This is a genomic window from Vibrio anguillarum, assembly GCF_001989995.2.
In the GTDB taxonomy this organism is placed as follows: Bacteria; Pseudomonadota; Gammaproteobacteria; order Enterobacterales; family Vibrionaceae; genus Vibrio; species Vibrio anguillarum.
The window spans coordinates 1-57,671 of the sequence record NZ_JAHGUP010000006.1; the positions used below are offsets into that span (position 1 = coordinate 1).

Below are 57,671 nucleotides of genomic sequence, written 5' to 3' on the forward strand. Positions count from 1 at the left end.
CTATTATTCCAATTTATCAATATGTAAGAGCTCGCTTGCTTAATCCCCAAGTTGGTGGTTTTGCGATTGATAACGCCGAAGAAAAGATCTACTCAAAAGATCTCTATATCAAAGCAAAGTAAGCCCCTTACGCTGATAACAATATAACGACTTAGACACTGCATGTAGCTATCTTCAGATAGTAATTTACATGCAGCGTCTTTCTAATTTTCATTGTCACAGACTGAAAGAGTGAGTTTATGCTTAAATTCATCGCAAAAAGGATATTGGAAGCGATACCAACCATGTTGGTGTTGATCACAGTATCTTTCTTTCTCATGCGTTTCGCTCCGGGTAACCCATTCTCAAGCGAACGTCCTTTACCACCGGAAGTGATGGCCAACATTGAGGCCAAATATGGCTTAGACAAACCTGTGTCTGAGCAATACTTCACCTACTTGACCAATATTTTACAAGGTGATTTTGGCCCATCATTCAAATACCAAGATTATACGGTGAATGAATTGATCGCCGTTGCTTTGCCTGTCTCGGCAAAAGTCGGCTTTATCGCTTTTATTTTTACTGTTATCGCGGGTGTTTCCATCGGTACTATTGCCGCACTAAAACACAACACTTGGATTGACTACACCATCATGTCGACGGCAATGATTGGCGTGGTGATGCCGTCGTTTGTTCTCGCCCCAGCTTTAATTTATCTCTTCTCCTTGCATTGGAAAATATTCCCCGCTGGCGGCTGGTTAGATGGAAGTTTCCAATATTTAGTGCTGCCAGTGCTGGGTATGTCGATGCTCTATATTGCCACCTTTGCCCGCATCACCCGTGGCTCAATGATAGAAACACTCAACAGCAATTTTATTCGCACGGCACGCGCGAAAGGATTGAGTTATCCCTATATCGTTGTTAACCATGCGTTGAAGCCTGCTTTACTGCCTGTTGTGTCGTACATGGGGCCTGCGTTTGTCGGTATTATTACGGGGTCTGTGGTGATTGAAACGATTTTCGGTCTACCGGGTATCGGTAAGCTGTTTGTTAACGCTGCATTTAACCGCGATTACTCATTGGTGATGGGTGTAACCATTTTAATTGGTTTCTTATTTATTCTTTTCAACGCCATTGTTGATATTTTGCTTGCGGTCATTGACCCGAAAATTCGCTACTAACAGGGACGTATGGTTATGTTAACGAAAAGAGAAAACCTAGCCGCGGTTGAGAAGTTTTCTGAAAACTTAGAAATAGCGGGCCGCAGCTTATGGCAAGATGCGCGCATTCGCTTTATGCGTAACAAAGCGGCCATGGTCAGTTTATGTATTCTGACGATGATGACCCTTGCGGTGATCGTACTACCGATGATGGCCCCGTATACCTATGACGATACGGACTGGTATTCAATGCACGTTGGGCCCAATGCGGATCACTGGTTTGGCACCGATAGCCTTGGGCGTGATTTGTATGTGCGTACCTTAGTTGGTGGGCGAATTTCGCTGATGGTTGGTGTTATGGGCGCGTTGGTTGCTGTTCTGATCGGCACACTTTATGGTGCGGCGTCGGGCTTCATCGGCGGTAAAGTAGACCGCATTATGATGCGTATTTTGGAGATTCTATACGCTGTTCCTTTCATGTTCCTTGTGATTGTTTTGGTCACGTTCTTTGGCCGCAATATCGTACTTATCTTCGTCGCTATCGGTGCAATTGCATGGCTTGATATGGCGCGAATTGTGCGTGGCCAAACCTTGAGCCTACGCAGCAAAGAGTTTATTGAAGCGGCACATGTATGTGGAGTCAGCAACTGGAAAATTATTACACGTCATATTGTGCCAAACGTGTTGGGTATTGTAGCGGTCTATTCGACGCTGTTGATCCCAAGTATGATTTTGACAGAGTCATTTTTATCTTTCCTTGGTCTTGGTGTTCAAGAGCCGATGACAAGCTGGGGAGCACTTCTACAAGAAGGTTCACAAACAATGGAAGTCGCTATTTGGCAACTTGCTTTCCCAGCCGCGTTCATGGTGGTCACCCTGTTTTGCTTTAACTATGTCGGTGATGGTCTGCGCGATGCGCTTGATCCTAAAGACCGATAATTAAAAGATTAAGGAAGCAATAATGAGCTTATTAGATGTCAAAGATCTGCGGGTCGAATTTACCACTCAAGATGGTATTGTCACTGCTGTCAACGATTTAACTTTTTCACTGGAGCAAGGCGAAACCCTCGGTATCGTAGGGGAGTCTGGCTCTGGTAAATCGCAAACCGTGTTCGCTATTATGGGCCTACTTGCCAAAAACGGTATTATCACGGGCAGCGCAAAATTTGAAGGGAAAGAGATCCTCAATTTGCCAGAAAAAGCCTTGAACAAAGTGCGTGCTGAACAAATTGCGATGATCTTCCAAGACCCAATGACGTCACTGAATCCTTATATGAAGGTCAGCGAGCAGTTGATGGAAGTACTGATGCTGCACAAAGGAATGAGCAAGTCGGCCGCATTTGAAGAGTCGGTACGTATGCTAGAGGCAGTTAAAATCCCCGAAGCGCGTAAGCGAATTACCATGTATCCGCATGAGTTTTCTGGCGGTATGCGTCAACGCGTTATGATTGCAATGGCGTTGTTATGCCGGCCTAAGTTACTGATTGCCGATGAACCCACCACCGCATTGGACGTAACGGTGCAAGCCCAAATTATGGATTTGTTGAACGAGCTCAAAAGCGAATTCAATACCGCCATTATCATGATCACCCATGATCTGGGTGTGGTTGCGGGTTCATGTGACAAAGTATTGGTAATGTATGCTGGGCGTACGATGGAATATGGCTCTGTGGATGAAATTTTCTATAACCCGAGTCACCCTTACGCTGAAGGTTTATTAAAAGCCATTCCTCGTTTGGATACGGAAGGTGAAATATTACCAACAATTCCTGGAAACCCACCTAACTTGCTACGATTGCCACCGGGTTGCCCTTATCAAGAGCGCTGCCACCGAGTGACAGAACGCTGTAAACGTGAAGCACCTATTTTATTGCCATTTGCCGATGGTCGCCAACGTGCCTGTTTTTCTGATTGGGAGGCTTGGGTTAAATGAGCGAACAAAAACCATTATTACTGGATGTAAAGAACCTCAAAGTTCACTTCAACATTGCCTCTAAATCCGCGTGGCCGTGGTCTAAACCATCCAACCTAAAAGCCGTAGATGGCGTTAATGTGCGCCTATATGAGGGTGAAACTCTCGGCGTAGTAGGCGAATCAGGTTGCGGAAAGTCTACTTTTGCGCGAGCGATCATTGGTTTAGTCGAAGCCACCGAGGGTGAAGTGGTGTGGCTAGGAAATGATTTGACGAAAATGCATGAGGTTGAGCGTCGCAAAACCCGTAAGCAAATTCAGATGATTTTCCAAGACCCACTGGCGTCATTGAACCCAAGAATGTCGGTTGGCGATATTATTGCAGAGCCACTTCAAACCTTTTATCCAGAACTTTCGAAGCAAGAAGTAAAGGACCGTGTAAAAGAGATGATGACAAAAGTCGGTTTATTGCCGAACGTCATTAACCGCTATCCCCATGAATTCTCTGGTGGTCAGTGTCAACGTATTGGTATTGCCCGTGCGCTCATTTTAAAACCGAAAATGATCATCTGTGATGAGCCAGTTTCTGCTTTGGATGTTTCAATCCAAGCGCAGGTGGTTAACCTGCTCAAAGAGCTGCAAAATGAGCTTGGTTTAAGTTTGGTTTTTATTGCCCATGATTTATCGGTAGTGAAACACATATCTGATCGTGTACTCGTGATGTATTTAGGCAATGCGGTCGAGCTTGGCACCTCTGAGGCGTTGTTTGCGAATCCATCACACCCTTACACCAAAGCTTTGATGTCGGCTGTGCCAATTCCAGATCCGAAACTGGAGCGTGCTAAGAAAATTCAGATGCTAGAAGGGGATTTACCCTCGCCAATCAACCCGCCTTCTGGATGTGTTTTCCGTACCCGCTGTCCTCAAGCGACGGAAATCTGTGCACAGCAAAAACCGCAGATTAAAGGCAGTGATGAACATGCTGTGTCTTGTTTACATGTCGAGCTCTAAATTTAGCCTGTGACAGGCTTAAGCGCGACGCATTTCTGGGTCGCGCTTTTTTTATCTGTGCGCTTAGGTATAGACAAATTGGGTATAGATAAATCGCACTGTTCAAAATTTCTGAATAACAAGGACAACTTCCTCCGGTTTTACCATTTTCTATCCTACTTATAATAAAAAAGTCATCGGAATGAGGAGTGGAGATCATGGGAAAATTAGTTGAAGGCGTCTGGCACGATGTTTGGTATGACACCAAAAGCAGCGCTGGGCATTTTGTACGCGAAGACGCAGGATTCAGACACTGGGTCGACAGCCAGCCAGATGCACGATTTCAACCAGAATCGGGCCGTTATCATTTGTATGTCTCTTTGGCATGCCCTTGGGCTCACCGTACATTGATTTTTCGCCAACTCAAATCACTCACCGAACACATTGATGTCACGGTCGTTTGTCCTGACATGCTAAGTGAAGGCTGGTCTTTTGGTATTCCTGAACCTCTGTTCGGCTATACCAAGCTCCACCAAATCTACACCAAAGCAAAGGTAGATTATTCAGGGCGAGTAACTGTACCTGTGCTGTGGGATAAGAAGACCAATACCATTGTTAGCAATGAATCTTCTGAGATTATTCGCATGTTTAACAGTGCATTTAATGAGTTAACGGGTAACCAGCACGACTACTATCCGCAAGCACTCAGCAAAGCTATCGATGAATGGAATGCGTATATTTACCCCAATATTAATAATGGCGTTTATCGATGTGGGTTTGCGACCACGCAAGAGGCCTATGACGATGCTTATGATGCACTCTTTACGGCATTAGATAAGGTCAACAATCATTTAGCGACGTATCGCTACTTGGTCGGTAACCAGATCACCGAGGCGGATTGGCGTTTATTCACTACACTTATCCGTTTTGATGCTGTTTACGTCGGGCATTTTAAATGCAATAAACAGCGTATCGCCGATTATGAGAACTTAAGCGGTTACTTAAAAGAGCTTTACCAAATCGACGGTATCAAACAAACGACCGATTTTTACCACATCAAACGCCACTATTATTTCAGCCATATCGGTATTAACCCAACGCAAGTGGTACCTAAGGGGCCGGATCTTGATCTTGATACGCCCCATGAGCGCGGTTTTATTGGGTTATAACGAGGGTGGAAGTGTGCTATAAAAAAGGCTCTTATGTGATACATAAGAGCCTTTTAATCAGCAAGTTAAGCTAAGAATTTTATTTTGTTTCTTGGCTTGCTTGAATCGCCGTCAACGCGATTGTGTAAACAATGTCGTCAACCAACGCACCGCGAGACAAATCGTTTACTGGTTTACGCATGCCTTGCAGCATTGGACCGATAGAAACAAGGTCTGCTGAGCGTTGTACTGCTTTGTAAGTTGTATTACCTGTGTTTAGGTCAGGGAAGACAAATACCGTTGCTTTACCAGCGACTGGAGAGTTTGGTGCTTTAGAAGCCGCCACGTTTTCCATGATTGCAGCATCGTATTGCAGAGGACCGTCGATAATAAGATCTGGACGTTTCTCTTGAGCAATGCGCGTCGCTTCACGCACTTTATCTACATCAGCACCTTTACCTGATTCACCTGTCGAGTAGGAGATCATCGCCACGCGCGGGTCAATGCCGAATGCTGCCGCAGAATCGGCCGATTGAATCGCAATTTCAGCAAGCTGTTCAGCATTTGGATCTGGGTTGATGGCGCAGTCGCCATATACCAACACTTGATCAGGCAATAGCATGAAGAAGATAGAGGATACAATCGAGGCATTTGGCGCGGTCTTAATGATTTGGAATGGAGGAACAATGGTGTTGGCTGTGGTATGAACCGCACCAGAAACCAAACCGTCAACTTCATCCGCTTCAAGCATCATTGTGCCAAGGAATACTGAATCTTGCAGTTTTTCACGAGCCACAACTTCTGTCATGCCTTTTGAACCACGCAGCTCAACCAAGCGAGCAACGTAGTTTTCGCGCACTGAGTCAGCATCGATAATTTCAACGCCAGCACCTAACTCAACACCTTGCTGCGCAGCAACGCGGCGGATTTCATCAGGGTTACCAAGTAGAACACAAGTCGCAATACCGCGCTCAGCACAAATAGAGGCCGCTTTCACTGTGCGTGGTTCATCCCCTTCAGGAAGCACAATACGTTTACCTGCACGACGAGCATACTCAGTTAACTGGTAACGGAATGCTGGCGGGCTAAGGCGACGAATACCTTGCGTGCCCTCAGTGAGCGAATTAATCCAAGGGCCATCGATGTGGCTAGCAACATGATCGCTGATGAACTCGATACGTTCTTTATCGTCAGCTGGAACTTCTAGGCTAAAGCTTTGTAGGTTGAGTGACGTTTGCCAAGTGTTACCTTGTGCTTTAAAAATAGGCAATCCGCTTTCAAAGGCTGGTTTACATAGGTTCACAATCTCTTGTGGCATATCGTAACCGCCAGTCAGCAGTACCGCACCAATTTCAACGCCATTCATTGCGGCCAGAGAGGCGGCAACAATCACATCAGGACGATCGGCCGATGTCACTAAGAGTGACCCTGGCTTAAAGTGCTCAATCATGTGTGGCAAAGAACGCGCACAGAAAGTGATGCTCTTAATACGGCGAGACTTAATTTCACCTTCATTAATGATTTCAGCTTTCAGGTGTTTGGCCATATCAATAGCACGAGTCGCGATAAGGTCGATACTCCAAGGCACACAACCTAACACACGAATTGGGCTGGTGTTGAAGATCTGCATCACTTCTAAATTGGCTTGTTTCGCGCTATCTGCATCATCAAAAATTTCTGATAAGTCAGGGCGAGTGCGGCCTGCTTCATCAACAGGGGCATTAAGCTTGTTGATAATAACACCTGAAATGTTTTTATTTTTTGTTCCACCAAAGTTTGAGCACGCAACTTCAATACGCTCTTTCAACTGAGTTGGGTTGTCTGTTCCCGGTGTCGCGACAAACACAATTTCTGCGCCCAGTGTTTTGGCAATTTCTGCGTTCACTTGGTTCGCAAATGGGTGTTTGCGTGTTGGCACAAGGCCTTCAATCAGCGTTACCTCAGAATCTTTATTGATGTGGTTGTAACGCTCAACGACGGTTTCAAGCAACACATCCATCTTTTCGCTACCGATCAACGTTTCTGCCGCTGACATCATCATCGGTTCTGCAATGCTGATGTCGCTGTTGCGACCGATAATCGTTGAAGTGAGATCAGGTTGATCGCCACCCGAGCGAGGTTGTGCAATAGGCTTATAAAAAGAAACGCTAACACCTTTACGCTCCATGGCGCGAAGGACACCCATGCTCACGCTGGTAAGACCAACACCAGCGCTGATAGGGATAAGCATAATAGTACGGGACATGAGTAGAGTACCTCAAACTATTGAAATCAATCTAACCGAAACTAGATTGAAAAAGGAACAAAGCCCAACATGACCTTCTTTGGAAATAAGCCTGCTGACCTAAATCGCTAAAAACTAAGGGTTGAGCCCCGGTAAAAAACTGGCTAACTCAGAGAGTTAGCCAGAAAGTCAATTAAAGACCTGCCAGACGAGCAGTATCTTCAGCAATCACTAGCTCTTCATTGGTCGAGATAACCATAGCTGGAATACGGCTGTTTGCCGTTGTGATAACACCTTCGCCGCCAAAACGTGCTTTTAGGTTTGCTGCGCTGTCGACTTCGATACCGAAGATAGCCAAACGGTTTAGTACCATTTCACGGATAGGGCCTGAGTTCTCACCGATACCACCAGTGAAGACGATAGCGTCTAGGCGACCGTCAAGGCTTGCTGTGTAGCCAGCCACGTATTTTGCTAGGCGGTGGCAGAATACGTCCATTGCACGAGTCGCTTCTTCTTTCTCACCGTAGTTATCTTCAACAAAACGGCAATCCGAAGTCACTTGTGTTAAGCCTTGTAGGCCAGACTCTTTGGTTAGCATAGTGTTGATTTGATCAACAGAGTAACCCAGTGCATCGTGCAGGTGGAAGATAATTGCAGGGTCGATGTCACCACAACGTGTGCCCATCACCAAACCTTCAAGCGGCGTTAGACCCATTGAAGTATCAACTGATTGACCGTTTTTGATCGCACAAACAGAAGCACCATTGCCTAGGTGACAGTTGATGATGTTAACTTCTTCAACTGGCTTGTTGAGTAGGCCTGCAACTTCACGAGTGATGAATAAGTGTGAAGTACCATGCATGCCATAACGACGGATACCATGCTCTTTGTATAGATTGTACGGAAGAGCGTATAGGAAAGACTCTTCAGGCATAGTTTGATGGAACGCAGTATCAAACACAGCTACGTTTTGAAGCTCAGGGAAGTTTTTCTTAGCGGCTTCGATACCGATGATGTGTGCTGGGTTATGAAGCGGTGCAAAGGTTGCAGCGTCTTGAATACCTTTCAGTACATCATCAGAGATAAGTGCAGATTGAGTGAACTGCTCACCACCGTGTACGATACGGTGACCGATAGCGCCAAGGTTAGCTTTAAGCTCTGGCTTAGAAGCAAGAATAGTTTCAACCATAAACGCGAGTGCTTCTTCGTGCGCTGCACCTTCGCCTAGTTGCGCTTCGTGTTTACCGTCAAGTTTCCACTTGATACGTGCTTCAGGAAGGTGAAGACATTCAGCAAGACCTGATAGGTGCTCAGCACCTGTTTCTGCATCAACAACAGCAAATTTAAGAGAAGAACTACCGCAGTTTAAAACTAAAACTAGCTTAGACATGTGTGACTACCTGTAATAATCGTTTAAGATAAAAATCAATCTCAAGAATAGTAGAAGCGTTGTGGAGCGCTACTAATCTTGGTCAATAAAACTTGAATTTCCGTATCATGAGACGGGGCTTTTAACGTAAAGTCGTCGATGCATTCCTTGCAGATGTCATCTCGGAGTTGCCTAAATTGTAAATAACGGCAACAATGAGATTGAGGGCTCGCAAAGAATAGCGATAATGGGCCAATATAACAAAAAAAAATTGAAATAATATTAACTTCTATCAATTTTTTACTAGATTAGTTGAATCATTAAACTATTTTTTAGTTGAATGGGCAGCATCGAGAGTGAGGGCGCGCTATGAATAACAAAGTTGGAATCGTTCACAGCCTGAAAGATGGTCAGAAATATATGGATGTTTGGCCTGTGCGCAAAGAGCTAGGCCTCATTTTTCCTGAGCAACGGATCATTAAAGCCACGCGTTTTGGCGTTAAGGCTATGCCAGCTATCGCCGCAATCAGTGTACTGACACAGATGGTTTTTGAAAATACACAGGCGATGCCCCAAGCAGTGGTAGTGGCACTTTTTGCCATAAGCTTACCGCTACAAGGTATGTGGTGGCTGGGAAACCGCGCCAATACCCAACTTCCACCTTCGCTTGCTGGGTGGTACCGAGAGCTGTACCAGAAGATTGTCGATACTGGTTTTGCTTTAGAGCCAATCAAAGCGAAGCCGAGATACAAAGAGCTGGCTGCTATCCTCAACCGAGCATTCCGTCAGTTAGATGACGCCGCGTTAGAACGCTGGTTCTAGCCACCCAGGTAGCATGTGAATAAAAGGCAAAGAGGACTTCCGCAGTGAACTCCTCTTTGTTATTCAACTTTCGCCTTATTCTTATCTCTCTTTTTGTTACTTTACTGTTAAACCTCACTTCCCTTTAGCCTGAGTTACTGGTAATAATGTTGTCAGCGACGCTCAGTGCGCGTACATAAAAATATTAAAAACACAACATCCAACATGTATACCCAAACAATGTGAAGTTGTAAGCAATCTGCAATGGGATGAATCCTAATGTGGCACAGGTTAACTGTGTTTAACGGGATGAGCGCATTTGCTAGCACTGCTACCGCTTTAAGTAGGAAGGGTATAATGCTTAAATCAAGGAGTTAAGATGAAAGCAGGCAAAGCCATTGTTACCGCCGTTTTTGCAGGAGCAGTATTACTCTCTTCCACAAGCATCATGGCCAAAACAGCGAAAGTCGCCGTATCGCAAATTGTTGAGCACCCAGCTTTAGACGCAACCAGACAAGGTTTACTTGATGGTTTAAAAGCAAAAGGTTATGAACAAGGCAAAAATCTAGATTTTGATTTTAAAACCGCGCAAGGCAACCCAGCCATTGCTGTTCAAATTGCGCGCCAATTTGTCGGGGAAAATCCTGATGTGTTAGTCGGCATCGCAACCCCCACGGCGCAAGCGCTCGTCTCTGCAACCAAAACTATTCCTGTCGTGTTCACGGCGGTGACCGATCCTGTCGGTGCTAAATTGGTAAAAAAACTTGAGCAACCGGGTAAGAACGTGACCGGGCTTTCTGATCTATCGCCAGTTGAACAGCACATTGAGCTGATCAAAGAGATCATGCCAAACGTGAAATCTATCGGGGTAGTGTATAACCCCGGAGAGGCGAATGCAGTGAGCTTGATGGAACTGCTTAAATCGAGCACTCAAAAACATGGCATTAAACTTATTGAAGCGACAGCCTTAAAAAGCGCAGACGTACAAACTGCGACACAGGCGATTGCCTCAAAATCAGACATTATCTATGCCTTGATTGATAATACTGTCGCCAGTGCGATTGAAGGGATGATTGTTTCGGCAAACCAAGCTAAGACCCCAGTATTTGGCGCAGCAACCTCTTATGTTGAACGCGGAGCGATTGCTAGCCTTGGCTTTGATTATTACCAAATTGGCGTACAAACCGCGGACTATGTTGTCGCTATCTTGGAAGGCCAAGCACCGGGTAAACTGGATGTTAAAGTGGCCAAAGGGTCTGATTTAATGATCAACAAAACCGCAGCGGAAAAACTGGGCGTAACGATTCCTCAGTCAGTACTTGATCGTGCTACGAGCGTAAAATAAAGACCATTCAGAGCTAGAGCGAAGGCTTTAGCTCTGTTTAAGCAGAGAAAGGAGTTGTTATGTCTGCTTTTGCTTTTTTTGGCGCTCTAGAGATAGGGCTGCTGTACGGATTAGTGGCATTGGGTGTTTACCTCACTTTCCGTGTCCTTGATTTCCCCGATTTAAGCGTTGACGGCAGCTTCCCGATGGGCGCTGCGGTGGCCGCAACGGCGATTGTGGCAGGTATTAACCCTTGGGTTGCTACAGGAATGGCAATACTTGCGGGTGCCTTTACCGGTTGGGTGACTGCATTTCTTGCGGTTCGCTGCGGTATTTTGCATCTATTGGCGTCGATTCTCACCATGATTGCCGCCTTCTCCATCAATATTCGTATTATGGGACGCCCCAATATTGCTCTGCTTGGGGAGGAGACCATTCTTACGCCCTTTGAAGCCATGGGTGACTCGGTTTACATTCGCCCGCTGGTCGTGGGTGTATTGGTCTTGATTTCGGCCTGGTTTGTGGTGCGATTATTAAACAGTGACTTTGGACTTGGACTGCGTGCTACGGGCGTTAATGCCCGCATGGTGAGAGCACAAGGCGGAAGCACCTCGTTTTATACCTATTTTGCTCTTGCGTTATCGAATGGTTTTGTCGGTTTTGCTGGGGCACTGTTTGCGCAAACCAACAGTTTTGCTGATGTAACTTCGGGCGTAGGGACAATTGTCGTTGGCCTTGCTGCTGTGATCTTGGGGCAGACGTTGATCCCTGGTCGCCGGATCTGGGTTGCAGTGCTGGCGGTCATCGTCGGTTCAGTGCTGTACCGTTTAGCGGTCGCCTTTGCTTTGAGCTCGGGCATGTTCGGTTTGCAGGCATCTGATCTCAACTTAGTTACTGCTGTGCTGGTGGCCATCGCACTGATTGCGCCAAAAATGAAAAGGAACTTCAAAGCAAAAAAGGGTAATTCTCCTGCTCAGAAGTCGGTTGTTGCTAAGCAGGATAAAGCGTCAGGAGAAACATTATGATTCGTTTAGAAGATATTCAAGTCACGTTTAACCCTGGCACAATTTTAGAAAATAGAGCGTTAAGAGGTGTTCACCTCGAAGTACCTGAACATCAATTTTTAACTGTGATTGGCTCAAATGGTGCAGGGAAATCGACCTTATTAGGCGCTGTAACGGGCGAAACGCCCATGATGGCAGGCAAAGTACTCATCGATGAAGTCGATGTCACGCGCCAGAGCGTGGATCAGCGTGCACGTTTATGCGCTCGCGTGTTCCAAGACCCACTTGCCGGTACATGTGGCGATTTAACCATTGAAGAGAATATGGCTTTAGCCTACATGCGCGGCAAGCGCCGAGGGTGGGGGCTGTCACTTTCTTCATCACGTCGCAAGTTGTTTCAAGAGCGAATCGCTATCCTTGGTTTGGGATTAGAAGATCGTTTAGGCGATAACATCGGCCTACTGTCTGGTGGGCAGCGTCAAGCGGTTAGCTTAGTGATGGCAACCTTATCTGACAGTAAATTGTTACTGCTTGATGAGCACACTGCGGCTCTGGACCCTAGAATGGCGGCCTTTATCATTGATTTGACCAAAACAATCGTCAAAGAATTTAACTTGACGGTGATGATGGTAACGCACTCGATGAAAGATGCCTTAGCGTGTGGTGATCGCACTGTAATGCTTCACCAAGGTGAAATTGTTCTTGATGTGTCTGGTGAGCAGCGTGCCAATATGAAAGTGCCTGATCTACTGGAAATGTTTTCGAAAGTTCGAGGCGAAGAGCTGGCAGATGATAGCCTTCTACTCAGTTAATGGTTTTATTTCGTTATCACAGAGGGTTAGTTAACACAGTAGTTGACTAAGCAGCAACAGGCTTTCTCGGCGTGATGTTGAGAAAGCCTGAAGAAAACGCATTACAAGTTGTTTTGTAACCGATCACGGTAACGCTGAATGTGCTCCACAATAGGTTCCGATTTGGTGAAGGTCCTGATTTCGCGAAATAGCTCGTTAGCTTGAGGATATTCTTGACGCAAGTAGGTAAACCATTGCTTGACTCGGTTGGGATAGTAAAAGCCTTTATCGCCTCTAATTTCAAATTGCGAATAGCGCAGGAGCAGATCAACCACTTCATGCCAAGGCATCACTTTATGGTTATGTTTCACCACATTGCCTAAATTGGGAACGTTGAATGCGCCTCGACAAACCATCAATGACTCTACGCCCGTTGCTTTAATACAGGCTTGACCATCGTCATAGTTCCAAATTTCGCCATTAGCGATCAGAGGCAGAGACGTCTTCTGGCGTATCTGATTAATGTAATCCCACTTAATTTCACTGGCGCGATAACCGCCCGCTTTTGTTCGGGCATGAACTGTGAGCTCGTTTGCTCCAGCTTGTTCAATCGCATCGACAATTTCAAAGCAGTCGTTAGGGTCTTCCCAACCTAAGCGAATTTTAGCCGAAACAGGGATCGCTTTCGGGACCGCATCTCGGCATGATTTTACCACTTGATAAATCAATTCCGGATGTTGTAACAGCGCCGCACCGCCTTTGTGTTTGTTGACCGTTTTCGCTGGGCAACCAAAATTCAAGTCAATGCCGTGCGCGCCTAATTCAGCAACTCGTGCGGCATTTTCTGCCATCCAATGTGGCTCTTGGCCGAGCAGTTGAACGTGCACGGGAACACCTGCTTGTGTTTTTGAGCCTGTTTTCAGTTCAGGACAAAGGCGATAAAAAACGTGGTCAGGCAATAATTGGTCAACGACACGCACAAATTCAGTCACGCACAGATCGTAATCATTCATCTGGGTGAGCAGTTCACGCATCAAGTGGTCTAGCACACCCTCCATTGGGCCCAAAATTACACGCATCATCATTTCGCCTTAAAAATTCGAGGCGAGATTGTAGTGGTTACCGAATCAAAAGTCACTAAATGCAAGAGTTGGTATATAATCCCTGGTCAACCATTTTAACTGTACAGATTTTCATGACCTACTCATTGCTCTCTCTTCCTCAATCAGCTCCTCAATCCGCTCATTTTTTTGAAGGGGCTATTTTGGCATCCAATTTCGCCACTAAGCCGTTAGAACCCACAACTTGGTTAGAACCTTTAGTGGGGGAGCAAGTCAAAGCACTTGAACCAGCGGTGATGGCGCAAATTAATCTGCAATATAACTTGCTCAAACGTAGCGAATATTCGGCGTTAGCCTTGCTAGATAATGCGACTCAGTGGGCTGATTTTGCTGAAGGGTTTATGAGCATCTGGCCAGTCGTTGAACCGCAATGGTTAGAGACTCAAATTGGTGATGGTAGCCTGCGCATGCTACAAGCTTTGTTGACCACCTTCATGTTAGCCATCGATGAAACACAAACACAGCAGCAGATGAGCGAAGCGGGTTTTGCAACACCACCCAGTTTGAGTGATTTTGCTGAGCAGTTGGATGTCATGATCACAGAAGTCGCGTTAATGGCTGATGAATTAATGCTCGGCATGAAAACGCAGCGGGTTAACCCATTTAAAGAGATTGGACGCAATGATCCTTGTCCGTGCGCCAGTGGCAAAAAATTCAAACAGTGCTGTGGCCAGTAAAGTACGCCGCCTGAGGTTTAATCTCAACAAAACGCTGACAAACCCAAGCAAATAAGCCCTTATAAACGAGTTATTCTGATAAATAAGTTGTTCTGATAAGCGAACGCTTCTTAAGAGAAGAGGGCCTTATCAATAAACGTTATAGAAAACGTTATAGACAAAAAATTGTTATCCATGGAGTGTGGTAATCATGAAAAGAGTGTTAGCCCTGTTGCTGTGTAGTTTTTCTGTCGCTGTTTTGGCTGCGCCAAAAGAGGAGTTGAGCCAACGCCTCGCGCTGAACGCTGGTTTTAGCGCTACCTTTGCCCAGCAAGTGATCAGCCCTGAAGGTGATATTGTGATGGAAGGTCAGGGGAAAGTTGATATTGTTCGGCCAAGCCTTTTCCGTTGGCAAACGACCGCTCCTGATGAAAACTTACTGGTGTCTGATGGTAAAACCTTGTGGTATTACAGCCCATTTATCGAACAAGTGAGTATTTATAATCAAGAACAAGCGACGGAACAAACTCCTTTTGTGTTGCTGACTCGTAATCGCGCCAGTGATTGGGATCACTACAAGGTTGCACAAAACGGTGATGATTTCACCCTAACGCCAACCGCGGTAGATTCAAACCAAGGGCAGTTTCAGATAGCGATTGATGAGAAAGGGATCGTGAAAGGTTTTAACGTGATTGAACAAGATGGGCAGAAGAGTCTGTTTACGTTTAGCGATGTACAACTAACACCGGCCGCTAAAGCGCGTTTCACGTTCCAGATCCCGCAAGGTGTCGAGGTTGATGATCAACGTAATTGAGATAGGGACTAAGGCGTGAGTAATTATAGTGTGGGTAACTACAGCAGTGTGGGTAACTACAGTTTAGATTTTTCGGGTGATGAAGATTTCCGTCCGTTGGCCGCGAGAATGCGCCCTCAGACGGTTGAGCAGTATATTGGCCAGCAGCACATTTTAGGCGTGGGTAAACCCTTGCGGCGTGCATTAGAGGCCGGTCATATTCATTCGATGATCTTGTGGGGGCCGCCCGGTACGGGTAAAACGACCTTGGCTGAAGTGGCGGCGAATTACGCCAATGCAGAGGTTGAACGTGTTTCTGCGGTGACTTCTGGCGTTAAAGAGATCCGTGCTGCCATTGAAAAAGCACGCGAAAATAAAATGGCGGGTCGACGTACTATTTTGTTTGTAGACGAAGTGCATCGTTTTAATAAATCTCAACAAGATGCCTTTTTGCCACACATTGAAGATGGCACTGTGACTTTCATTGGTGCCACGACAGAGAATCCCTCTTTTGAGCTCAACAACGCTTTGCTATCTCGTGCTCGGGTGTACAAATTAACCTCGCTGGCTAGCGATGAAATTTTGCTGGCGCTCAATCAAGCAATCAACGATGCCGATCGCGGTTTAGGTAAAGTTGCAGCGCAGTTTATGGATAACGTGCTCGAACGTTTGGCTGAATTGGTCAATGGTGATGCGCGCATGTCACTCAATTATCTTGAGCTGCTGTACGACATGGCCGAAGAGAATGCGCAAGGTGAAAAGCTCATTACGCTCAAACTGTTGGCCGAAGTGGCAGGCGAAAAAGTGTCGCGCTTTGATAATAAAGGCGATATTTGGTACGACCTTATCTCTGCGGTGCATAAATCGATTCGAGGTTCCAACCCCGATGCGGCGCTGTATTGGTCGGCCAGAATGATCGCAGCAGGCTGCGATCCACTTTATATCGCTCGCCGTTTATTGGCGATAGCTTCGGAAGATGTCGGCAACGCCGACCCAAGAGGCATGCAGGTGGCGCTCGCCGCTTGGGACTGTTTTACCCGCGTTGGTCCTGCGGAAGGTGAACGTGCTATTGCACAAGCGATTGTCTATTTAGCGTGCGCGCCCAAAAGTAATGCCGTGTATAGCGCGTGGAAGCAAGCCTTAGCTGATGCGCATAATTTGCCAGAGTATGAGGTGCCGCCTCATTTGCGTAATGCACCAACCAGTTTGATGAAAGATCTTGGTTATGGAGCACAATATCGCTATGCCCACGATGAACCGGGAGCTTACGCGGCTGGCGAAAGTTATTTGCCGCCTGAAATGAGCGATACACGCTACTACCAGCCAACAAATCGAGGGTTAGAAACCAAAATTGGTGAAAAGTTAGATTACTTGGCTAGTTTAGATGCAAAAAGCCCACAAAAGCGCTATGAAAAATAGTCTCTTTTCGTTATCTTTGTCGGGTTCAATTTTCTCTACGCGTCGCTCTTATTAGAAAGGGATGCAGACGCGTTTTTCATAACTAAAAGCATAGGATTAGCAATGCTGGATTCTAAATTACTTCGCACTGAGCTGGATGAAACAGCTGCAAAATTAGCGCGTCGCGGTTTCAAACTCGACGTTGAGACAATTCGTCAACTTGAAGAACAACGTAAGTCCATTCAAGTAGAAGTTGAAAATTTACAATCCTCGCGCAACTCCATCTCCAAAGAAATTGGCCAAAAAATGGCCGCCGGCGACAAAGCGGGCGCAGAAGCAGTCAAGCTACAAATCGGCTCTCTAGGCAGTGACTTAGACGCGAAAAAAGCGCAGTTGAATGACATCCAAGCACAATTGGATGCGATTACTATGTCTGTACCCAACGTACCAGATGAATCGGTTCCTGACGGTAAAGATGAAAATGACAACGTAGAAGTTTCTCGTTGGGGCGAACCTAAAACTTACGATTTTGAGCTCAGAGATCACGTTGATCTTGGCGAAATGGCCGGTGGTTTAGATTTTGCTAGTGCGACTAAAATTACTGGCGCTCGCTTTATCGTGATGAAAGGCCAATTTGCTCGCCTACACCGTGCGATTGCTCAGTTCATGCTGGACTTGCACACACAAGAACATGGTTATACAGAAATGTATGTCCCTTATCTTGTCAACGCTGACAGCCTGTTTGGTACTGGTCAGCTACCTAAATTTGGTCAAGACCTATTCCATACTGAGCCACTAACTGAAAAAGTGAATGATGAAGAGCCACGTAAACTGTCTCTTATCCCAACGGCTGAAGTACCGGTAACGAACTTGGTGCGTGACACCATTTCTGACGAAGCCGATCTGCCACTTAAAATGACGGCTCATACACCTTGTTTCCGTTCTGAGGCGGGATCGTATGGTCGCGATACACGTGGTCTTATCCGTATGCACCAATTTGATAAAGTCGAATTGGTTCAGATTACGCGCCCAGAAGATTCAATGGCGGTGCTGGAAGAGTTAACTGGTCATGCGGAAAAAGTGCTGAAATTGCTTGAACTGCCGTACCGTAAAGTGGTGTTGTGTGCAGGTGACATGGGCTTTGGCTCTCGCAAAACTTACGATCTAGAAGTGTGGGTTCCTGCGCAAGGCACATACCGTGAGATCTCCTCTTGCTCAAACATGTGGGATTTCCAAGCACGTCGTATGCAAGCCCGTTTCCGTCGCAAAGGCGGCAATAAACCTGAGCTTGTACACACGCTGAACGGTTCAGGCCTTGCTGTGGGTCGTACTATGGTAGCCATTTTGGAAAACAACCAACAAGCCGATGGCCGTATTGCCGTTCCTAGCGTACTGCAACCATACATGGGTGGCGCAACGCATATCGGTTAATCATGATGCGTTAAACACAGTAAAAAAACCGACTTGCGAGTCGGTTTTTTTATGCATCAATATTCTATGTCGGTTCTATTTAAGCCCCATCGATTTGAAAGCATTGCGAATTTTGCAATGCCACCGCTACAGCGTTGATCAGTTTTTCAATGTCATCTACTTGGCTAATAAACGGTGGCATCACATAGATTAAACAGCCAAAAGGACGGATCCAGACCCCTTGCTCAACAAATAGCGCTTGAATGACTTCCATATTGACAGGGCGATGCGTTTCAATCACGCCGATAGCGCCCAGCCAGCGCGTCTCTTTTACCATCTCAAAACGGTTAAGCATGGGCAGTAAATGAGCAAATTGCGCTTCAATACGCTGGGTTTGCTGTTGCCAATCGCCCTGTTCGATGAGCTCTAAGCTAGCGCAGGCGACGGCGCACGCCAATGGATTAGCCATAAAGGTTGGCCCATGCATAAAGCAGCCCGCTTCGCCAGCACAAACCGTATCGGCGACTTGCTTGGTCGCCAGTGTGGCCGAAAGCGTCATATAGCCACCCGTTAAGGCCTTGCCGACACATAAAATATCAGGTGCGATATTAGAGTGCTCACAGGCGAAGAGCTTTCCAGTACGGCCAAACCCAGTTGCAATCTCATCGGCAATCATTAGCAAACCATATTGATCGCAAAGTGCACGCACGCCTTTTAAAAACTGAGGATGATAGATACGCATACCGCCAGCACCCTGCACAATTGGTTCTAAAATTACCGCCGCAAGCTCTTGATGAGCGTGCATTATTTTCTCTCGAAAATCATCGAGATCGCGTTCATCCCACTCATCCCAAAAACCGCAAGTTGGCGAATCGGCAAAAATATGCTGCGGCAAAAAACCTTTGTAGAGCGAATGCATCGAGTTATCTGGGTCAGTGACTGACATTGCGGCAAACGTATCGCCGTGATAGCCATGACGTAAGGTGAGAAATTTCGCTCGTGGTTGACCTTTTGCATGCCAGTATTGCAGCGCCATTTTTAAGCTGACCTCCACGGCGACAGAGCCAGAATCGGCTAAAAATACGTGCTCAAGATTGCTTGGCGCTAATGCCAGTAATTTTTTACAAAGCGTAATGGCGGGTTGATGTGTGATACCGCCAAACATCACGTGTGACATTTTATCAATTTGCTGATGCGCAGCGTAATTAAGGTGTGGATGGTTATAACCATGAATAGTTGCCCACCAAGAGGACATTCCATCAATCAAGCGTCGCCCATCTTCCAAATAAAGATGGACACCTTGAGCGTGAGTGACGGGATAACAAGTCAATGGCGTCAGCGTTGAAGTGTAGGGATGCCAGATATGTTGGCGGTCGAAAAGTAAATCCATGATCAGTCCATATTGCTGGGTTTGTTTAAAGATCAATCAAACGTAAACTTATGTTTTCTTTGTTTGTTGACAGTTTATCGCTTGTCAGTAGACTAGCCAAGCAACAAAATAATAAAACTGAATAAGGAAGAGATGTGGAAGTTCGTCATAACTGGACCGTTGCTGAGGTGAACGCACTGGTCGAAAAGCCGTTTATGGATCTACTGTTTGAAGCGCAGCAAGTACATCGTCAATACCATCCCAAAAATTATGTTCAGGTCAGTACGTTACTTTCTATTAAGACGGGGGCGTGTCCTGAAGATTGTAAATATTGCCCGCAGAGTGCGCATTACCGGACTGATGTTGATAAAGAACGGTTGATGGAAGTCGAGCGGGTGTTAGACGCGGCGCAAAAAGCGAAGCGCTCTGGCTCGACCCGCTTTTGTATGGGAGCGGCGTGGAAAAACCCGAAAGCGCGTGATATGCCTCTCTTGAAAGAGATGATCAGTGGCGTGAAAGAGATGGGCTTGGAAACGTGTATGACGTTGGGCATGCTAACGCCTGATCAAGCAAGTGAGTTGGCCAGTGCAGGGCTTGATTACTATAACCACAACCTAGATACCTCACCTGAATACTATGGCAACATTATCACCACTCGAACCTATCAAGATCGCCTTGATACCTTATCGCACGTGCGCGATGCAGGAATGAAGATCTGCTCTGGGGGAATTATCGGTATGGGAGAGAGCGCTAATGACCGCGCTGGCCTGTTGGTGGAATTAGCGAACTTACCAACCCATCCTGAAAGTGTACCGATTAATATGCTGGTCAAAGTGAAAGGCACACCGTTAGAGCAAGCCGAAGATGTCGAAGCGTTTGATTTTATTCGTCTGATTGCTGTTGCTCGGATCATGATGCCACAATCGGCGGTGCGTTTATCGGCTGGACGTGAAAATATGAATGAGCAGATGCAAGCGCTGTGCTTTATGGCAGGTGCAAACTCCATTTTCTACGGTTGCAAGTTGCTAACGACTCCTAATCCTGATGAAGATAGCGATATGCAGTTATTTAAAAAACTGGGTATCAATAGCCAACAAGTGAGCCAAAAACCGGATGAAGTTGCAGAAAGTGAGCTGCTTGAACGTGTCGTAAAACGGGTGGCAGCTCGTCCTACTAAAGATGATCTTTTCTACGATGCCAGCGTTTAATTCACGTATTTCAGCGGCGCTCAGTGCTCGTCACGATCTTGGGCTTTCTCGTTCTCTTATCGAGCTTGAGGGAGGCAACCAGGTTCGATTGTGCAAAGATGGCCGCCAGTATCTTAACTTTTCCAGTAACGATTACCTTGGCCTTGCACATGACTCAGAATTGATTGCCGCTTGGCAGCAAGGGCTGAGTATGTATGGTTGCGGTAGTGGCGCATCTCCTTTGGTCACAGGCTTTAGCTCAGCCCATCGCAACCTTGAATCTAACTTGTGTGAGTGGCTAGGTTATGAGCGAGCCATTTTGTTTGGCTCGGGTTTTAGTGCTAATCAGGCACTGCTGTTTAGCCTGCTCAATAAAGACGATTTGCTACTGCAAGATAAACTTAACCACGCCTCTTTGATGGAAGCAGGAATGCTTTGCGCAGCCAGTATGAAGCGTTTTCGGCACAACGATGTCACTCATCTTAAGCAACAGCTTAACAGCGATAGTCATACGTTAGTGGTGACTGAAGGGGTCTTTAGCATGGATGGTGATTGTGCACCGCTGTGCGAAATCACGGATGCACTGCAAGGTGAAGCGTGGTTGGCAGTCGATGATGCACACGGCATCGGTGTGTTGGGCGAGGGTGGGGCAGGCAGTTGCAGTGCGGCAGGAATAAAACCACAGCTCTTAGTGGTGACCTTTGGCAAAGCCTTGGGGTTATCGGGTGCAGCTATCTTATGCAATCAAGAGGTGGGTGACTTTCTTACGCAGTTTGCTCGTCACCACGTCTATTCTACAGCCATGCCGCCAGCGCAAGCTTATGCAGTAACTCATGCTATTTCAATGGTCACTCAGCAGTCTTGGCGCAGAGAAAAACTAACTGAGCTGCAAGCTTATTACGCTGAATCCATGCAAGGTTTCGATGGTTATGTTGAAACGCTAACGCCAATCAAACCCTACCTTGTTGGTGAGGCGCAAACAGCATTGAATATCGCCGAACAATTGCGACATCACGGGTGTTGGTTGACCGCGATTCGCCCACCAACGGTGGCTCAAGGCCGCGCCCGATTGCGTATCACTCTAACCGCCAACCACACTATTGCTGACATAGATCAACTAACCACACAACTGCAACGTGCGCTAGAGGAGAGCTGAATATGTCACAAACTCATGCGATAGAGATAAATGCGCTGCATGACAAAGCCGCCATTGCCCATTCTTTTAGCCGCGCGGCAAAGCATTATGATGTACATGCCGCTTTTCAACGTGACGTAGGACACCGTTTATTGGACAAAATGCCGCACAGTCTAGTAGGGAAAAGAGTGCTCGATCTTGGTTGTGGTACGGGCTATTTTTCAGAGCAACTGCGGCGTAGAGGGGCGTATGTGGTATGTGCTGACCTCTCCAGTGAGATGCTAGTACAAGCTAAAATACGTTGTGGTGATGTTGGCGTCACCTACTATCAAGCCGATGCTGAGGCGCTTCCTTTCGCCAACGCCTCTTTTGATTACGTTTTTTCTAGCTTAGCGCTGCAGTGGTGTGATGACCTTGTTCTACCACTGCGACAAATTCACCGCGTATTGAAACCACAAGGGATGGCTTATTTTTCGACATTATTGGACGGTTCGCTGTTTGAACTGAAACAAGCGTGGACAAAAATTGATACACATCAACACGTCAATGATTTCATCACACTCAATCAGGTAAAAATTGCGTTAGCGCAATCTCACGGTTACCACCATCAACTAGACTTGCCTTCGATCACAGTTTGGTATGACAAAGCTTTTTCCTTGATGAGAGATCTTAAAGGAATTGGTGCAAATCACGTAAGTGGACGCTCACAAGGGTTAACAAGCCGCAAGGCTCTACTGCAAATTGAGCAGGCATACCAAGCATTTCAAAACCATCAAGGTCTTCTACCTGCAACTTATCAGGTTTGTTTAGGGGTTATACATCGATGATTGATGCATTTTTTATTGCGGGTACGGACACCGACGTTGGAAAAACGGTCGCTTCAAAAGCGATTCTACAAGCATTAGCCGCCAAGGATTTGGTGACTATTGGCTACAAACCCGTTGCCGCTGGTAGCGAAAAAACGGAATTTGGCTTACGCAACTCAGATGCGTTACATCTGATGAAAGCGGCAACCAAAGAGATGCCCTATGGTGATGTGAATCCATATTCTTTAGCGCTCCCTACATCACCACATATCGCCGCAAAACATGAACACGTCGAGATTGATTATGGCGTGCTCAGTAGCAAATTAGCTAAGCATAAAGCGAACGCTGACATTGTGTTGATCGAAGGTGCTGGTGGTTGGCGCGTTCCGATCTCCGATACGGACTGCTTGTCTACTTGGGTTAAACAAGAACAACTACCAGTGGTATTAGTGGTAGGGATTAAACTAGGTTGCTTAAGCCATGCAATTTTAACAGCGGAAAGTATTATCGCCGACGGGTTGAAGATTGTTGGCTGGGTAGCCAACCGAGTGAACCCCGGAACTGAGCATTACGCTGAAATTATTGCAATGTTGGAATCGCGCATTCCAGCGCCTAAGCTTGGTGAAATACCCTATGTGCCAACGGTAAAACGGCAACAAATTGGTAAGTATATTAATGTTGATCCGCTGCTTGCGTCAGAGTAAGCGATGTGAATCAGCCCAAAGGCATCTCTTAGCGAGATGCCTTTTTTGATCAAGCAGGTTATTACCGCAGCTTATTGACGGGGGTTTTCGCGAACTGAGCTAAAACAACAAAAGCGAGCACCAGCAAGTTAGCAGCATAGATGACCACTAGCCACTGTGGCATGGAAAGCGTTAAAAATTGCCATACCACTTTCGAACAGTCACCGTTAGCTTCGAACATCCAAGGTGCCCATTGATTGAGTGGTGCCCAGCTGGGGAAAGTGACAAATAAATCACAAGTGGCAAAAGGAGAAGGGTTGAATTGGTAATCCACATGTTGCATAGCTAAGGTCAAACCTTTATAAGCACTGGCTCCCCAAGTAACGAGTCCAATCCAACGAACAATCGGATTATTGGGTGCGATTAAGCCAAGCAGAGCTGCTCCGCCAATTCCTAGCATCGCCACACGTTCATAAATGCACATCACACACGGCGCGAGCATCATGATGTGCTGAAAAAAAAGCGCACAAGCCTCAAAAAAAACCACAAAAAGAAGTAATAAAAACCAAGATTTTCTCGATTGAGAGAACAGTTTCAGAGTAGAAAAAAAAGTCACATTCAATACCTGTAAAGAATAAAAAGCCCTGATAGTTCAGAGCTTTTTAACTTAGATAAGTTTCATTATCAACCGAATATTTTAATGCCCGGCAGAGATGGCTTGAACTGCTTTGGCTGAATGGTGCGTAATCCACCCTAAGTCATAAAAATGCGCAGTCATGGGTTCAACTAAGAAGACAATGCCAAACAGGCCAACTAATGCCAATACAATCGTGTAAGGCAGAGCCATGATGACCATTTTGCCATAAGAAAGGCGGATCAATGGTGCAAGTGCTGATGTTAATAAGAATAAGAAAGCGGCTTGACCGTTTGGTGTTGCTACTGACGGTAAGTTCGTACCTGTGTTAATCGCGACAGCCAATAAATCGAATTGGTCACGCGTGATAACACCTTCTAATAGCGCTGTTTTGACTTCATTAATATAGACAGTGCCAACGAAAACGTTATCCGAAACCATCGACAAAAGCCCGTTAGCCACATAGAAGAGAGCAAGCTGAGCCCCTTTATCTTCAACATTCAACACAGCATCGATAACTGGTTTAAAGAGTTGTTGATCGATAATTACGGCTACGATGGAGAAGAATACCGCCAGCAGCGCCGTAAAGGGTAGGGCTTCTTCAAATGCTTTGCCTAGCGAATGTTCTTCTATCACACCAGTAAATGCTGTCGCCAAAATAATAACTGAAAGACCAATCAATCCCACTGCCGCTAAGTGCAGTGCCAATCCAACAATCAGCCAGACAGCAATAGCGCCTTGGATCCAAAGTTTTGCGACGTCTTGATTGGTTCGATTTTTGCGCTCAGCCGTGTCAAAATCGACCAGAATTTGACGAACGTTAGCGGGTAATTCTGCGCCGTAACCAAATAGCTTCAGCTTTTCAACTAACACACAGGTCAAAATACCACAGAGAAAAACAGGTACGGTTACCGGAGACATACGGATGATAAACTCGCCAAAAAACCAACCTGCTTGATCGGCGATGATCAGGTTTTGTGGTTCACCAACCATGGTCATCACCCCGCCTAAAGCGGTACCTACGCCAGCATGCATCAGTAGTGAGCGCAAAAACGCACGATAGTTTTCTAGGTCATCACGTGTTAGTTCTGAGATATGCTCATCTTGAGTATGGTCATGAGCGGAGCTTGTCCCTTGTCCCGATGCCACTTTGTGATAAATCGAGTAAAACCCGACGGCGACACTGATGACCACAGCGATAACTGTTAAAGCATCCAAAAATGCAGACAGGAAAGCAGCTGTAATGCAAAAGGCGACCGAAAGCATCGCTTTTGAACGAATACCAAGTAGTATTTTGGTGAAGATGAACAGCAATAGCTGTTTCATGAAATAGATACCAGCCACCATAAACACCAGTAGCAGCAGAACTTCGATGTTATTCACAAGCTCATGTTTTACTTGCTCTGCACTGGTCATCCCAATGGCGATAGCTTCGATAGCCAGTAAGCCACCAGGTTGCAGGGGATAGCATTTAAGCGCCATCGCTAGGGTGAAAATGAATTCAACCACAAGTAGCCAACCAGCAATAAATGGGTCGACCAAAAAGAAAACAATCGGGTTGATAATGAGAAAAGCAATAATGGCAACTTTGTACCAGTCAGGGGCTTTACCAAGAAAGTTCTTGAGAAAAGCGCTTCCGAGGGACATCGGCATGGGTAGTTCTCTTACTGTTGAGATGATAGACGCTGTCAGCTTATCTTTAATTCATTATGTGAAGTGGCCAAATAGAACGTGTTAAACACGAAAACAGTATCTATCGGCAATGTTCTAGCGAAACAACAAACCGTTTAGGGATTATGGTTTTACCAAGACACTCCTTGAGTGAGACAAGCAATCCTTACTTCGACCGTCACTCTACTCCGCAAGCTTTTTTAGTCAATAATAATCAGGTTATTGATAAAACACTTACCGATATTTTGGTCAAAAACGCGATCAAAGTTGGGTAAGCATAGCATAAGAGTTGCGAAAAATTCACGCCGAGCCGTATTTTGAAGTGGAGTTAAGGTAATAGGCATCTAAATGACTAAAAAGAGCGAATTTTGCAAGCTTAAATTGATTATTTTAAGTTTATTAATGTGAGTTATATCTCTTTATTTTTTCTACTCTTATGAGTTCTTCCTTTTGAAGAACTGCTAAAAATTACCATTTCATTGACTCGGTATTGTTCATAAACAAGATGATTAAATTAGAGTTTAAGCTCTATTTTGTTTGTGATAACTTCGCGGATGGTTTGTTTCCGATAACGTTCAACTAGTGGTATGATGAGTCCCATTCGACCCAAATAAATAGAAAACTGGATAAGTACTTAATGGTCATTAAGGCAAAAAGCCCAGCAGGTTTTGCTGAAAAATACATAATTGAGAGCATTTGGAATGGTCGCTTTGCACCGGGTTCTATCTTACCTGCAGAGCGCGAACTTTCAGAATTAATTGGTGTAACACGTACAACGCTTCGAGAAGTATTACAACGCTTAGCCCGTGATGGTTGGTTGACTATACAGCATGGTAAACCAACGAAAGTAAACCAATTTATGGAAACTTCCGGTTTACACATATTAGATACACTAATGACGCTCGATGCTGAAAATGCCACCAGTATTGTGGAAGATTTACTTGCGGCTCGGACAAATATTAGCCCCATATTTATGCGTTATGCATTTAAAGTGAACAAAGAGCCTGCCGAGCGCACTATTACTAATGTTATCGAAAGCTGTGAAGCACTATTAAGTGCCAAATCTTGGGATTCTTTTATGGAGTTATCTCCTTATGCACAGAAAATCCAACAGCATATTAAAGATGATGGTGAAAAAGACGAATATAAACGTCAGCAAATATTGATTGCGAAAACCTTTAATTTTTACGATTACATGTTATTTCAGCGTTTAGCGTTTCACTCAGGAAATCAAATTTATGGTTTGATTTTTAATGGGCTAAAGAAATTATATGACCGAGTTGGCAGCTATTATTTCTCTAATCCAGAAGCACGCGAGTTAGCCTTGCAGTTTTACCGTGAATTATTAGCAGTATGTGAAAGTGGCAATCGTGAGCAGTTGCCGATTGTGATCCGTCATTACGGTATTGACAGCGCTCACATATGGAATCAAATGAAAACAACGTTACCGACAAATTTTACAGAAGATGATCATTAGAAAATTCGTTTTACTGTAAAAAAAGCCCGTATGAAACGGGCTTTTTTGTAGGTTAGATATCTTCGTTACCACCCGCTTCTTTAAACCAAGCGGCTAAATGTAATTTTAAATCTTTCAGTTCATCTGGGCCGATTAAGGCCAACCCTAAATCTTCTGCACGAGTAATGTCATTATGGCGGAGCGGGCGAAAGCTCACGAGCATAGCGCGAGCTTGTAGGCCACCAAGCAAATCACGTAATGATTCTAGCTTATAAAGCGTATCATCGCCGTCATCACGCATACCTTTCGTTTTACATTCAATAATATGCAGTTTGTTATTCACCACTGTAGCGACATCGAGTTCATTTCTGACTTCTCGCTCACCTAATTGACGGTAGACTTGAACATTCAAAGAGCGATCTTGAATGGTTGGCATATCATCTTGGATCTGTCTTATTGTACTGTGCACTAATGTTTCTAACCATTCTCCATTGGAAAATCGGCGCGCATCTTCGTTGGCGAAGGTTAAAATGCCATTTTGATAGGTGGCGATTTGTGCTTCGACAAGATCGGTCAACAGAATATGAAGTTCACGATACCCTTGTTGTTTTTCTGAAAGTGCAACATCTAGCCGCTGCTCTTTGCGGCACGTCGTCGCTAAATAGTTTAATGTGGCTAAACCAGGACCAAGTTCTAATGCATTACTTGCCCAGCGCTCGCCGAGTTCGTAAAGTTTTTGGTCAAGTTGTGGCGGAATATGATGCTCACTAAATTCACCCCGTGCACCAAAAATGGTTAAGTAGTCTGAAATGGTAATGTGGTCTTGCACTTGGGTATTATTTTGACCATCGGGATAAAGCCAACACAGCTGATCACTGTTCGGTTCGACGACAAAAATAGGCCATTGATAGCTACGGAACACCTCATAAACGGATAATAAACGATGTCTCAAACCACAACTTGCGTTCAGCTTGACTTCGTCGTATCTGGTTTTCAAATCTTCCGCTAAAAACTGGATAGCTTGTTTGATTGCTGAGGTATTGGAACCCGATGGGATTTCAAAAAACTCAGAAGTGATATCGCGCTGACTCAATACCGAGTGTAAACGTAAATACATTGATTTTTGGTCTTGATCACCGATGAAGACAATGTGCGAACTTACCGTTCGATTATCAAGCAGGGGAGTAACCAAGCGAATAGGGTCTTGGTCGATAATGCCAACATGAACAGCCATAGATCATCCTCATGTTTGGCTTGCAAAGAGTAGGAGGTAGATAATAATGCGCAAGCCGATAGTTATCATATAACGATGTGGCATCAAAAAAACAAGGGCGACTTTAGATTAAAAGCCGCCCTTGAGACATAATTTACATGTAACTTACAAATGGGGTTGAGTTTGTTAACGGTCACTCATAATGTAAAACGATGGACTAATTCATTCTGCTGATTAGCAAGCTGAGTTAGGTTGGCGCTTGCCTGTGCAATTTGAGACATGGCTTGATAGCTACCATCTGCGATTAAATTAATATCCTCGATACTGCGTGCAATGTCACCAGTTGTTTCACTTTGCTCGGCGGCCGCCTGTGTAATATGAGTACTCATCTGACTGATTTCTAGAATTAACGCTTGGATCTCTTCCATTGCGCTATTCGCCGTTGATGCTTGCTCGACAGAAAGTTCCATATCAGTCATGCAGCTTTCAATAACAGTACTGGCAGAAGATGAGCTGGATTGCAAGTTGCTGATCATACTTTCAATTTCAGACGTCGAATCCGTTGTGCGTTTTGCCAAAACACGAACTTCGTCAGCTACGACTGCAAACCCGCGCCCTTGCTCTCCAGCACGAGCAGCTTCAATCGCGGCATTGAGCGCCAATAAGTTGGTTTGTTCTGCAATGTTACGAATCACATCCAAGATAGAACCAATTTGGCTGCTCATTTTTTGCAGTTCACCGACAGCATCAACCGATTGATTTAAGCGAGTCTCAAGTTGATTAATGGTGGTGATATTGTCACTCATAATTTTACGGCCAGATTCAGAAGCCGATTCAACTTTCTGCACCATCTCTAGCGAACTTTGAGCACTTTGCGCTACTTCTTGTACTGAATGAGCCATTTCTGTCATTGCGGTTGCCACGCTCGCGGTTTGCTCACGTTGGGTGCTGAGTTGTGACTGTGCTTTTGAAGAGGTGGTTTGGTTATGGTTAGCTGTGTTGGTTAAATTTTCAGAAGCATCATTCAACTGCACCAAAATATGGTGCAAATTATCTGCTAGCGAATTGATGTGGCCACTTAAGCGACTAAACTCGTTGTTGTAACGAATTTCAATGCGTTGTGTCATATCTCCTTTTGTCAGCCCTTCTAGCGTTTTGAGTATACGATTTAACGGCTCACGAACACTTTGCGCAATGTGGTAACCAATACCCGTAGCCACTAGCACAACCGCAATACCAATCACGATCGCTTTAATAACTCCTTGCTTATAGACTTCCCCGGCTTCTCGCAGAGAGGCATTTAAACCGTCGGTCGCAGTATCGTTAAAAGAGTCTAAAATCGTCATTGCTTTATCGACCTCGATAGCCAAATTCGCAATGTTTTCATAAAGGGCTGTTTTCGCTAGTAAGTAACTATTGTGTTGATCAAGCACACCACCCTTTTGTCCAATATCTTGAGAGAACTTTTGGACGAGATCGTCAAATGTTTTTTTCAGTTCAGGTAATTGGGTCGATAAGCCTCGGTAAGCGTAGTTGAGGTGCGTGACCGCTTTTTTATTCATGGTGACGGCCTTGTCAACAAAGGCGACATCCGAACTGGCCAAAGCGTCTGAAGTGATTAATTCCGCATCTTTCAATTTAATGAAATAACTTTTCGCCATGACTTTAACTGAAATACTATTTTGCCCATCGACAAAATCTTTCATTCCGGTGCTTAAATCGGCATGAAGTCTTTGAAATTCACGAGTTGATTTTTGCACTTGAGCTTGCGCCTCAAACATCGCCTGATAATTATTCATGGCTTGTTCTGCTTCTGAAAAGTAGCGGAGTTCCATCTGTTTAAGTTGGCTTATCCGCTCTTCAAGAGAGGGGTTCATTGCACTTGCTTGTTGGAGCTGGTTTAGCACGTCAGCAAAATCTTGTTTTGCTTTAGCAAATTCTGAACGCATCACATTCATGCGATCTTGGTTTTGTGTCGTCAAAAAGTCCTTAAAAGATTTATCGGCAGAAAGCAGTTGAACACTTGTTTTGTTTGACAAAGAAACGAGCGGTAAGGCGGTGGTTGATACACTTTCGAAATTAGAATGAATTTGATTCATTCCTCCCATCATAATGGCGGTCGTTACTGCAAACATGATGATGATCAGTGTGAAACCAGCGTACATTCGCCTAATCACTGAACCCTTCATAATCCTCTCCCTAGAAAAATAGTGTTTTGTTTTAAAAAATAACAAAATAATGAGTATTGTATTGAATGTGAGACGTACATTTTATGACGGGCCTGGCAAAACGCATTTTTTATATTAGTGTTCTGTCATTTATGCTACGCGTACGGTGTTTTTTATTGAGCTTTTGACAGGGTTCACGCATACTCAAATCCAACTACACACCTATTATGTTCAGTAGCATTAAGGTCAAATTAGTGTCGGTTCTATCGGTTGTCGATATGTTGTCGTGGGCCACTTAGGTATTAGCCTTGAACCACTTATCTCGATCTAATGTACTTTGATGTGACTGCGTAGGCCTATTTACTAGTGGAGTATTTCATGGCTGAAGAAACCATTTTTAGCAAAATTATCCGTAAAGAAATTCCTGCAGATATCCTCTATCAAGATGATTTAGTTACCGCCTTTCGGGACATTAACCCTAGAGCGCCTAGCCATATTCTTATCATTCCCAATGCGTTTATTCCGACGACCAACGATGTTGAACTTGAGCATGAAGCGGCTATGGGACGTATGTTTACAGTGGCAAAAAAAATCGCTCAACAAGAAGGTATTGCACAAGATGGCTATCGCTTGATAGTGAATTGTAACGCTCATGGTGGCCAAGAGGTTTACCACATTCATATGCACTTGGTTGGTGGTCGCCCGTTGGGTCCGCTTTTGATGAGCTAATGCATGGGTCGCCCAGTCACTATTGGGCGCTCGATTGATACGATTAGAGTTAAATATGGAGTATTGAGTGAAGCGTTACGTGCGACATATTACGGTTTTTTTATCGCCTTTTTTTCTCAATGCCTGTGCTAATTTTTCTGCGGGGAACTTGTTTAGTCATTACAGTGCTCAAAATGGCGCTGTCTATCAGTCAGTTAAATCTGGGCAGTATCAAGATGCGGAGAATGAACTTGCGGAATTTGTCGCGGGTGACATTCTGGACAATCTGGAAAAAGGGCGAGTCCATTTTCTTAACCAGAATTATGTAGACAGTAAGCGTAGTTTCGAATTGAGTGATTCTGCGGTTAAAATTCAACAAGATAAGGCATTGATTTCACTAAGTGATACGGCGACAAGTGTCGGTGCGTTGGCTGTGAATGATAACTTGATGGAATACGTTCCTGCGGATTATGAACTCGGTTTTTTACATCTTTATCTCGGTTTGAATTATTTACAACAGAACGATTTGGATGGAGCTCTGGTTGAAGTTCGGCGAGCGAATCAGGTACAAGAGCAAGCAAGGCAGGCTAGAGAAGCGGAACTTGAAAAGGCGCAAAAAGAGCTAAAATCACAAGGTGTGACACCAAACTTAGGCAGCGTACTAGCAAACTACCCTGATGCAGGAAAAGCTTTGCAGGCGGTGCAGAATGGTTACCTTTTTTACCTTTCTGCTTTGCTTTATGAAGCCTCTGGTGATGTTAACAGTGCCTATGTCGACTATCGACGCGCTTTGGCAGTCACTCCCGATAATATTGAGGTTATAGAGGGGACATTACGCGTTGCGAAACGATTAGGGATGAGAGAAGACCTAATCCAATTAGAGAAACGCTACGGGAAATCTCATTCACTGACTGCTTCTCAAGGTCGTGTGCTTATAATAGAAGAGCAGAGTGTGGTGAAAGCCTTAGATAGCTGGCGTCAATCTTTACCCTTGTATGACAGCAGAGGAAATGGCGCATTGTATTCTCTCGCCTTACCTTATTATCCGAATACACCCGTTGAATCATTTTCATCACTGACGATGAATGACAAAGTACTGACTTCTCATTTTCTGACGGATGTGAATTTAATGGCAAGTCGAAACTTGTCTGAGAAAATGCCCTCTATAGTAATAAGGCAAGTGTTGAGAGTGCTGGCGAAAGATCAATTGCGCAAAGAAGCGGCCAAAGATGACAATGTTGGTAATTTAGTCTTCAACGTTTGGAATCTGCTGACAGAGCAGCCCGATACGCGCAGTTGGCTAACGCTGCCAGGGTTGGTGCAAACGGCCAGTCTGCAAGTCAATGCAGGCGAGCAACGAATAAAGGTGGGAGAGCAAGAATATCAGTTTTCTGTACCGGAAAAAGGCACCACTTTGGTGTGGGTTTCTCGTCAGGGACGCCATTCAACCATCTGGCATAAACAACTAGGAAGATTGTAATGAAAAAGTGGATATTGGGACTGTTAGTCACATTCTCATTGATTGGATGTGCTGAAAATACCGCAGGATTAAGAGTTGATGGCGCTTCGCAAAAAGTGCTATTTGGCGACAATGTCTTAGGTAATCGCTTGGTTGTTGAAGATATTGCAACTAACCAAGTGGATGGTCATACGAGGGGAGTTGTGCGTTTAGTGAGTCATTACCAAGGTGACCAAATTATCGAGTACCGTTTTTCTTGGTATGACGATGATGGGCTTGAAGTCAATAACAGACAAAGTCCTTGGAAACAAAAGATCATCAGTGGGATGGAGACGGTGTCGTTGTCGGAGATTTCTGTCAATCCAAATGGAAAACAGTTTCGCGTACAGATCCGTGGGTCAAATAATTAAATTGGGAAAGTAAGGAGCCAATATGAACAAAAGTATTATCGCATTGCTAGGACTCGCTGTCATTTTGGGCGGCTGTTCAAATAAAGTCAGCTACGGAGATGCACAATCCGTTGAAACGACGACTGTTGATTTTGGTTCAACAGATTTACAAAAAATCGCGGGGGAAATGGTTGATAGCATGATGATGTCAGGTTCGGTAGCAGCGATTACCCGTGATTCTCGTCCTATCGTGTTTGTCGAGCGAATCAAAAATAAAACCAGTGAGCACATTGATACTGAATCTATCACTGACACCATCAGTACTAAGATGTTGAATTCAGGTAAGTTCCGCTTCGTCGACATGGGTCGTGTTGAAGCCGTGCGTGAACAGCTCAATTTCCAAAATAATGATGAGTTGGTCAACCAAAGTACCGCCATTCAGTTTGGCAAAATGGTTGGCGCACAATATATGCTGTATGGCAACTTGTCGAGTATTGTGAAAAACGCAAGCAGTGATAAAGATGTATATTACAAAATGACGATGCGTTTAATGGATCTTCAAAGCGGCCTTATTGAATGGGCAGATGAAACCGAAATTCGTAAACAGCAGTCAAAAAGTTTACTCGGTTTTTAATCACAAAATTGAGTAATTGAGAGAAGAGGTCCTTATGGCGAGAATGTCTTGGCGTGAAGCTTGTCAGCTTGATCGTACCTTAACGTCGCTAGAAGGATTCTTCTCTACTCCCCCTGACTACGCACAAACGCTGACAGGGGGGTTAACAAACCGATGTTGGAAAATTGTCACGGAGGAACGCAGCTTTGTTTGGCGGCCTAATACTCCGATCACTCAAGCCTTTTCCATTTCGCGTTTTCAAGAATATCAAATTCTCTCTGCTATCGAATCTTCTCACTTAGGCCCCAAGCCACTTTCCATTAATGATCAAGGATTATTGGTTGAATGGATTGATGGCCAATCCCTTACTGGTGGTTTACCTTTCGATTCTCTATTAAAAACACAGATAAAGATCCATAATCTCAGTACAGCACGCATTCCAGTTGCCCCTTTCAGTTTTATCGCTCGGGTTGATCATTATTGGCTACAGCTCAAAGCTGAGTATAAAAGTGAGGACTTGTCGGCTTTATATCAACGTTGGCGCACCGCACCTAACCTTGCTGATGTTGGTCAGACTTTGTGTCACTTTGATTTGGCTGGCTACAATATGGTTAAAACCGATGAAGGTAACCGCGTGATTGATTGGGAATACGCCTCAATTGCCGACCCCCGGCTCGACCTGGCTTTAAGCATTGATGTTGCAGAAGAAAAACCATTAGAGGCGGTCTACCGTTATTGTCAATTGCGTGAGATTGTGGGGGTCGATGATTGGGTCGAAGGTGTGGTGGCTTGGCATCCAAGAGCAACAATGATGGCCATGTTATGGTATTTGTTAGCACATCAATTATGGGGTGATGACTATTATCGTCAACAAGCCGAACATCTAAAACGCACATTATGTAGCTAGGATCACTGTTTCGTCGTTTTGTTGCAGTAAATTAAGGTTAAAGTCTTTGAAACCACAATCTTCGTGGTAGATTAAAAACCTCAAGGAGTGGGGAGTTATTATGATTATTTATCTGCACGGTTTTGATTCAACAAGCCCAGGAAACCATGAAAAAGTACTGCAATTGCAATTTATTGACAGCGATGTCCGTTTTATTAACTACAGTACACAGCACCCAAAACACGATATGCAGCATCTTCTAAAAGAAGTGCATAAAGTGATTGAGTTGTCTGATGACCCACATCCGATTATTTGTGGTGTAGGCCTCGGCGGCTTTTGGTCTGAGCGGATTGGATTCTTATGCGGAATTAAGCAAGTGGTGTTTAATCCTAACTTGCATCCGGAAACAAACATGACTGGACGCATCGATCGCCCTGAAGAGTATGAAGATATTGCGACTAAGTGTGTTGAGCAATACAGGGTAAAAAATAAAGGACGCTGTTTAGTGATTTTATCTAAAGAAGATGAAATTCATGACAACAGCAAAACAGCAGCAGAGCTCGAAAACTACTACGATATCATTTGGGATGAAACCCAGAACCATAAGTTCAAGAAAATCTCACAGCATTTGCAAGCGATGAAGGCATTTAAAGAATCAAATTAAGCATCTGTGTACACATAGTTTCGACTGAACGACTCACAATTGTGAGTCGTTTTTTTATTGCCCAACACCTCTATATCTCGTAGTGAAATAGGGGAATTCTTTGGTTGCACCATGAGTTTTGCTCTATATAATGATCAAACTATAAATATTTTGATAAATATCAAAAAAAATTGAGAGCAAGTCTTAAATTTGCCTAATTTGTGTGTAGTTACATGCATTTATCCTAATGAAACGTGCTGCGAAGATAGCTTCATTTGCTGAACAAGATTTATCTGAAGCAAGCGCATTACTGAGAATTCCTTCAGTGTGAGATTTCACGCTGAATCATGTTTATTTCTTTTTGAGGATTATTGTTGTGACACGAATTATCGTAGTCGGTGGTGGCGCGGGTGGTTTAGAGCTCGCGACTAAACTTGGTCGCACTCTTGGCCGTAAAAATCGCGCAGAAATCACATTAGTGGATCGTAAAGCAAGCCACTTATGGAAACCGTTATTGCATGAAGTGGCAACGGGTTCATTAGATGAAGGAGTGGATGCGCTAAGCTATCGCGCTCACGCAAAAAATCATCGTTTTGATTTCCAAATGGGTAGTATTGCTGATATCGATCGTGAACGCAAAGTGATTGTTCTTAGTGAATTGCAAGATGAGCATGGTGAATTGTTAATGCCAAGTCGTGAGCTTGAATATGACATTTTGGTGCTGGCAATCGGTTCAACGTCTAACGACTTCAATACTCCAGGAGTTCGTGAGCATTGTATCTTCCTTGATAGCCCTGAACAGGCAAATCGTTTTCGTACTGAAATGAACAATGAGTTTCTAAAACTTCATGCGAAAAATGGTAACGGTACAGTTGATATTGCGATTGTTGGCGCAGGTGCAACGGGTGTTGAATTATCTGCAGAGCTACATAATGCAGTAAAAGAGCTGCGGACTTATGGTTTTGGCGATCTTGATTCAAGCAAACTGAATGTCAACCTTGTGGAAGCGGGTGAGCGTATTCTACCCGCTCTTCCACCTCGCATTTCTAGTGCTGCGCACAGCGAATTAACGAAATTAGGTGTCAACGTTCGTACTGCGACTATGGTCACGCGAGCAGATAAGGATGGCCTAACAACTAAAGATGGCGAAAAGATTCCCGCTCAGATCATGGTGTGGGCTGCTGGCATCAAAGCACCGGATTTTATGAAAGAGATTGCTGGTTTGGAAACAAACCGCATTAATCAGTTAGTGGTAAAAAACACCTTACAAACCACAAGAGATGACGATATTTTTGTGATCGGTGATCTAGCACAATGTACACAAGCTGATGGTTCATTTGTGCCACCTCGTGCACAAGCAGCGCACCAAATGGCAAGCCAAGCGTTCAAGAATATTGTTGCTAAGCTTAACGGGCGTGAGCTCAAACCGTATGTTTATAAAGATCACGGTTCGTTGGTTTCATTAAGTCGTTTTTCTACCGTTGGTAGCTTAATGGGTAATTTAACCAAAGGCTCGATGATGGTTGAAGGTCGTATTGCGCGAGTAGTGTACATTTCTTTGTATCGCATGCACCAAATGGCGCTGCACGGTATGTTCAAAACAGGGTTGATGATGTTAGTTGGCCGTATTAATCGTGTGTTGCGTCCAAACTTAAAGCTTCACTAATATTCCCAGCGTACTGGCCATAAAAAAGCCTCGCCTTTGTTAAAAGGCGAGGCTTTTTTTGTCATCCCACCACCACCACCGCCTTGGGCGATAGTGGTGGTTATATCAAATTCAAGTTATTTAATGGTACTTGAGCGATAAGTGTTATGTGTTAGCCAACTAGGCTGAGCATTGGTTGGTACTGAGCCATCTTGGTTAATGTTTGAGAAATGGAACGAATGTTGGTTCCAAATTCTCGTTGCATTTTTCCATGGTTTATCAGCATCGGCTGATTCATAAACATAGACGCCGTGGTTGATTGCGCTTTCTTTTGCATAATCATTTGCGACCACAATAAGCGATGCATTGTTGTTGCCTTCGAGATCCGCCACAACAGGATATTCCCACAAGGTGTTCGACGAGTTAGCAATCGTTGCTAATACTGCTCCCGTGCGCCCATCAAGAATACGGACTCTCAGAAGATCTTGTACGATAACTTCATCAATGCCATCACCAGTGAAATCGTAAGCCGAGACACCAATTTTACCGCTGTTATAGTCATCATTTGCTACAGACCAAACTTTGCTACCTTGTGCATTATACATATCAACAGCATGATAACCCGCATAGACAATACCAGTGTTCAGGTAACTATCATTAATGCTTTCCCCAACAACAAACTGAACTGCATTAACGTGTTTTTTGAAGGTAAAGATAGGTTTTGGTTTGCTCCAAACATTTAAGCCTACCAATTGGGTATTGCTTGGGACTGTGTATCGTTCAGTGGTTGCTTTGCTCTTCATGACGGGAACAGCATAAGGAATCGTTTTAGTTTTCCAAACAGGAGCTAGGTAAGAAACTGTTTTGGTATGCCAGCCAAAGAACCAGTAAGAAACTTGTTTTGTTCTCCACTCCAATCCAAGATATGGAACTTCTTTGGTTCGCCACTCTAATGCTGGGTATTTAAAGGCTGAGTCTTTTGAACCTAACGTTATTTTCGAACCATCATTGAGAGTGAATTCCATCTCGAGTACGCCATATGTCCACCACGTTTTATATTTGCCGTAGGTTACATCGACAGAGCGGACTTTGCTTGCATCAATAGTATGCAGTGAACCGCCTTGACCACCCACCATATTACTTGCTGTTGATCCAATAGCGTCAATCAGATCTCCTGAGCGGATTTTAAGTTGGTTGTCATCTGCTATTTTAACTGGATGGCTGTGATGTAAATGGGTATATCCATAAACAGGGGACTTAGCTATTTCATTGGTAGAGCTTGTTGCTGTATTACCAAGGAAGTTAGAGATAGCTTGTACACCACCACCTGGGTTTTCAAGGTTATTAACCTCCCACTTTACTGAGCCGTCATGCTCTAAAACTGCAAATACACTGTTTTGTGCTGTTGCTTTAGTGGCTGGTACTGATACAACAATTTCTGGTTTATTGTCGCTATCTAGGTTGGCAACGGAAGAAAACCAAACCGTATCATTCGCTTGATATTGCCAAGTAAATGAGCCGTCACTTTTGTAAAGAGCGCCGTTTGAAAATATTTCTTGAACACCATCGCCATCCGCATCAAAGCTGATCGATGATGGAGCCCACTCCAAACTAAATAGCAAACCAGTATCGTAGTTATAAACACCATCGGCAGAGATGATCTCAATTGACCCATCATTGTTTAAATCAGAGATCGAGATTGTACCGACTGACCGTCCACCTGTGACATGCTTTAAAATTTGCTTTTTAATATTCCCTTCATTATCTAGGATAGTAATGTAAGGGCTTGATGCACTGGTAATAACAATATCAACAACACCATTACCATCAAGGTCTGCAACAGCAGGAGAGTAGCGAGCATCGGCTATGATGCCACCGTTATCGTATGACCAAAGCTCAGAACCATCAATACCACTTAATGCCCTAACTAGTCCACCTTGTGTATATTTGTTATTTTCAAACGTCACAACAATGATATCAGCAATATCATTCTCGTCGATTTTGCCATCGCCATTATCATCATTTAGCTGAGCAACGATAGGTGCCGCCATAACTTGGTTAGACTCAGGTTTAAATGAACTGCCTTGCCAAGACCATTTTAATTGGGTGTTTATCTCACTAGGGCTTGATGCGATTGCAATGTTACTTGCTGTGATACTGCCTATTGACAGTAGCCCGACCGCACATAACGAAAATTTAGAAGTCATTAGGTAACATCTCTCTCAGTATGTTTGTGTAAATTCCGATTTAAATTGATGTTGTTAACCTGTGCTCTACTTCAACGATAGGTATTACGGTAAATGAGTCGAACATGGCACAACACGAGATGGGGAGATTATCAAGACTTAATAAGAGAGATTCAATCTTACATGGCTCTCATAAATGAGAGGTCTTAAAAATGAAACACTCACTAATGAAATACATTGTCAGTTTAACTTTTAGAAGATCACGTACCCAAACCATTGGAACGGTCTGTAGGTGGGTTGTGTTATTGGTTTTAATAAGAATAGTTAACAACAGAATAGCTCTAACCGGTAAGGATATTAAATCAGTGAGCTAAACTGTATGAGAGATGAATAAAAGAAAAAACGCCCAGGCAGGGCGCTTTGTTAGGCTTTATTCTGCAACGCGGCGAACTTGAATGATCATTCCCATTAATGGATGGTCTAGATAGTGGGTTTCGTTGCTGCGCATACGGCGTTTTTGGTCCATCCGATAGCTCTTTAAAAACTCTTCCTTTTCCACTGTTGGGGAGATGGCTTCTAGGTTTCCAAGTTGAACCTCGGCATTTTGCTCTTCAGGTGTAATGTCTAACTCCAATGGTTTACTTTGGAGCACGATTTCTCGCACACTCGGGGCTTTAAGGTCGAGCGTGGTTTCAGCATAAAGATAGTGCTGCACATAGATTTGTAATTTACCGTCGAGTTCGTAAAGGGGACTCGCGATATTTTGTTCTAGCACACCGTTTACTGGCGATTCTTCTAGTACGGCTACTTTTTCACTGCCGTCAGTATTGAATTTAGCGGAGTAATCTTTACCCGCTTGAATATGGAAAATCGGTGCGGAAGCTCTGCCTTGATCGCCTTGACGCCAAGCCGTATGCAATAGCACTTCAAAGCCGGCGTGGTTTTTCAGTTTTTGTGCTTGATCGTTAAGTTGGTAGTCGGAAAAAGGCAGCATTTTCACGCCTTTTTCTTGGCGATAGTTTAAGTCACTAAAACTGCCCGCGCGTTGAATATTGATTTCAGGCAATGAGTTAGGCCACGACTCACTGACCTTCTCTGCATCAATTGCACGCTTAAAAATGATCACTTCTATGTCAAATTGCCGTTGTGCCAGACTTGGCATCGAAATAAGCAAAAGTAGGAGTGGGATCAGTTTTTTCATTATGGCTCCATCATTTTTTGTGCGTAATTTATGCTCTAGGCATCAGGTTTTGTTGGAATTCGCTGAGCATACTCGACACAAATTGAATTCGTTCACGTCTATCAGCTAATGGTACAGCAAACTTAAACTTAGTTGGCCCTTCCATTGCAAATTTTTTCGGTTGTGATTGCAGAAGTCTAACCAAAAAGACGGGATTAATGTCAGCATCTGGATAGAACTCAATGTAGCCGCCTTTTTCATGTGCTTCGATTTTCTTCACTTTTATACGTGCAGCATCAATTTTGACTTCAGCAACGCCGAGTAAGTTATTTGCAGCATCGGGTAACTTACCAAAGCGATCAATCAACTCGACTTTGAGCTCGGCGAGCTCATCTCGGCTAGCGACACTCGCTATCTGTTTATACATGGAGAGGCGAGTATTTACATCAGGAATGTAATCATCGGGTAATAGCGCAGGCAAACGCATTTCTACTTCGGTTTGTTCACGAAGCAAATCGTCAAGAGAAGGTTCTCTGCCATTTTTTAATGCTTCAACCGCTTGCTCTAGCATCTCCATATAGAGAGTAAAACCAATCGATTGGATCTGACCGCTCTGTTCATCGCCCAATAATTCACCTGCTCCACGGATTTCTAAATCGTGCGTTGCTAGAGTAAAACCGGCTCCAAGATCTTCAAGAGATGCAATCGCTTCTAAACGTTTCACGGCATCTTTAGTGATGGCTTTAGGATGTGGAGTGAGTAAGTAAGCATAAGCTTGATGGTGAGAACGTCCTACTCGGCCACGAAGTTGGTGTAGCTGCGCTAAGCCAAGGTTATCTGCTCGGTCCATAATGATGGTGTTCGCGGTTGGGACATCAATCCCGGTTTCAATGATGGTTGTGCAAACCAATACATTGAATCGTTGGTGATAAAAGTCGTTCATCACTTTTTCCAGCTCACGTTCACGCATTTGTCCATGGGCGACGGTAATTCGAGCTTCAGGGACCAGCTTTTCTAAATCGGCGGCCACTTTGTCGATAGTTTCTACTTGGTTATGTAGAAAATAAACCTGTCCACCGCGCATGATTTCACGTAATACGGCCTCTCGAATCGTATTGTCATCATGTTGGCGTACAAAGGTTTTGATGGCTAATCGTCGTGCGGGTGGTGTGGCGATAATCGATAGATCGCGCATTCCGCTCATCGCCATGTTTAATGTACGCGGAATCGGCGTTGCCGTCAGCGTGAGAATATCCACATCAGCACGCATCGCTTTCACTTTTTCTTTTTGGCGAACGCCAAAACGGTGTTCTTCATCAACGATCAAAAGACCAAGATCGCTAAATTTTAGCTCGCTGGAAAGCAGTTTGTGCGTGCCAACCAAAATGTCGACTTTGCCGTCGGCGACATCTTGTAGGATCTGCTTTTGCTCTTTCGCTGATTTGAAGCGTGATAAAACTTCAACACGGATCGGCAGGTTAGCAAATCGGTCTCGAAAGTTCTCAAAATGCTGCTGCGCGAGTAAGGTTGTCGGCACTAATACAGCCACTTGTTTATTGTTGTCGGTACACACAAAGGCGGCGCGCATGGCGACTTCTGTTTTGCCAAATCCAACGTCACCACACACTAATCGGTCCATCGCTTTTTTCTGACACATGTCTGAGAGTACGGCATTGATGGCTGTGTTTTGATCATCAGTTTCTTCAAATGGGAAACCTGCTTTAAAGGTCGCGTATTGACCACGATCCAGAGCGAACTTATAGCCCGGTTTGAGCTCTCGTTTAGCGTAAACATCCAGCAGTTCTGCTGCGACATCACGGACTCTTTCGGCCGCTTTTCGTCGTGCTTTAGTCCATGCTTCACCCCCGAGTTTATGCAATGGTGCGCTTTCTTCCGCGCCGCCAGAGTAACGGCTGATGAGATTTAGTGAAGCGACAGGGACATAAAGTTTGGCTTCGTTTTGATACTCAAGGGTGACGTATTCGGTCATCATGCCACCCGCTTCAAGCGTCTGTAACCCGAGATAACGGCCGATACCATGATCAATATGAACAACGGGTTGCCCTGGTTTGAGTTCGGCTAAGTTACGAATGACAGCGTCACTATTGGTGACTTTACGATCTTTCTTACGGCGAAGAATGACACGGTCACCGAGTAAATCACTTTCGCAGATGAACGCTAAGTTAGCATTGTTATCGATAAAGCCGTGCTCAGATGCCCCTAATACGAGACATTGTTTTTCTTTTGCTTGGCACGCTTGCTGGAAGGTTTCTTTTTCGATAGGGCGCAGTTTTACGCGTTGCAATAGCTCTAGTAATGCTTCGCGACGGCCTTCTGATTCGACGGAAAAAATGATTTTCCCAGTGAAACTTTCACTAAATTGCCGGATGGCGGCTAAAGGCTCTTTATTTTGATGCATGACCGCCAAGTCGGGTAATGCACTGACCGTTAAATTGATCCGCCCTTGCTTTTCTGAAATCGGTTCTACACTGAGTTGGAGCTGAGCCACGTTTTTGAAAAGACTGAAAAGCTCATCTTTTTTAAGCCACAATTCATGAGGCGGCAGTAACGGGCGAAGAGGGTCAACTTTACGCTGCTGGTAACGATATTCGACGTCGGTTAAAAACTGGTCAATCGCTGTTTCGATATTTCCTACGACAATGAGTTGGCTTTCTGGCGCGATATAATCGAACAAGGTTTCGGTGTGTTCAAAAAATAGCGGTTGCCAGTATTCAATACCGGCTGGCCAAATCCCCTTTGAGACTTGCATATAGACAGATTCTGGTTCACGACGTGCTTCAAATCGTTGACGCCAGCGGGTGCGAAAATCTTCAATTGCACTTTCTGTGGTGGGAAATTCATGAGCAGGTAGCAAGCGTATCTCACTGATCTCTTCAATTGAGCGTTGATTCTCAGGATCGAAGGTGCGTATGGTGTCGATTTCATCATCAAAAAAATCAATGCGATAAGGATCGCTGCTGCCCATTGGAAATAAATCAAGAATCGAACCTCGGCTGGCGTACTCGCCTGGGCCAAACACTTGATCAACATGACGATAGCCCGATTTTTCCAGCTGAAGACGCAGTTTATCTAAGGAAAACTGGTCGCCAGTTTTAACCATCAGGGTATGCTGTAGCAGAAATTCTCGCGGCGTCTGACGCTGCAATATGGTGCTCACTGGCACAATGGTAATGCCTGTTTTCAAGCTCGGTAATTGATATAGGCGCGCGATGCGATCAGAAATGATCTCTTGATGAGGCGAAAAACTATCATAAGGCAAAGTTTCCCAATCAGGAAACAGCGCCACTTCGGCGTCACTAAACTGCTCAATTTCGTGCTGCAGCTTTAAGGCGGTTTGAGGATCAGGTACAGCCAGTAAAGTGTGGCTATTATGCTGGTTGGCCAGCTCTGCAATTGCCAACGCAAGGCTTGCACCACGTAGGTTACCAATGTGTTTTTTGTCGCCCGCGCCAGCAGGTTTAATCAGAGTCAGTAAAGAGTGTGTAGTCATGAGAACGCTTATGGTTTATTTCGGTCTAAAGAGCGTTGACGCAGCAATTTTTGCTGCTGGTACAGTGCGGCTTTAATCAAGAGATCTTGGTCAGTATCTCGCAGTAAATCGTATTTCATCGTGATGAGATAGTGTTGCTCGTCCGCTTGGCAATCAATCACCGAACTATAGCAATAAATAGCGGCTGCAGGGTGGTCCAAAAACAGTTTACAGCGGGCTTGGGTACCAATTTCTAGTGCGTTTGGATAACGAAGTGAGAAGCGACTGGCACCAAATGTGCTGGTGATGAAGCGTGAATGTGGCTCATCTTGCTGTGATAACATAAAGGTCAGCAACAAATTCAATTTCGAATTTTGAGTATCAAGTAACTGAACGACGTGCTTGAAATCACTATTTTTCAGTTCTAGTCGTGCACTTTCGGTGAGTGCATCCAACTGGCTAAACTCACTGGCCACAATAAATGGGGCAGGAATCTCCGCTTCAAATATTGATTGGGAAGGTAGCATAAATGTGCTGTCTAAAAGTTCAATATTGGTTGTCAGTCCATAGTGAACCGTAAAAAATTCTTGCTCGGTCATAAAGGCATCCTTCTCATCGCTTTGTTGATTATCGTCATACCGGCGAACTAATCAAGGTATGTCCTTGTTATCGAGTCTATTTAACCGATTTTTGGCAAATTAAAGCTACAACCTTCCACCGTTTCTCGTTACAGTACTGAGCATCACTTTTAGGCGGTTTTTCTTATGTTTCATCCTATTTCGGCGTTCATTGGCTTGCGTTATTTACGTGGGCGATCCGGTGATAGATTCAGTCGATTTGTCTCTTATATGTCTACGGCGGGGATAACCATTGGCGTGATGTCACTGGTGACGGTGCTTTCGGTCATGAATGGTTTTGAATCCCAGCTCAAAAATAGAATCTTAGGTGTGTTGCCTCAGGCTGTAGTTTCGCAAAACGGCGATCGCACTTTGCTCACGCAAGATGTGCCTCAATTCATTAGCCAGCTCTCTAGCGCCAGAGCGGCTGAACCGATTGTACGCAGTGAAGCGGTTGTTCAAAGCTCATCGCAACTGGCCGCAGGCTTGTTGGTGGGAATTGAACCTAATCAAAATGATCCGATTGCGGCGCACTTGATTGCGGGTCAAGTGAGTGCGCTCAAGCCGGGCGAATATCAACTCTTCCTTGGCCATTCACTGGCGCGGGCGCTCAACGTGACAATTGGCGATAAAGTGCGTTTGATGGTCACTTCAGCTAGCCAATTTACCCCCTTAGGTCGTATTCCTGCGCAGCGTAATTTTACAGTCGCAGGCATCTTTAATACGGGGTCTGATGTGGATGGACAGCTGATGCTGACGCACATCAAAGATGCAGCGCGATTGCTTCGTTTACCATCAAATACTGTGTCGGGATGGCGGCTCTTTTTTGATGATCCTTTTGTGGTCGCAGACCTAGCTAGCGCACCTTTGCCTGGGGGGTGGCAATGGAGTGACTGGCGAGATCAGCGTGGCGAGTTGTTCCAAGCTGTTCGCATGGAAAAAAATATGATGGGTTTGATGCTTGGGTTGATTGTGGGCGTGGCGGCTTTCAATATCATTTCCGCGTTGATCATGGTGGTGATGGAAAAACAAGCTGAGGTCGCGATTTTGAAAACGCAAGGCATGACAGATCAACAAGTACTGGCCATTTTTATGGTTCAAGGCGCGAGTAGTGGAGTGATTGGTTCGCTTGTCGGTGGTGTGTTAGGCGTATTGCTGGCGGATAACCTCAATGGATTATTAGAAAGCATGGGTGTAGCGCTGTTCTCTGTGGGGGGAACGCTGCCTGTAGTGATTAACCCCATGCAAATTATGTTGGTGGTGATAGCAGCCATCACGCTCAGCTTATTCGCGACACTGTTTCCTTCCTACCGCGCGTCATCCGTAAAACCTGCCGAGGCTTTAAGATATGAATAACCTTTTACAATGCCATAACGTATGCAAAACCTACCACGAAGGGGAGCTACGGACTCAAGTGCTAAAAGGCGTCAGTTTTGGCATTCAAGCGGGGGAGTTAGTCTCAATTATTGGGACTTCTGGATCTGGGAAAAGTACGTTATTACACATTCTGGGTGCACTAGATGAGGCAACCGAAGGTTCAGTGTCGTTTTTAGGTCAGGATTTATCGAGCTTAAGCTCCAATAAACAAGCGAACATTCGCAATCAACATTTGGGTTTTGTGTACCAGTTCCACCATTTATTAGCCGATTTCACCGCTCTTGAGAATGTGGCCATGCCGTTGCTTATTGGTGGCCAAAAAGTATCGCGTGCTAAACAGGCCGCGCAAGCATTGTTAGAAAAAGTGGGGTTGGGACATCGTTTATCTCATCGACCCTCTGAGCTCTCTGGTGGAGAGCGGCAGCGGGTAGCGATTGCGCGAGCGCTGGTCAATCAACCCGATTTGGTGTTAGCCGATGAGCCTACGGGCAACCTTGATCACAAAACGGCGCTGGCGATTTATGATTTGATGCGTCAAATGAATCAAGAGTTTGGCACGGCATTTTTAGTGGTAACGCATGATAGCGAACTTGCTGAAAAAATGGACAGACAGATGCACATGCAAGATGGTTTGCTGATTAATGTGGAGGCACCGTAGATGTTCACCTCGCTCTCTTTAGTGATTGGTCGGCGTTTTAGCCTGGCAAAGCAGCGTAATAAAATGGTGTCGTTTATCTCGCTCTCTTCCATTATCGGTATCGCCGTGGGAGTTGCGGTGATCATCGTGGGCTTGTCGGCGATGAATGGTTTTGAGAGAGAGCTGCAGAATCGCGTGTTATCTGTCATTGCACATGGAGAGTTTGAAGGGGTTCAACAACCCATCGCGAACTGGTCGTCATTAGTCAAGCAAGCCGTGCAGCATCCAAAAGTGGAAGCGGCCGCTCCTTATGTAAAATTGACGGCATTAGCGGAGAAAGGCGCGCAACTGAAAGCGATTGAGGTACGCGGAATTGATCCGCAAATGGAGCGCACCGTGTCGCGTTTATCTCAATTTGTCTCTTCCGATGCATGGCAAGGTTTTGTCGCAGGTCAGCAACAGGTCATCTTAGGCAAAGGAGTGGCGGATAAATTGGGCGCGGCAGTCGGTGACTATGTCACTTTGATGATCCCCTCTGCGAATGAGAGCGCTAAAGTTCAAGCGCCAAAGCGCGTGCGCGTCAAGGTCTCAGGGCTTTTGGAGCTCAATGGCCAAATTGACCACAGCCTTGCGTTAGTGCCATTGGCAGATGCACAAGCTTACGCCAAATTAGGAGAGCGAGTGACGGGCGTTGCTATCAAGGTCTCAGAGGTATTAAATGCAACTCAAATTGTAAGAGAGGTCGGCAATACGCTTGATCAATACGTCTATCTACGCAGTTGGCAGCAAAAATTTGGCTTTTTGTACCGTGATATTCAGCTGGTCAGAACCATTATGTATTTGGTGATGGTGTTGGTGATTGGTGTGGCGAGCTTCAACATCGTTTCAACACTTATGATGGCGGTCAAAGATCGTGCGGCTGAAATCGCCATTTTGCGCACTATGGGCGCGACCGATGGATTAGTGAAACGAATTTTTGTCTGGCAGGGTGTTTTCTCTGGTGTATTAGGCAGTGTGATAGGTGGCGTGTTAGGTGTGCTGATTGCGTGGAATTTAACAGCGTTAATCAAAGGATTAGAACGGTTAGTCGGCCATCAGTTTTTGTCTGGTGATATCTATTTTGTCGACTTTTTGCCATCACAAGTGAACCTATCGGATGTGGTGCTTGTCTCTTCGACGGCGATTGTGTTGAGCCTACTAGCTACTTGGTATCCTGCCTCTAGAGCCAGTCAACTGAACCCGGCGTCTGTGCTTAGCGCTAAATAATCTCAACTCGGATTCTTTTCGTTCATCAGCATTGAGCTATTTTTAGCAAACAAAAAGGACCACTTGGTCCTTTTTCAACATCATACGACATCGTTTTACATGCTCAGTTGTATAGCCAGTCTCAATCTCTTGAAGCTTTTATCTCGCTTGGCGCTTTTGCCAGCTTCTTACGACAGAATAGCGCCATAAACCGTGAATGCCGAAGTAGCCGATTATGGCGGAGATCACTCCACACATCATGCAACCCAAAAGGAATGGCGGACCAATGGTACTCATTTGTTGCATGATAAAATGCCAAGAGAGTTCAAAGTGAAATGGTTGTGGTGGTGTTTGCATTACCCATGCGCCAAGCTTGTAGGCGAAGTAGAACAGCACTGGCATGGTGATGGGGTTGCTAATCCAAACCAAGGCTACAGAGAGCGGTAAATTGACGCCGCACATAATGGCAAGGCCAGCGGACATGATCATTTGACTCGGAAGTGGAACAAAAGCCATGAACAAACCTACGGCGAAGGCGCCCGCTGCTGAGCGGCGGTTCAAACACCATAAATTGGGGTTGTACAGCACATTGCCAAAAATTTTCAATGCCTTCTGACGCTTAATCACTTCATGGTTAGGCATAAAACGTTTGATGAACTTTCTTGGCATCGTGACATGACTCTCTTATCTAATTACTGGACCCTAGCTTCGTTTTCGCTAACCGCCATTTCTGCTTCTTATTGGCCTTGGATGCCAGATTGGAAATGGATTATGCCTCTATTCGCCATTCTTATACTCTCTGTCGGTTATAGAAAACTGCGCTTTCTCTCAGGAGTAACAATGGCTTTAATGGTCATTGTGATCAGCGGGAACTTATTACGTGAGCAGTCCAACACTATTTTTCAGACAGGTTCGGATATTACCATAAACGGACAGGTTAACAGCTTTTTTAGACAAATTACTCATGGTTATGAAGGAACAATTTCGATTCGATCAATCAATGGTCAAACCTTAGGCATTTTTTTGCGGCCCAAGGTGCGATTAATTGCTCCTTTACCGTTGAAGTATGGTGACGTGGCTGAATTCTCCATCACAGTAAAACCTATCTTTGGTCGGTTAAATGAGACCGGGTTTGATGCAGAGGCGTACTCTTTGAGCCAAGGTATTGTGGCTCGTGCAACGGTTAATAATGGACAGTCTTATCGCATTGAATCATTACCAGAATGGCGAGCACAATGGTATCAGAAGATCAAAACCTGGCTCGCTGATGATCCCAATCTTGGTATTTTAATGGCGCTTACGTTTGGTGAGCGCAGTGATATTTCAACGGCACAGTGGCAAGCATTACGAGACAGTGGGCTGATTCATTTGGTTGCCATTTCTGGTCTGCACATTGGCATCGCGTTTGGTTTTGGTTATGGCCTTGGGCTTGTATTGATGCGTTTGCATCATCGCATGGGGTGGTCGCCATTCGTCGTAGGAAGCTTGTGCGCACTAGGCTATGCTTGGTTGGCTGGCTTTACCTTGCCCACTCAACGCGCACTGATCATGTGTTTGCTTAATGTGGCGATGATTGTCCTCAATGTCCGTATCAATACGTTGCAGCGACTGCTTATGACGTTATCGGCGGTGCTGCTCATCGATCCTTTTGCTGCGTTATCCAGTAGCTTTTGGATGTCCTTTATTGCTGTCTCAGTGGTGTTCTACCAACTTTCTCTACCTCAAACTAATCGATTTTTTTTATGGCGTTTATTGACGATGCAGATTGGGTTAGTGCTGTGTATGCTTCCGGTAACCGCTTATTTTTTCGGTGGGGTCAGTACCAGTGCGGCGCTCTATAACTTAGTGTTTATTCCTTGGTTCAGTTTTGTGGTGGTTCCGGCGATCTTTGTGGCTTTAGTGTGTACGGTTTTGACTTTTGATGGCGCACCTATGGTGTGGCATTGGGTGGCCAAATTACTCATTCCAGTTGATTGGTCAATACATTATTCAAGCCTCAGTTGGTTTCCTATTTCTGGGTCTGTTTTGGCTCTGTTGAGCAGTGCTCTGTTGCTGTTTGTGTTTTCACCGTTGATCTCGCGTTTTGCACTTGCGGTTTACAGCCTCATTGTGATGGTTTCTTGGCTCACCATTCCGATAAAAACAGGTTGGCGGATTGATGTGTTAGATGTTGGGCATGGGTTGGCAGTGTTGATCGAAAAAGAAGGACGCTACGTGCTTTATGATACTGGTGCAAGTTGGCAGGGTGGTGATCACATCCAAGCAACAGTTGCCCCCGTGTTAAACAAACGGGGAGCTACGCAATTAGACGGGTTGATTTTGAGTCACTTGGATAACGACCATGCAGGTGGAAGAGCGGAAGTTGAGCGTGTTTGGCAGCCCAAATGGAAACGTGCTAGTCAAACGATAGCGGGTTACCAACCTTGTATTGCTGGCGAACAATGGCAGTGGCAACAACTCTCTTTTGATGTTATCTGGCCACCAAAAACTGTAGCGCGGGCTTACAATCCTCACTCTTGTGTGATTCGAATCTTTGACCCAAATACCGGTTTTTCAGTGCTTTTACCCGGGGATGTGGATGCCATGAGTGAGTGGTTACTTGCGCGAACAGAGCAATCCTTACAAAGTCATATCCTGCTTGTACCGCACCACGGTAGTAGGACATCTTCTACTGTTGCTTTGATTCGTAAGGTGAATCCTGAGGTCGCTATTGCCTCGCTCGCCAAAGGCGGACGCTGGCAATTACCTTCCGCACAGGTTGTTCAACGCTACCAGCAACATGGAGCAAACTGGTTGGATACGGGTGAAGCAGGGCAAATTAGCGTTATTTTTGGCATGCAGAATTATCAAGTTAGCAGCTTGCGTATCTCTCGCTCTCAGGCTTGGTATAGGCAGATGCTCCGTAACGAGGTAGAATGAGCGCAATATTTTCTTAAAAACAAAGCATTTCTATGTCACTCAATACTGACGAAACCACTTGGCAAACCTTCAAACGCCTGTGGACCTATATCCGCCTATATAAATCTGGCCTAGCAGTTGCCGTTGTCGCATTGATTATCAATGCGGTCTCTGACACATATATGGTGTCATTACTTAAGCCTCTTCTAGATGAAGGATTTGGTAATGCGGAATCCGATTTCTTGCGAGTGCTGCCTTTTATTATTTTGGGGATGATGGCGCTACGTGGTTTAAGTGGCTTTGTCTCCTCGTACTGCTTGAGCTGGGTTTCTGGCAATGTTGTGATGTTGATGCGTCGAAAAATCTTCAATCAATTCATGCACATGCCTGTCAGTTTTTTTGATAGAGAATCAACAGGTGGTCTGTTATCACGTATCACCTATGATTCAGAGCAAGTGGCTGGGGCGACCAGTCGTGCATTGGTCAGCATTGTTCGCGAAGGTGCGAGTATCATCGGCCTATTGACCTTGATGTTTTGGAATAGCTGGCAGTTATCTTTGGTATTAATCGTGGTTGCGCCAGTGGTTGCAATGGGGATTGGCATTGTCTCTAAACGTTTTCGCAAGATCTCAAAAGGGATGCAGACCACCATGGGTGATGTGACCTCTTCAGCAGAGCAGATGCTAAAAGGGCACAAAGTCGTACTGAGCTATGGTGGACAAGACGTAGAGCGTAAACGTTTTGACCATGTCAGCAATCAAATGCGTCAACAAACAATGAAGCTGGTTGCGGCGCAGTCCACTGCTGACCCTATTATTCAAATGATTGCTTCTTTAGCACTTGTCACTGTGCTGTTTTTAGCCAGCGTTGATTCTATTCGTGCCGAATTAACACCAGGTACTTTTACGGTGGTGTTCTCGGCAATGTTTGGCTTGATGCGACCACTGAAAGCGTTAACGAGTGTTACCTCCGATTTCCAACGTGGTATGGCGGCCAGCCAAACATTATTTGAGCTGATTGATTTAGAAACCGAGCGCGACACTGGCCAGTTTGAAGCCGAAAAAGTACGTGGTGACGTTAGAGTTCAGGATGTGACCTTTACTTATCAAGGTAAAGAAAAACCAGCGCTGTCTCATGTGAGCTTTGAGATTCCTCAAGGTAAAACGGTCGCGCTTGTTGGGCGTTCCGGCTCAGGGAAAAGTACTATCGCGAGCCTCTTGACTCGTTTTTATGATGCCGATTCAGGTGCTATCTATCTAGATGATCATGATATTCGCGATTATAAACTGAAGAACTTGCGCACCCACTTTGCGCTGGTTTCGCAAAATGTTCACCTCTTCAACGATACCATTGCCAATAATATTGCTTACGCGGCAGAAAATGAGTATACGCGTGAGCAAATTGAGCACGCGGCTAGGCTTGCTCATGCCATGGAGTTTATCAATAGCATGCCTGATGGCTTGGATACCATGATTGGTGAGAATGGAGCCAGTTTATCGGGTGGTCAACGTCAACGAGTAGCGATTGCACGAGCGTTATTACGTGATGCACCCGTACTTATCCTAGATGAGGCGACTTCTGCGTTGGATACAGAATCTGAGAGAGCGATTCAATCAGCACTTGAAGAGCTACAAAAGAATAAAACGGTATTGGTCATTGCGCACCGCTTGTCGACGATTGAAGAAGCCGATGAAATTCTAGTGGTCGATGAGGGTGAAATTATCGAACGTGGTCATCATGCTCAGTTAATTGCACAGGATGGGGCGTATGCCCAACTACATCGAATTCAATTTGGTGACTAATCAGTGATTGAAAAAATCTGGTTCGGACATCACCCAGCGTGTTTTTTGTTGTGGCCACTGTTGTGGCCACTGAGTGTCTTGTTTCGGTTGGTCAGTCAAGCACGTAAGCGAGCATTCCAAGCGAACAAAAAAGAGCGCTATAAGGCTCCCGTTCCTGTGGTGGTGGTGGGTAATATTACCGCGGGTGGTAATGGTAAAACACCGTTGGTTGTATGGTTAGTGGAAGCTTTACAAGAACAAGGCTTCAAACCAGGAGTTGTTTCGCGTGGGTATGGTGGTAAGGCTCCGGTTTATCCATTAGTGCTGCAAAGTGATACGCCAACCGCTCACTGCGGTGACGAACCTAAATTGATTCACCAGCGCACGGGTGCTCCGGTTGCTGTTGCACCAAAGCGCTCACAAGCAGTGCAAGCCCTGCTTCCGTTGGGTGTTGATGTGATCATCACTGACGATGGCCTTCAGCACTATGCATTGGAGCGTGATCTCGAATTTGCAGTCGTGGACGGCGTTCGTCGCTTCGGTAATGAGCAGTTCATGCCTTTAGGTCCGTTAAGAGAGCCACTCTCTCGGTTATCGGAAGTTGATTTTATTGTGACTAATGGCGGTCAAGCTCAATATGGCGAATTGGCTATGCACCTTTCACCTAGCTTAGCCGTTAACTTAGTGACAGGTCAGCAAGCGCCAGTGAGCCAGTTAGCTGCATTAGTGGCTTTTGCTGGCATTGGTTATCCCACGCGCTTTTTCAATACATTAGAAGCTTTAGGTGCAAAGACGGTATTGACCCAAGGTTTTGCGGATCACCGAGAGTATCAATATTCAGAATTAGAGGCGCTTGCGCAACATGGAGCAAACGTCATCATGACAGAAAAAGACGCAGTGAAATGTGCGGCCTTTGCACAAGAAAACTGGTGGTATCTTCCCGTTTCTGCGCAATTTAGTTCGCCAGATGAAAGGCGTATTTTGGACAAAATAAAAGAGGTAATGGAGTCATATGGATCACCGTCTGCTTGAAATTGTAGCTTGCCCTGTATGTAAAAGTAAGTTGACTTATGATAAAGAAAATCAAGAGCTTATTTGTAAGTTAGATCGTTTGGCCTACCCAATAAAAGAAGGGATTCCTGTGTTGCTTGAGCCAGAAGCGCGCAGCATGACGATGGATGAGGGGCGATAATGGCTTTCACCGTTGTTATCCCTGCTCGTTATCAGTCAACTCGCTTACCTGGCAAACCTTTGGCTGATATCGGCGGTAAACCCATGATTCAGTGGGTTTATGAGCAAGCGTTACAATCGGGAGCTGAGCAGGTCGTTATTGCTACTGATGATGCTCGTGTTGAAGCGGCTGTCCATGCGTTTGGTGGCAATGTTTGTATGACATCATCACATCACGAGTCCGGTACTGAGCGTTTAGCCGAAGTGGTGAAATTAATGGGCATTGCCGATCACCACATTATTGTTAACGTACAAGGTGATGAGCCACTCATTCCACCGAGCATCATCAAGCAGGTCGCTAACAATTTAGCCAACAGTAGCGCGCCGATGGCGACTTTAGCGGTTGAAATTACTGATCAAGCTGAAGTGTTTAACCCTAACGCGGTTAAAGTGGTAACAGATCAAGAGGGTTACGCGCTGTATTTCAGCCGTGCGACAATTCCTTGGGATAGAGACAATTTTGCAGCGGGTGGTCAAACGGTGATTCAGCCATTGCTACGTCATATTGGTATTTACGCTTATCGGGCTGGTTTCATCAATACTTATATCAACTGGCAACCCAGTGTACTTGAGAAAATTGAGTGTTTAGAGCAGCTTCGAGTACTGTGGTATGGTGAAAAAATTCACGTTGCTGTTGCTAAAGAAGCACCGCCTGCAGGGGTTGATACGCCAGAGGATCTTGAATTGGTTCGTGCTCTCGTTAGTTCACATAACGCTTAAACTGTTTGAATTTACGCTAAGATCGAAGGAAAAACTAAGAAAAAGGAGCTAAATAGCTCCTTTTTCTCTTTGGTCTCGGATTGCTAAATCCGAGTTTCACGGAGTTGTGGGCAGGCGGCTAGAATTTCACGTCGGCCGCTCTCTTTGAGCTCTTCCAAAATGACATCAAATCCCCATAAACGGTAAAGGTGTTTTAGTACCTCATGATAGCTTTGATCTAAAGGAATTCTATCGTGTGGAACGTGTTGAAGCGTCAGGGAACGATCACCACGAACATCCACGTTATAAACTTGAATATTCGGTTCTAAGTTACTGAGATTATACTGCGCTGCAAGCTTTTCACGGATGGCGTGATAGCCAATATCATCGTGAATGGCACTAACTTCAATGAAATTCTTACGATCATCATCCACAATGGCAAACAGCTTGAAATCGCGCATTACTTTAGGTGAAAGATACTGGCTAATGAAGCTCTCGTCCTTAAAGTTGTGCATAGCAAAATGAAGCGCATCTAACCATTCTGTGCCAGCAAGCTCAGGAAACCATTCCCTATCTTCATCGGTTGGCTCTTCACAAATACGTTTAATATCTTTAAACATAGCAAAGCCAAGTGCATATGGATTGATGCCACTAAAATAGGGGCTGTTGTAAGAAGGTTGTGCGACGACACTGGTGTGGCTGTGTAGAAACTCAAGAATGAATTTCTCAGAAACAAAACCTTCATCATAAAGGTGATTCAAGATAGTGTAGTGCCAGAATGTGGCCCAGCCTTCATTCATCACTTGCGTCTGTTTTTGTGGGTAAAAATATTGGCTTATTTTCCTCACAATACGAACGATCTCCCGTTGCCATGGCTCAAGCAGTGGCGCATGTTTCTCAATGAAATAAAGAATGTTTTCTTGTGGCTCACTTGGAAAACGAACTTTAAGATCTTCTTCTTTGGTTTTTGCTTTAGGCACGGTGCGCCACAGTTCATTAACTTGCGATTGTAGATAAGCTTCGCGCTCTTCTTGACGTGCTTTTTCTTCTGCTATCGATATTTTTTCAGGTCTTTTATAGCGGTCAACACCATAATTCATTAACGCGTGGCATGAGTCGAGCAGCGATTCGACTTCGGGTACGCCATATTTTTCTTCGCATTCTGAAATGTAGTTTTTGGCAAACAAGAGATAGTCAATGATAGAGCTCGCATCCGTCCAAGTTTGGAAAAGGTAGTTGCCTTTGAAAAACGAGTTGTGTCCATAGCAAGCGTGCGCCATCACTAAGGCTTGCATAGTGACGGTGTTTTCTTCCATCAAATAGGCAATGCATGGGTCTGAGTTAATAACGATCTCATACGCGAGCCCCATTTGGCCGTGTTTGTAACCTTGTTCCGTTTGAATAAATTTTTTGCCAAATGACCAGTGGCTGTAATTAATCGGCATGCCAATGCTGGAGTAGGCATCCATCATCTGCTCGGAGGTAATAACTTCAATTTGATTAGGGTAAGTATCGAGACGATAAAACTCAGCTACCCGGCGTATTTCAGTATGGTATTTCTCCAAAAGCTCAAACGTCCAGTCAGGCCCGTCTGGTAACAATTTGCTCTTGCGTTTTGAAGTACCTTTCGCTTTTGTTGTCATTAGTATGCCTCCCTAAGCTGTTTCCTTTTGGAATAGCTCCCTAAATACAGGGAATATGTCATCCACGGTGCGAATGTTTTTAATCGCAAAATTGCCAAATGAGGGTTGTAATTTTTCGTACTCGTGCCACAAGGTTTGGTGTGAGCGACGAGTGATTTCAATATAAGCGTAATACTGGCAATATGGCAGAAGCTTATTGGTGAGGAGTTCTTTACAACGAGGCGAATCATCAGCCCAGTTATCACCATCGGATGCTTGAGCTGCGTAGATGTTCCATTCGCCGAGTGGGTAGCGTTGTTCAATGATTTCATGCATTAATTTCAGTGCGCTAGAAACAATCGTGCCGCCGGTCTCTTGAGAGTAGAAGAACTCGTGCTCATCCACCTCTTTGGCTTGCGTATGGTGACGAATAAACACCACTTCGACATTTTCATAAGTGCGAGTTAAAAATAGATACAGCAACACGTAAAAACGTTTGGCAATATCTTTAGTCGCTTGATCCATTGAACCCGACACATCCATTAAGCAGAACATAACAGCTTGGCTCGATGGAATGGGGCGTTTTTCAAAGTTTTTGAAACGTAGGTCAAACGTATCAATAAACGGCACACTTTCAATTTTTTTACGCAACGCTTCGATTTCTTGCTTAAGTCGCTTCTCTTCTAATACTTGAGCGGGCTCTCTATTTTGAATGCGCAGTAACTCTTCTTCTAATTCCCCCATTAAACGACGTTTTCCCGCTGTCATTGCGGTGCGGCGAGCCAGTGATTGTTGCAAAGAGCGAACTACAGCAATGTTCGACGGTACACCTGCCGTTTTGAAACCCGCGCGATGAGTTTTCCATTCTGTAATCTTATTGATTTGATTTTTTTCTAGATTAGGCAATTCCAGATCTTCAAACAGTAGATCAAGATATTCATCTTTAGAGATTTGGAAAATAAATTCATCTTGACCTTCGCCATCAGCACTCGCATCACCTTGTCCTGAACCATTGCCTTGTCCGCCACCTTTAGGTCTCTCAATTTTATCACCAGTAATAAACTGGTCATTACCCGGGTGAACCCGTTCTTTCAAGCCGCCTTTTCCTTGATGAAACACGGGTTCTTTGATGTCGTGATTTGGGATCGACACATCTTCGCCAGACTCGGTGTTGGTGATGGAGCGACGATTCACTGCGTCTGCAACAGATTCTTTGATCTGCTCTTTATGACGGCGTAAAAAGCGTTGTCTATTGACCGCGCTTTTGTTTTTACCGTTCAATCTTCTATCGATAAATTGCGCCATGAGTATCCCCTTGAAAACGTCACCTTTACGTTAGCCATTGTTGGTATGGCTAACGCATGTACAGGTTTTGGTTTGCTTGAAGTTAAGAAGATTTACGGACGCGTAAATACCACTCAGACAACAGCCTTACTTGTTTTTCTGTATAACCTTTCTCCATCATACGAGCGACAAAATCGTCGTGTTTTTTCTGATCATCCGATGAGGTTTTGGCATTAAAAGAGATAACAGGAAGTAGCTCTTCGGTATTTGAGAACATTTTTTTCTCAATGACGGTACGCAGTTTTTCGTAACTGGTCCAAACCGGATTTTGTCCATTGTTGTGCGCTTTCGCACGCAGTACAAAATTGACGATTTCATTTCGGAAATCTTTCGGGTTACTAATGCCTGCTGTTTTCTCGATTTTTTCTAACTCGTTATTGAGCGATGAACGATCGAAAAGTTGGCCAGTTTCAGGATCACGATACTCTTGGTCTTGGATCCAGAAATCAGCATAAGTAACGTAGCGGTCAAAAATATTTTGACCATATTCAGAATAAGATTCCAAATAAGCCGTTTGAATCTCTTTACCAATGAACTCGACATAACGAGGCACTAAGTAGCCTTTTAAAAACTCCATATATCGTTCAGCGATTTCTTGAGGGAACTGCTCGCGTTCAACTT

The 57,671-nt window shown here is 44.9% G+C and carries 49 protein-coding genes (1 of these 49 running past the window's edge); 33 read left to right on the forward strand and 16 right to left on the reverse strand.

Annotated elements, in window-relative coordinates:
• Positions 1–239: 239 nt before the first annotated feature.
• From oppB to PL85_RS00740, 5 genes are all read left to right on the forward strand, one after another.
• Positions 240–1,160: an oligopeptide ABC transporter permease OppB gene (gene oppB, locus PL85_RS00720; RefSeq protein ID WP_013856495.1), complete on the forward strand. Its 921-nt coding sequence runs from the start codon at positions 240–242 to the stop codon at positions 1,158–1,160.
• A gap of 15 nt (positions 1,161–1,175) precedes the next feature.
• Entirely contained in the window at positions 1,176–2,078 is a 903-nt protein-coding gene (oppC, locus tag PL85_RS00725) for an oligopeptide ABC transporter permease OppC (protein WP_010319734.1), read from the forward strand.
• A 22-nt stretch (positions 2,079–2,100) separates the two neighbouring features.
• Entirely contained in the window at positions 2,101–3,072 is a 972-nt protein-coding gene (oppD, locus tag PL85_RS00730; protein ID WP_010319733.1) for an ABC transporter ATP-binding protein, read from the forward strand.
• Positions 3,069–4,061 (forward strand): murein tripeptide/oligopeptide ABC transporter ATP binding protein OppF, encoded by a 993-nt coding sequence (oppF, locus tag PL85_RS00735; RefSeq protein WP_010319732.1) that lies wholly within the window; start codon positions 3,069–3,071, stop codon positions 4,059–4,061. The genes oppD and oppF overlap by 4 nt, the downstream gene beginning before the upstream one ends.
• 197 nt (positions 4,062–4,258) lie before the next feature.
• Positions 4,259–5,209 carry a glutathione S-transferase family protein gene (locus tag PL85_RS00740; protein WP_094123759.1) on the forward strand — a complete coding sequence of 317 codons (951 nt, stop codon included), beginning with the start codon at positions 4,259–4,261 and terminating at the stop codon, positions 5,207–5,209.
• Positions 5,210–5,288: 79 nt separating this feature from the next.
• Here PL85_RS00740 and pta read toward each other — a convergent pair whose 3' ends face one another.
• On the reverse strand, positions 5,289–7,433 hold the full coding sequence (pta, locus tag PL85_RS00745) for a phosphate acetyltransferase (RefSeq protein WP_013856498.1): 2,145 nt from the start codon (positions 7,431–7,433) through the stop codon (positions 5,289–5,291).
• A 172-nt stretch (positions 7,434–7,605) separates the two neighbouring features.
• Positions 7,606–8,802 (reverse strand): acetate kinase, encoded by a 1,197-nt coding sequence (locus PL85_RS00750; RefSeq protein ID WP_013856499.1) that lies wholly within the window; start codon positions 8,800–8,802, stop codon positions 7,606–7,608.
• A gap of 348 nt (positions 8,803–9,150) precedes the next feature.
• Here PL85_RS00750 and yfbV point away from each other — a divergent pair, with 348 nt between their 5' ends.
• The 4 genes from yfbV to PL85_RS00770 all read left to right on the forward strand — a co-directional run bounded on the left by yfbV (position 9,151) and on the right by PL85_RS00770 (position 12,722).
• Complete coding sequence (gene yfbV / locus PL85_RS00755; protein WP_013856500.1) at positions 9,151–9,603, forward strand: terminus macrodomain insulation protein YfbV; 453 nt, start codon at positions 9,151–9,153, stop codon at positions 9,601–9,603.
• A 358-nt stretch (positions 9,604–9,961) separates the two neighbouring features.
• Positions 9,962–10,927: an ABC transporter substrate-binding protein gene (locus PL85_RS00760; protein ID WP_017048094.1), complete on the forward strand. Its 966-nt coding sequence runs from the start codon at positions 9,962–9,964 to the stop codon at positions 10,925–10,927.
• A 59-nt stretch (positions 10,928–10,986) separates the two neighbouring features.
• Positions 10,987–11,931, forward strand: coding sequence for an ABC transporter permease (locus PL85_RS00765; RefSeq protein ID WP_013856502.1), 945 nt, complete (start codon positions 10,987–10,989; stop codon positions 11,929–11,931).
• On the forward strand, positions 11,928–12,722 hold the full coding sequence (locus PL85_RS00770; RefSeq protein ID WP_010319725.1) for an ABC transporter ATP-binding protein: 795 nt from the start codon (positions 11,928–11,930) through the stop codon (positions 12,720–12,722). Before PL85_RS00765 ends, PL85_RS00770 begins: the two co-directional genes overlap by 4 nt.
• A 101-nt stretch (positions 12,723–12,823) precedes the next feature.
• Here the strand turns inward: PL85_RS00770 and dusC are convergent, their stop codons facing one another.
• Complete coding sequence (dusC, locus tag PL85_RS00775; protein ID WP_088729330.1) at positions 12,824–13,780, reverse strand: tRNA dihydrouridine(16) synthase DusC; 957 nt, start codon at positions 13,778–13,780, stop codon at positions 12,824–12,826.
• Positions 13,781–13,842: 62 nt separating this feature from the next.
• Between dusC and PL85_RS00780 the strand changes: the two genes are divergently transcribed.
• The 4 genes from PL85_RS00780 to serS all read left to right on the forward strand — a co-directional run bounded on the left by PL85_RS00780 (position 13,843) and on the right by serS (position 18,100).
• Entirely contained in the window at positions 13,843–14,499 is a 657-nt protein-coding gene (locus PL85_RS00780) for a YecA family protein (RefSeq protein ID WP_088728968.1), read from the forward strand.
• 190 nt (positions 14,500–14,689) lie between these two features.
• Positions 14,690–15,292 (forward strand): outer membrane lipoprotein chaperone LolA, encoded by a 603-nt coding sequence (gene lolA / locus PL85_RS00785; protein WP_026027187.1) that lies wholly within the window; start codon positions 14,690–14,692, stop codon positions 15,290–15,292.
• A gap of 48 nt (positions 15,293–15,340) precedes the next feature.
• Complete coding sequence (locus tag PL85_RS00790) at positions 15,341–16,690, forward strand: replication-associated recombination protein A (protein WP_026028684.1); 1,350 nt, start codon at positions 15,341–15,343, stop codon at positions 16,688–16,690.
• A gap of 102 nt (positions 16,691–16,792) precedes the next feature.
• A complete protein-coding gene (gene serS / locus PL85_RS00795; RefSeq protein WP_115339117.1) occupies positions 16,793–18,100 on the forward strand; it encodes a serine--tRNA ligase in 1,308 nt (435 codons plus the stop codon).
• Positions 18,101–18,179: 79 nt separating this feature from the next.
• Here serS and bioA read toward each other — a convergent pair whose 3' ends face one another.
• Positions 18,180–19,469 (reverse strand): adenosylmethionine--8-amino-7-oxononanoate transaminase, encoded by a 1,290-nt coding sequence (gene bioA / locus PL85_RS00800; protein WP_029388197.1) that lies wholly within the window; start codon positions 19,467–19,469, stop codon positions 18,180–18,182.
• A gap of 134 nt (positions 19,470–19,603) precedes the next feature.
• On the opposite strand from bioA, the gene bioB reads away from it, so the two are divergent.
• From bioB to bioD, 4 genes are read left to right on the forward strand one after another with little or no spacing between them, the layout of a single operon-like run.
• Complete coding sequence (bioB, locus tag PL85_RS00805; protein ID WP_013856509.1) at positions 19,604–20,656, forward strand: biotin synthase BioB; 1,053 nt, start codon at positions 19,604–19,606, stop codon at positions 20,654–20,656.
• Positions 20,628–21,791: an 8-amino-7-oxononanoate synthase gene (gene bioF / locus PL85_RS00810; protein WP_019282069.1), complete on the forward strand. Its 1,164-nt coding sequence runs from the start codon at positions 20,628–20,630 to the stop codon at positions 21,789–21,791. Before bioB ends, bioF begins: the two co-directional genes overlap by 29 nt.
• A gap of 2 nt (positions 21,792–21,793) precedes the next feature.
• Complete coding sequence (gene bioC / locus PL85_RS00815) at positions 21,794–22,597, forward strand: malonyl-ACP O-methyltransferase BioC (protein WP_019282068.1); 804 nt, start codon at positions 21,794–21,796, stop codon at positions 22,595–22,597.
• Positions 22,594–23,280: a dethiobiotin synthase gene (gene bioD, locus PL85_RS00820; protein WP_038148451.1), complete on the forward strand. Its 687-nt coding sequence runs from the start codon at positions 22,594–22,596 to the stop codon at positions 23,278–23,280. Before bioC ends, bioD begins: the two co-directional genes overlap by 4 nt.
• Positions 23,281–23,341: 61 nt before the next feature.
• Here bioD and dsbB read toward each other — a convergent pair whose 3' ends face one another.
• Both dsbB and nhaB read right to left on the reverse strand, forming a co-directional pair.
• Positions 23,342–23,881, reverse strand: a complete 540-nt coding sequence (gene dsbB, locus PL85_RS00825) for a disulfide bond formation protein DsbB (RefSeq protein ID WP_115339116.1) — start codon at positions 23,879–23,881, stop codon at positions 23,342–23,344.
• 75 nt (positions 23,882–23,956) lie between these two features.
• Positions 23,957–25,546 (reverse strand): Na(+)/H(+) antiporter NhaB, encoded by a 1,590-nt coding sequence (gene nhaB, locus PL85_RS00830; RefSeq protein WP_013856514.1) that lies wholly within the window; start codon positions 25,544–25,546, stop codon positions 23,957–23,959.
• A 655-nt stretch (positions 25,547–26,201) separates the two neighbouring features.
• Here nhaB and fadR point away from each other — a divergent pair.
• Positions 26,202–27,041, forward strand: coding sequence for a fatty acid metabolism transcriptional regulator FadR (gene fadR / locus PL85_RS00835; protein ID WP_010319711.1), 840 nt, complete (start codon positions 26,202–26,204; stop codon positions 27,039–27,041).
• Between the two features lie 52 nt (positions 27,042–27,093).
• On the opposite strand, the gene PL85_RS00840 is transcribed toward fadR, so the two are convergent.
• Positions 27,094–28,254, reverse strand: coding sequence for a DUF1887 family protein (locus PL85_RS00840; protein ID WP_013856516.1), 1,161 nt, complete (start codon positions 28,252–28,254; stop codon positions 27,094–27,096).
• A gap of 176 nt (positions 28,255–28,430) precedes the next feature.
• On the reverse strand, positions 28,431–30,422 hold the full coding sequence (locus PL85_RS00845; protein ID WP_026027184.1) for a methyl-accepting chemotaxis protein: 1,992 nt from the start codon (positions 30,420–30,422) through the stop codon (positions 28,431–28,433).
• Positions 30,423–30,779: 357 nt separating this feature from the next.
• Here PL85_RS00845 and hinT point away from each other — a divergent pair, with 357 nt between their 5' ends.
• From hinT to PL85_RS00880, 7 genes are all read left to right on the forward strand, one after another.
• Positions 30,780–31,130, forward strand: coding sequence for a purine nucleoside phosphoramidase (gene hinT / locus PL85_RS00850; protein WP_026028145.1), 351 nt, complete (start codon positions 30,780–30,782; stop codon positions 31,128–31,130).
• 67 nt (positions 31,131–31,197) lie between these two features.
• Positions 31,198–32,589, forward strand: coding sequence for a COG3014 family protein (locus tag PL85_RS00855; RefSeq protein ID WP_017042311.1), 1,392 nt, complete (start codon positions 31,198–31,200; stop codon positions 32,587–32,589).
• On the forward strand, positions 32,589–32,978 hold the full coding sequence (locus tag PL85_RS00860; RefSeq protein ID WP_017045169.1) for a YcfL family protein: 390 nt from the start codon (positions 32,589–32,591) through the stop codon (positions 32,976–32,978). The genes PL85_RS00855 and PL85_RS00860 overlap by 1 nt, the downstream gene beginning before the upstream one ends.
• Before the next feature lie 22 nt (positions 32,979–33,000).
• Positions 33,001–33,591: a penicillin-binding protein activator LpoB gene (gene lpoB, locus PL85_RS00865; protein ID WP_081244991.1), complete on the forward strand. Its 591-nt coding sequence runs from the start codon at positions 33,001–33,003 to the stop codon at positions 33,589–33,591.
• A 34-nt stretch (positions 33,592–33,625) separates the two neighbouring features.
• On the forward strand, positions 33,626–34,477 hold the full coding sequence (locus tag PL85_RS00870; RefSeq protein WP_038170292.1) for a phosphotransferase: 852 nt from the start codon (positions 33,626–33,628) through the stop codon (positions 34,475–34,477).
• 100 nt (positions 34,478–34,577) lie between these two features.
• On the forward strand, positions 34,578–35,120 hold the full coding sequence (gene ycfP / locus PL85_RS00875; RefSeq protein WP_013856523.1) for an alpha/beta hydrolase YcfP: 543 nt from the start codon (positions 34,578–34,580) through the stop codon (positions 35,118–35,120).
• Positions 35,121–35,475: 355 nt separating this feature from the next.
• Entirely contained in the window at positions 35,476–36,765 is a 1,290-nt protein-coding gene (locus tag PL85_RS00880; protein ID WP_088728965.1) for an NAD(P)/FAD-dependent oxidoreductase, read from the forward strand.
• Between the two features lie 116 nt (positions 36,766–36,881).
• On the opposite strand, the gene PL85_RS00885 is transcribed toward PL85_RS00880, so the two are convergent.
• The 4 genes from PL85_RS00885 to PL85_RS00900 form a co-directional block, all read right to left on the reverse strand.
• Positions 36,882–38,951 (reverse strand): beta-prism lectin domain-containing protein, encoded by a 2,070-nt coding sequence (locus PL85_RS00885; RefSeq protein ID WP_115339115.1) that lies wholly within the window; start codon positions 38,949–38,951, stop codon positions 36,882–36,884.
• Between the two features lie 409 nt (positions 38,952–39,360).
• Positions 39,361–40,131, reverse strand: a complete 771-nt coding sequence (locus PL85_RS00890) for a peptidoglycan binding protein CsiV (protein WP_088728963.1) — start codon at positions 40,129–40,131, stop codon at positions 39,361–39,363.
• Between the two features lie 28 nt (positions 40,132–40,159).
• Positions 40,160–43,621, reverse strand: coding sequence for a transcription-repair coupling factor (gene mfd, locus PL85_RS00895; protein ID WP_115339114.1), 3,462 nt, complete (start codon positions 43,619–43,621; stop codon positions 40,160–40,162).
• An 8-nt stretch (positions 43,622–43,629) separates the two neighbouring features.
• The gene (locus PL85_RS00900) at positions 43,630–44,199 is read right to left on the reverse strand and encodes a hypothetical protein (protein ID WP_017048079.1); all 570 of its coding nucleotides are present in this window, start codon (positions 44,197–44,199) and stop codon (positions 43,630–43,632) included.
• Between the two features lie 165 nt (positions 44,200–44,364).
• Here PL85_RS00900 and lolC point away from each other — a divergent pair, with 165 nt between their 5' ends.
• The 3 genes from lolC to lolE are packed head-to-tail and all read left to right on the forward strand — an operon-like array spanning position 44,365 to position 47,497.
• Positions 44,365–45,573, forward strand: a complete 1,209-nt coding sequence (gene lolC, locus PL85_RS00905) for a lipoprotein-releasing ABC transporter permease subunit LolC (RefSeq protein ID WP_115339113.1) — start codon at positions 44,365–44,367, stop codon at positions 45,571–45,573.
• On the forward strand, positions 45,566–46,252 hold the full coding sequence (gene lolD / locus PL85_RS00910; RefSeq protein WP_115339112.1) for a lipoprotein-releasing ABC transporter ATP-binding protein LolD: 687 nt from the start codon (positions 45,566–45,568) through the stop codon (positions 46,250–46,252). Before lolC ends, lolD begins: the two co-directional genes overlap by 8 nt.
• Complete coding sequence (lolE, locus tag PL85_RS00915; RefSeq protein WP_115339111.1) at positions 46,253–47,497, forward strand: lipoprotein-releasing ABC transporter permease subunit LolE; 1,245 nt, start codon at positions 46,253–46,255, stop codon at positions 47,495–47,497. It begins immediately after the preceding gene.
• A 138-nt stretch (positions 47,498–47,635) separates the two neighbouring features.
• Here the strand turns inward: lolE and PL85_RS00920 are convergent, their stop codons facing one another.
• Complete coding sequence (locus PL85_RS00920) at positions 47,636–48,145, reverse strand: DUF2062 domain-containing protein (RefSeq protein ID WP_010319231.1); 510 nt, start codon at positions 48,143–48,145, stop codon at positions 47,636–47,638.
• 6 nt (positions 48,146–48,151) lie between these two features.
• Between PL85_RS00920 and PL85_RS00925 the strand changes: the two genes are divergently transcribed.
• The 5 genes from PL85_RS00925 to kdsB are packed head-to-tail and all read left to right on the forward strand — an operon-like array spanning position 48,152 to position 54,105.
• Positions 48,152–50,395 (forward strand): DNA internalization-related competence protein ComEC/Rec2, encoded by a 2,244-nt coding sequence (locus tag PL85_RS00925; RefSeq protein WP_115339110.1) that lies wholly within the window; start codon positions 48,152–48,154, stop codon positions 50,393–50,395.
• 32 nt (positions 50,396–50,427) lie between these two features.
• Positions 50,428–52,176, forward strand: coding sequence for a lipid A ABC transporter ATP-binding protein/permease MsbA (gene msbA / locus PL85_RS00930; protein ID WP_088728957.1), 1,749 nt, complete (start codon positions 50,428–50,430; stop codon positions 52,174–52,176).
• A 3-nt stretch (positions 52,177–52,179) separates the two neighbouring features.
• Positions 52,180–53,187 (forward strand): tetraacyldisaccharide 4'-kinase, encoded by a 1,008-nt coding sequence (gene lpxK, locus PL85_RS00935; protein ID WP_088728956.1) that lies wholly within the window; start codon positions 52,180–52,182, stop codon positions 53,185–53,187.
• Complete coding sequence (locus PL85_RS00940; RefSeq protein ID WP_013856535.1) at positions 53,168–53,347, forward strand: Trm112 family protein; 180 nt, start codon at positions 53,168–53,170, stop codon at positions 53,345–53,347. The genes lpxK and PL85_RS00940 overlap by 20 nt, the downstream gene beginning before the upstream one ends.
• Entirely contained in the window at positions 53,347–54,105 is a 759-nt protein-coding gene (gene kdsB / locus PL85_RS00945; RefSeq protein WP_088728955.1) for a 3-deoxy-manno-octulosonate cytidylyltransferase, read from the forward strand. The genes PL85_RS00940 and kdsB overlap by 1 nt, the downstream gene beginning before the upstream one ends.
• 83 nt (positions 54,106–54,188) lie before the next feature.
• Here the strand turns inward: kdsB and PL85_RS00950 are convergent, their stop codons facing one another.
• From PL85_RS00950 to PL85_RS00960, 3 genes are all read right to left on the reverse strand, one after another.
• Positions 54,189–55,727, reverse strand: a complete 1,539-nt coding sequence (locus PL85_RS00950) for a SpoVR family protein (protein ID WP_081244989.1) — start codon at positions 55,725–55,727, stop codon at positions 54,189–54,191.
• A 12-nt stretch (positions 55,728–55,739) separates the two neighbouring features.
• On the reverse strand, positions 55,740–57,011 hold the full coding sequence (locus PL85_RS00955; protein ID WP_017042294.1) for a YeaH/YhbH family protein: 1,272 nt from the start codon (positions 57,009–57,011) through the stop codon (positions 55,740–55,742).
• A gap of 82 nt (positions 57,012–57,093) precedes the next feature.
• Positions 57,094–57,671, reverse strand: the end of a protein-coding gene (locus tag PL85_RS00960) for a PrkA family serine protein kinase (protein ID WP_013856540.1). The gene runs 1,357 nt beyond the window's last position; only the last 578 of its 1,935 coding nucleotides appear in the window; its start codon lies beyond the right edge, outside the window; the stop codon is at positions 57,094–57,096.

Bases quoted from the DNA above. Each gene is read 5' to 3' on its own strand.
- PL85_RS00840 (WP_013856516.1), bottom strand. From the start codon at position 28,254: ATGGCTGTTCATGTTGGCATTATCGACCAAGACCCTATTCGCTTGGTT.
- lolC (WP_115339113.1), top strand. From the start codon at position 44,365: ATGTTTCATCCTATTTCGGCGTTCATTGGCTTGCGTTATTTACGTGGG.
- PL85_RS00770 (WP_010319725.1), top strand. From the start codon at position 11,928: ATGATTCGTTTAGAAGATATTCAAGTCACGTTTAACCCTGGCACAATT.
- fadR (WP_010319711.1), top strand. From the start codon at position 26,202: ATGGTCATTAAGGCAAAAAGCCCAGCAGGTTTTGCTGAAAAATACATA.
- nhaB (WP_013856514.1), bottom strand. From the start codon at position 25,546: ATGCCGATGTCCCTCGGAAGCGCTTTTCTCAAGAACTTTCTTGGTAAA.
- PL85_RS00740 (WP_094123759.1), top strand. From the start codon at position 4,259: ATGGGAAAATTAGTTGAAGGCGTCTGGCACGATGTTTGGTATGACACC.
- PL85_RS00900 (WP_017048079.1), bottom strand. From the start codon at position 44,199: ATGACCGAGCAAGAATTTTTTACGGTTCACTATGGACTGACAACCAAT.
- yfbV (WP_013856500.1), top strand. From the start codon at position 9,151: ATGAATAACAAAGTTGGAATCGTTCACAGCCTGAAAGATGGTCAGAAA.
- bioA (WP_029388197.1), bottom strand. From the start codon at position 19,469: ATGGATTTACTTTTCGACCGCCAACATATCTGGCATCCCTACACTTCA.
- hinT (WP_026028145.1), top strand. From the start codon at position 30,780: ATGGCTGAAGAAACCATTTTTAGCAAAATTATCCGTAAAGAAATTCCT.
- PL85_RS00760 (WP_017048094.1), top strand. From the start codon at position 9,962: ATGAAAGCAGGCAAAGCCATTGTTACCGCCGTTTTTGCAGGAGCAGTA.
- PL85_RS00920 (WP_010319231.1), bottom strand. From the start codon at position 48,145: ATGCCAAGAAAGTTCATCAAACGTTTTATGCCTAACCATGAAGTGATT.
- PL85_RS00860 (WP_017045169.1), top strand. From the start codon at position 32,589: ATGAAAAAGTGGATATTGGGACTGTTAGTCACATTCTCATTGATTGGA.
- oppC (WP_010319734.1), top strand. From the start codon at position 1,176: ATGTTAACGAAAAGAGAAAACCTAGCCGCGGTTGAGAAGTTTTCTGAA.
- PL85_RS00940 (WP_013856535.1), top strand. From the start codon at position 53,168: ATGGATCACCGTCTGCTTGAAATTGTAGCTTGCCCTGTATGTAAAAGT.
- lolD (WP_115339112.1), top strand. From the start codon at position 45,566: ATGAATAACCTTTTACAATGCCATAACGTATGCAAAACCTACCACGAA.
- pta (WP_013856498.1), bottom strand. From the start codon at position 7,433: ATGTCCCGTACTATTATGCTTATCCCTATCAGCGCTGGTGTTGGTCTT.
- PL85_RS00845 (WP_026027184.1), bottom strand. From the start codon at position 30,422: ATGAAGGGTTCAGTGATTAGGCGAATGTACGCTGGTTTCACACTGATC.
- ycfP (WP_013856523.1), top strand. From the start codon at position 34,578: ATGATTATTTATCTGCACGGTTTTGATTCAACAAGCCCAGGAAACCAT.
- serS (WP_115339117.1), top strand. From the start codon at position 16,793: ATGCTGGATTCTAAATTACTTCGCACTGAGCTGGATGAAACAGCTGCA.
- bioD (WP_038148451.1), top strand. From the start codon at position 22,594: ATGATTGATGCATTTTTTATTGCGGGTACGGACACCGACGTTGGAAAA.
- oppB (WP_013856495.1), top strand. From the start codon at position 240: ATGCTTAAATTCATCGCAAAAAGGATATTGGAAGCGATACCAACCATG.
- bioF (WP_019282069.1), top strand. From the start codon at position 20,628: ATGATCTTTTCTACGATGCCAGCGTTTAATTCACGTATTTCAGCGGCG.
- oppF (WP_010319732.1), top strand. From the start codon at position 3,069: ATGAGCGAACAAAAACCATTATTACTGGATGTAAAGAACCTCAAAGTT.
- PL85_RS00885 (WP_115339115.1), bottom strand. From the start codon at position 38,951: ATGACTTCTAAATTTTCGTTATGTGCGGTCGGGCTACTGTCAATAGGC.
- PL85_RS00750 (WP_013856499.1), bottom strand. From the start codon at position 8,802: ATGTCTAAGCTAGTTTTAGTTTTAAACTGCGGTAGTTCTTCTCTTAAA.
- PL85_RS00765 (WP_013856502.1), top strand. From the start codon at position 10,987: ATGTCTGCTTTTGCTTTTTTTGGCGCTCTAGAGATAGGGCTGCTGTAC.
- dusC (WP_088729330.1), bottom strand. From the start codon at position 13,780: ATGCGTGTAATTTTGGGCCCAATGGAGGGTGTGCTAGACCACTTGATG.
- msbA (WP_088728957.1), top strand. From the start codon at position 50,428: ATGTCACTCAATACTGACGAAACCACTTGGCAAACCTTCAAACGCCTG.
- PL85_RS00890 (WP_088728963.1), bottom strand. From the start codon at position 40,131: ATGAAAAAACTGATCCCACTCCTACTTTTGCTTATTTCGATGCCAAGT.
- lolE (WP_115339111.1), top strand. From the start codon at position 46,253: ATGTTCACCTCGCTCTCTTTAGTGATTGGTCGGCGTTTTAGCCTGGCA.
- kdsB (WP_088728955.1), top strand. From the start codon at position 53,347: ATGGCTTTCACCGTTGTTATCCCTGCTCGTTATCAGTCAACTCGCTTA.
- PL85_RS00925 (WP_115339110.1), top strand. From the start codon at position 48,152: ATGACTCTCTTATCTAATTACTGGACCCTAGCTTCGTTTTCGCTAACC.
- mfd (WP_115339114.1), bottom strand. From the start codon at position 43,621: ATGACTACACACTCTTTACTGACTCTGATTAAACCTGCTGGCGCGGGC.
- PL85_RS00870 (WP_038170292.1), top strand. From the start codon at position 33,626: ATGGCGAGAATGTCTTGGCGTGAAGCTTGTCAGCTTGATCGTACCTTA.
- PL85_RS00950 (WP_081244989.1), bottom strand. From the start codon at position 55,727: ATGACAACAAAAGCGAAAGGTACTTCAAAACGCAAGAGCAAATTGTTA.
- bioC (WP_019282068.1), top strand. From the start codon at position 21,794: ATGTCACAAACTCATGCGATAGAGATAAATGCGCTGCATGACAAAGCC.
- oppD (WP_010319733.1), top strand. From the start codon at position 2,101: ATGAGCTTATTAGATGTCAAAGATCTGCGGGTCGAATTTACCACTCAA.
- PL85_RS00780 (WP_088728968.1), top strand. From the start codon at position 13,843: ATGCAAGAGTTGGTATATAATCCCTGGTCAACCATTTTAACTGTACAG.
- lolA (WP_026027187.1), top strand. From the start codon at position 14,690: ATGAAAAGAGTGTTAGCCCTGTTGCTGTGTAGTTTTTCTGTCGCTGTT.
- lpoB (WP_081244991.1), top strand. From the start codon at position 33,001: ATGAACAAAAGTATTATCGCATTGCTAGGACTCGCTGTCATTTTGGGC.
- PL85_RS00955 (WP_017042294.1), bottom strand. From the start codon at position 57,011: ATGGCGCAATTTATCGATAGAAGATTGAACGGTAAAAACAAAAGCGCG.